Origin of the sequence: Thiocapsa sp. C2-2m, from assembly GCF_041903745.1 — a bacterium.
Classification (GTDB): Bacteria; Pseudomonadota; Gammaproteobacteria; order Chromatiales; family Chromatiaceae; genus Thiocapsa; species Thiocapsa roseilacustris.
Map to the genome: position 1 here is coordinate 1 of NZ_JBBWVD010000019.1, position 57,671 is coordinate 57,671.

Annotated in this window: 49 protein-coding genes and 1 pseudogene (1 of these 50 running past the window's edge); 28 read left to right on the top strand and 22 right to left on the bottom strand. The window is 63.7% G+C overall.

What is annotated here, in order from left to right; genetic code table 11:
- Positions 1-228 precede the first annotated feature (228 nt).
- The 4 genes from AADX97_RS15705 (at position 229) to AADX97_RS15720 (ending at position 1,230) form a co-directional block, all read left to right on the top strand.
- Positions 229-420: a type II toxin-antitoxin system HicB family antitoxin gene (locus AADX97_RS15705; RefSeq protein WP_374231676.1), complete on the top strand. Its 192-nt coding sequence runs from the start codon at positions 229-231 to the stop codon at positions 418-420.
- Positions 417-590: a type II toxin-antitoxin system HicA family toxin gene (locus tag AADX97_RS15710; protein WP_374231677.1), complete on the top strand. Its 174-nt coding sequence runs from the start codon at positions 417-419 to the stop codon at positions 588-590. Before AADX97_RS15705 ends, AADX97_RS15710 begins: the two co-directional genes overlap by 4 nt.
- 158 nt (positions 591-748) lie before the next feature.
- On the top strand, positions 749-946 hold the full coding sequence (locus AADX97_RS15715; protein WP_374239306.1) for a hypothetical protein: 198 nt from the start codon (positions 749-751) through the stop codon (positions 944-946).
- A 59-nt stretch (positions 947-1,005) separates the two neighbouring features.
- Complete coding sequence (locus AADX97_RS15720; RefSeq protein WP_374231679.1) at positions 1,006-1,230, top strand: hypothetical protein; 225 nt, start codon at positions 1,006-1,008, stop codon at positions 1,228-1,230.
- Positions 1,231-1,515: 285 nt separating this feature from the next.
- Here AADX97_RS15720 and AADX97_RS15725 read toward each other — a convergent pair whose 3' ends face one another.
- From AADX97_RS15725 to AADX97_RS15735, 3 genes are read right to left on the bottom strand one after another with little or no spacing between them, the layout of a single operon-like run.
- Positions 1,516-1,662, bottom strand: coding sequence for a hypothetical protein (locus AADX97_RS15725; protein WP_374231681.1), 147 nt, complete (start codon positions 1,660-1,662; stop codon positions 1,516-1,518).
- 39 nt (positions 1,663-1,701) lie between these two features.
- Positions 1,702-3,126: a cardiolipin synthase gene (cls, locus tag AADX97_RS15730; RefSeq protein WP_374231682.1), complete on the bottom strand. Its 1,425-nt coding sequence runs from the start codon at positions 3,124-3,126 to the stop codon at positions 1,702-1,704.
- Positions 3,123-3,449: a hypothetical protein gene (locus AADX97_RS15735; protein WP_374231683.1), complete on the bottom strand. Its 327-nt coding sequence runs from the start codon at positions 3,447-3,449 to the stop codon at positions 3,123-3,125. The genes cls and AADX97_RS15735 overlap by 4 nt, the downstream gene beginning before the upstream one ends.
- A 385-nt stretch (positions 3,450-3,834) precedes the next feature.
- On the opposite strand from AADX97_RS15735, the gene AADX97_RS15740 reads away from it, so the two are divergent.
- Positions 3,835-4,635 (top strand): N-acetyltransferase family protein, encoded by an 801-nt coding sequence (locus AADX97_RS15740; protein WP_374231684.1) that lies wholly within the window; start codon positions 3,835-3,837, stop codon positions 4,633-4,635.
- A 1-nt stretch (position 4,636) separates the two neighbouring features.
- Positions 4,637-5,191, top strand: coding sequence for a gamma carbonic anhydrase family protein (locus AADX97_RS15745; protein WP_374231685.1), 555 nt, complete (start codon positions 4,637-4,639; stop codon positions 5,189-5,191).
- A 144-nt stretch (positions 5,192-5,335) separates the two neighbouring features.
- Here AADX97_RS15745 and AADX97_RS15750 read toward each other — a convergent pair whose 3' ends face one another.
- From AADX97_RS15750 to AADX97_RS15760, 3 genes are all read right to left on the bottom strand, one after another.
- On the bottom strand, positions 5,336-6,298 hold the full coding sequence (locus AADX97_RS15750) for a transglutaminase N-terminal domain-containing protein (RefSeq protein ID WP_374231686.1): 963 nt from the start codon (positions 6,296-6,298) through the stop codon (positions 5,336-5,338).
- Positions 6,295-8,883, bottom strand: coding sequence for a circularly permuted type 2 ATP-grasp protein (locus AADX97_RS15755; protein WP_374231687.1), 2,589 nt, complete (start codon positions 8,881-8,883; stop codon positions 6,295-6,297). The genes AADX97_RS15750 and AADX97_RS15755 overlap by 4 nt, the downstream gene beginning before the upstream one ends.
- A gap of 77 nt (positions 8,884-8,960) precedes the next feature.
- Positions 8,961-11,825 (bottom strand): EAL domain-containing protein, encoded by a 2,865-nt coding sequence (locus AADX97_RS15760; protein WP_374231688.1) that lies wholly within the window; start codon positions 11,823-11,825, stop codon positions 8,961-8,963.
- 171 nt (positions 11,826-11,996) lie between these two features.
- Between AADX97_RS15760 and AADX97_RS15765 the strand changes: the two genes are divergently transcribed.
- Positions 11,997-14,762 (top strand): AMP-binding protein, encoded by a 2,766-nt coding sequence (locus AADX97_RS15765; RefSeq protein WP_374231689.1) that lies wholly within the window; start codon positions 11,997-11,999, stop codon positions 14,760-14,762.
- A gap of 262 nt (positions 14,763-15,024) precedes the next feature.
- Here the strand turns inward: AADX97_RS15765 and AADX97_RS15770 are convergent.
- The 3 genes and pseudogenes from AADX97_RS15770 to amrB all read right to left on the bottom strand — a co-directional run bounded on the left by AADX97_RS15770 (position 15,025) and on the right by amrB (position 16,963).
- A pseudogene (locus tag AADX97_RS15770) lies at positions 15,025-15,382 on the bottom strand (DUF1640 domain-containing protein).
- Positions 15,383-15,585: 203 nt separating this feature from the next.
- Positions 15,586-16,191 carry an AmmeMemoRadiSam system protein A gene (gene amrA, locus AADX97_RS15775; RefSeq protein WP_374231690.1) on the bottom strand — a complete coding sequence of 202 codons (606 nt, stop codon included), beginning with the start codon at positions 16,189-16,191 and terminating at the stop codon, positions 15,586-15,588.
- Positions 16,178-16,963 (bottom strand): AmmeMemoRadiSam system protein B, encoded by a 786-nt coding sequence (gene amrB, locus AADX97_RS15780; RefSeq protein ID WP_374231691.1) that lies wholly within the window; start codon positions 16,961-16,963, stop codon positions 16,178-16,180. The genes amrA and amrB overlap by 14 nt, the downstream gene beginning before the upstream one ends.
- Positions 16,964-17,174: 211 nt before the next feature.
- Here amrB and amrS point away from each other — a divergent pair, with 211 nt between their 5' ends.
- From amrS to AADX97_RS15795, 3 genes are all read left to right on the top strand, one after another.
- Positions 17,175-18,272, top strand: coding sequence for an AmmeMemoRadiSam system radical SAM enzyme (amrS, locus tag AADX97_RS15785; protein WP_374231692.1), 1,098 nt, complete (start codon positions 17,175-17,177; stop codon positions 18,270-18,272).
- A gap of 110 nt (positions 18,273-18,382) precedes the next feature.
- Positions 18,383-19,600 (top strand): hypothetical protein, encoded by a 1,218-nt coding sequence (locus tag AADX97_RS15790; protein ID WP_374231693.1) that lies wholly within the window; start codon positions 18,383-18,385, stop codon positions 19,598-19,600.
- 224 nt (positions 19,601-19,824) lie between these two features.
- Positions 19,825-21,189 (top strand): NAD(P)/FAD-dependent oxidoreductase, encoded by a 1,365-nt coding sequence (locus tag AADX97_RS15795; RefSeq protein WP_374231694.1) that lies wholly within the window; start codon positions 19,825-19,827, stop codon positions 21,187-21,189.
- 206 nt (positions 21,190-21,395) lie between these two features.
- Here the strand turns inward: AADX97_RS15795 and AADX97_RS15800 are convergent, their stop codons facing one another.
- The 11 genes from AADX97_RS15800 to AADX97_RS15850 all read right to left on the bottom strand — a co-directional run bounded on the left by AADX97_RS15800 (position 21,396) and on the right by AADX97_RS15850 (position 32,220).
- Positions 21,396-21,779 carry a hypothetical protein gene (locus AADX97_RS15800; RefSeq protein ID WP_374231695.1) on the bottom strand — a complete coding sequence of 128 codons (384 nt, stop codon included), beginning with the start codon at positions 21,777-21,779 and terminating at the stop codon, positions 21,396-21,398.
- Positions 21,766-22,977: a DNA cytosine methyltransferase gene (locus AADX97_RS15805; RefSeq protein WP_374231697.1), complete on the bottom strand. Its 1,212-nt coding sequence runs from the start codon at positions 22,975-22,977 to the stop codon at positions 21,766-21,768. The genes AADX97_RS15800 and AADX97_RS15805 overlap by 14 nt, the downstream gene beginning before the upstream one ends.
- Positions 22,978-23,230: 253 nt before the next feature.
- Positions 23,231-24,610, bottom strand: coding sequence for a V-type ATP synthase subunit B (locus AADX97_RS15810; protein WP_374231698.1), 1,380 nt, complete (start codon positions 24,608-24,610; stop codon positions 23,231-23,233).
- Between the two features lie 189 nt (positions 24,611-24,799).
- On the bottom strand, positions 24,800-26,596 hold the full coding sequence (locus AADX97_RS15815; RefSeq protein WP_374231699.1) for a V-type ATP synthase subunit A: 1,797 nt from the start codon (positions 26,594-26,596) through the stop codon (positions 24,800-24,802).
- A 30-nt stretch (positions 26,597-26,626) separates the two neighbouring features.
- Positions 26,627-27,268: a V-type ATP synthase subunit E gene (locus tag AADX97_RS15820; protein ID WP_374231700.1), complete on the bottom strand. Its 642-nt coding sequence runs from the start codon at positions 27,266-27,268 to the stop codon at positions 26,627-26,629.
- Between the two features lie 170 nt (positions 27,269-27,438).
- Entirely contained in the window at positions 27,439-27,759 is a 321-nt protein-coding gene (locus AADX97_RS15825; protein ID WP_374231782.1) for a V-type ATP synthase subunit F, read from the bottom strand.
- A 63-nt stretch (positions 27,760-27,822) separates the two neighbouring features.
- Positions 27,823-28,272 carry an ATP synthase subunit C gene (locus AADX97_RS15830; RefSeq protein WP_374231701.1) on the bottom strand — a complete coding sequence of 150 codons (450 nt, stop codon included), beginning with the start codon at positions 28,270-28,272 and terminating at the stop codon, positions 27,823-27,825.
- Positions 28,273-28,349: 77 nt separating this feature from the next.
- Complete coding sequence (locus AADX97_RS15835) at positions 28,350-28,760, bottom strand: clan AA aspartic protease (RefSeq protein ID WP_374231702.1); 411 nt, start codon at positions 28,758-28,760, stop codon at positions 28,350-28,352.
- 41 nt (positions 28,761-28,801) lie between these two features.
- Entirely contained in the window at positions 28,802-30,730 is a 1,929-nt protein-coding gene (locus AADX97_RS15840) for a V-type ATP synthase subunit I (RefSeq protein ID WP_374231703.1), read from the bottom strand.
- Positions 30,731-30,771: 41 nt separating this feature from the next.
- On the bottom strand, positions 30,772-31,842 hold the full coding sequence (locus tag AADX97_RS15845; protein ID WP_374231704.1) for a V-type ATPase subunit: 1,071 nt from the start codon (positions 31,840-31,842) through the stop codon (positions 30,772-30,774).
- A gap of 60 nt (positions 31,843-31,902) precedes the next feature.
- Complete coding sequence (locus AADX97_RS15850; protein WP_093191204.1) at positions 31,903-32,220, bottom strand: ATPase; 318 nt, start codon at positions 32,218-32,220, stop codon at positions 31,903-31,905.
- Positions 32,221-32,561: 341 nt separating this feature from the next.
- Here AADX97_RS15850 and AADX97_RS15855 point away from each other — a divergent pair, with 341 nt between their 5' ends.
- From AADX97_RS15855 to AADX97_RS15895, 9 genes are all read left to right on the top strand, one after another.
- Positions 32,562-32,948: a hypothetical protein gene (locus tag AADX97_RS15855; protein ID WP_374231705.1), complete on the top strand. Its 387-nt coding sequence runs from the start codon at positions 32,562-32,564 to the stop codon at positions 32,946-32,948.
- Positions 32,945-33,724 (top strand): hypothetical protein, encoded by a 780-nt coding sequence (locus AADX97_RS15860; protein WP_374231706.1) that lies wholly within the window; start codon positions 32,945-32,947, stop codon positions 33,722-33,724. The genes AADX97_RS15855 and AADX97_RS15860 overlap by 4 nt, the downstream gene beginning before the upstream one ends.
- A complete protein-coding gene (locus AADX97_RS15865) occupies positions 33,724-35,556 on the top strand; it encodes a V-type ATP synthase subunit I (RefSeq protein WP_374231707.1) in 1,833 nt (610 codons plus the stop codon). Before AADX97_RS15860 ends, AADX97_RS15865 begins: the two co-directional genes overlap by 1 nt.
- A 241-nt stretch (positions 35,557-35,797) precedes the next feature.
- Positions 35,798-36,154, top strand: a complete 357-nt coding sequence (locus AADX97_RS15870; protein WP_374231708.1) for an ATP synthase subunit C — start codon at positions 35,798-35,800, stop codon at positions 36,152-36,154.
- A gap of 13 nt (positions 36,155-36,167) precedes the next feature.
- Positions 36,168-36,464 carry a V-type ATP synthase subunit F gene (locus AADX97_RS15875; protein WP_374231709.1) on the top strand — a complete coding sequence of 99 codons (297 nt, stop codon included), beginning with the start codon at positions 36,168-36,170 and terminating at the stop codon, positions 36,462-36,464.
- Positions 36,461-37,090: a hypothetical protein gene (locus AADX97_RS15880; RefSeq protein ID WP_374231710.1), complete on the top strand. Its 630-nt coding sequence runs from the start codon at positions 36,461-36,463 to the stop codon at positions 37,088-37,090. The genes AADX97_RS15875 and AADX97_RS15880 overlap by 4 nt, the downstream gene beginning before the upstream one ends.
- Positions 37,087-38,841 carry a V-type ATP synthase subunit A gene (locus AADX97_RS15885; protein ID WP_374231711.1) on the top strand — a complete coding sequence of 585 codons (1,755 nt, stop codon included), beginning with the start codon at positions 37,087-37,089 and terminating at the stop codon, positions 38,839-38,841. Before AADX97_RS15880 ends, AADX97_RS15885 begins: the two co-directional genes overlap by 4 nt.
- Positions 38,842-39,162: 321 nt before the next feature.
- Positions 39,163-40,578 carry a V-type ATP synthase subunit B gene (locus AADX97_RS15890; RefSeq protein WP_374231712.1) on the top strand — a complete coding sequence of 472 codons (1,416 nt, stop codon included), beginning with the start codon at positions 39,163-39,165 and terminating at the stop codon, positions 40,576-40,578.
- Positions 40,575-41,183, top strand: a complete 609-nt coding sequence (locus AADX97_RS15895; protein WP_374231713.1) for a V-type ATP synthase subunit D — start codon at positions 40,575-40,577, stop codon at positions 41,181-41,183. Before AADX97_RS15890 ends, AADX97_RS15895 begins: the two co-directional genes overlap by 4 nt.
- A gap of 74 nt (positions 41,184-41,257) precedes the next feature.
- On the opposite strand, the gene AADX97_RS15900 is transcribed toward AADX97_RS15895, so the two are convergent.
- The gene (locus AADX97_RS15900) at positions 41,258-42,799 is read right to left on the bottom strand and encodes an AAA family ATPase (RefSeq protein WP_374231714.1); all 1,542 of its coding nucleotides are present in this window, start codon (positions 42,797-42,799) and stop codon (positions 41,258-41,260) included.
- A 493-nt stretch (positions 42,800-43,292) separates the two neighbouring features.
- Here AADX97_RS15900 and AADX97_RS15905 point away from each other — a divergent pair, with 493 nt between their 5' ends.
- The 8 genes from AADX97_RS15905 to AADX97_RS15940 all read left to right on the top strand — a co-directional run bounded on the left by AADX97_RS15905 (position 43,293) and on the right by AADX97_RS15940 (position 54,871).
- Positions 43,293-44,438, top strand: a complete 1,146-nt coding sequence (locus AADX97_RS15905; protein ID WP_374231715.1) for a hypothetical protein — start codon at positions 43,293-43,295, stop codon at positions 44,436-44,438.
- Positions 44,439-44,549: 111 nt separating this feature from the next.
- Complete coding sequence (locus AADX97_RS15910; RefSeq protein ID WP_374231716.1) at positions 44,550-44,957, top strand: nucleotidyltransferase family protein; 408 nt, start codon at positions 44,550-44,552, stop codon at positions 44,955-44,957.
- Positions 44,947-45,426 (top strand): antitoxin, encoded by a 480-nt coding sequence (locus tag AADX97_RS15915; protein WP_374231717.1) that lies wholly within the window; start codon positions 44,947-44,949, stop codon positions 45,424-45,426. The genes AADX97_RS15910 and AADX97_RS15915 overlap by 11 nt, the downstream gene beginning before the upstream one ends.
- Positions 45,427-45,493: 67 nt before the next feature.
- Positions 45,494-48,913, top strand: a complete 3,420-nt coding sequence (locus tag AADX97_RS15920) for a helicase-related protein (RefSeq protein ID WP_374231718.1) — start codon at positions 45,494-45,496, stop codon at positions 48,911-48,913.
- A 35-nt stretch (positions 48,914-48,948) separates the two neighbouring features.
- On the top strand, positions 48,949-52,278 hold the full coding sequence (locus AADX97_RS15925) for an Eco57I restriction-modification methylase domain-containing protein (RefSeq protein ID WP_374231719.1): 3,330 nt from the start codon (positions 48,949-48,951) through the stop codon (positions 52,276-52,278).
- A 105-nt stretch (positions 52,279-52,383) separates the two neighbouring features.
- Entirely contained in the window at positions 52,384-53,469 is a 1,086-nt protein-coding gene (locus AADX97_RS15930; RefSeq protein WP_374231720.1) for a helix-turn-helix domain-containing protein, read from the top strand.
- Positions 53,470-53,684: 215 nt separating this feature from the next.
- Positions 53,685-54,200, top strand: a complete 516-nt coding sequence (locus AADX97_RS15935) for a DNA-processing protein DprA (RefSeq protein WP_374238950.1) — start codon at positions 53,685-53,687, stop codon at positions 54,198-54,200.
- A 23-nt stretch (positions 54,201-54,223) separates the two neighbouring features.
- Positions 54,224-54,871 (top strand): hypothetical protein, encoded by a 648-nt coding sequence (locus AADX97_RS15940; protein WP_374231722.1) that lies wholly within the window; start codon positions 54,224-54,226, stop codon positions 54,869-54,871.
- A 1-nt stretch (position 54,872) separates the two neighbouring features.
- Here the strand turns inward: AADX97_RS15940 and AADX97_RS15945 are convergent, their stop codons facing one another.
- Positions 54,873-56,186, bottom strand: coding sequence for a nucleoside recognition domain-containing protein (locus tag AADX97_RS15945; RefSeq protein WP_374231723.1), 1,314 nt, complete (start codon positions 56,184-56,186; stop codon positions 54,873-54,875).
- A 673-nt stretch (positions 56,187-56,859) separates the two neighbouring features.
- On the opposite strand from AADX97_RS15945, the gene AADX97_RS15950 reads away from it, so the two are divergent.
- Positions 56,860-57,671, top strand: the start of a protein-coding gene (locus tag AADX97_RS15950) for a phosphoketolase (protein WP_374231724.1). Its footprint extends 1,438 nt past the window's final position; 812 of the gene's 2,250 nt are visible here — the first part of the coding sequence; the start codon lies at positions 56,860-56,862; its stop codon lies off the right edge, out of view.

The following is a 57,671-nucleotide window of genomic DNA, read 5'->3' on the forward strand; positions in this document are numbered from 1 at the left end:
CAGGAGATCCAGGTAGCGGTCCCAGTTCGACGGCGAGCCGTCCTCACGGCGTGGCTTGGCGGTGTTGACTTCGGACATCCGTAGGCTACTCTTGCGCTAGACTGCATGCAGTCTAGTACACGAGACGACGCATGCAACCTAGAACACGTTGGGCTAAGAAACGAAACCATGCACCCGGTGCCCACCTACCTCCAAGCTTGTCCCCAAGGTTTACCTACGAGATTGCATATGACGACTGCCCGATATGTATATTGGAAAGATGAAGACATGTGGCTGGGCTATTTCGAAGAGTTTCCCGATTACATGACACAAGGAGAAGACTTTGAAGATCTGAAGGAAAACCTCAAGGATATTTATGCAACGCTAACTAGCGGCGAATTACCCATCGTCCGCCGCGTAGGTGAACTTGCCGTCGCATGAAGCGCCGAGACTTGATCAAGAAACTTGAGAGCATGGGCTGCGTAATGCTTAGGCATGGCAGTCGCCATGACTGGTATCACAATCCTGAAACCAAAGAGTCTCAACCAGTTCCCAGACATCGCGAGATCAAGGAGCATCTCGCGAGAAATATCATACGCAAACTGAGTTGATGCCCAACAAACCCGCCAGCCCGACGCCAAACTGCGGCCGGCGCTTCGCGCTTGGCCGCAGTTTGCCGCGGGCTGCGGTTGACGTTGGGCCAAGACGGTTTCCCTCTGGGGGGCTCTGTGCGAAGATCTGGGAACGCTCTCAACCTTGGCTCGCCATGATGACCGTCGAACAACTTGAACACGCAGTGCAAAGCCTCTCTCGCGAAGAGCTGCGCTCCTTCTCTGACTGGTTTGAGGATTTCTTGGCTGATCGGTGGGACGCTCAAATCGAGCAAGACGTCGCAGCGGGCAAGCTGGATGGTGCTGCGGCAAGAGCTGATGAAGACTTCGAGGCAGGGCGCTGCGCGCCACTGTGAATCACTTCGCGTCCCCGGAGTTCTGGTTCCACTACCTGAGCTTCCCTTATCGTGAATATATGAAACTCATGCACTGGTTATCCGAGCATGATTGGGAAACGTGGGATGAGGAAATTGAAAAAGACTCTGCTGCCGGAAAACTAGATTTTCTAATAAATGAGGCATTGGAAAAAAAGCAACAGGAATGCTTGGTCAAATTTAATGCACAGAACCACCGCGCGATTTTGGGCTTGCTTTTATGCCTTGCCAGAACAAGTGCAGAAACTCGCGCGAAAGAATTATGAACGACTGAAAGAGAACCCTCGCCATCCATCTTTGCGTTTCAAGAAAGTCGGCAAGTTGTGGTCGGCGCGGGTTGGCGGTAATCACCGTGCGCTTGCGATGGAAGATTCACGCAGCAGTTCCGGGTAGAGTAGAGAGCTGGCATCCAGCATCCGTAGATCCGGCCTCTCTGTTTCCGTCCCTTTCGTTTGGCGGTGCCTCAATAGCCGAGTCATAGCCACAGGATGCCAGCCCTCCCTCATCAAACTGTGCATACGGTTCTTCCGTACACGGCTTTCCGATGCGCGTCACGCCGAGGCATGCGCCGATTTCCAGCCTGCGGTGTGGGGCAGCTTGAACAGTCCGAGGACGTCGTGGAGGTGAGCATAGGAGAACCGCTCATACCCCTGCGTGCGCGTGCGCACTTGATGGCGCCGTCGCAGTTGCGTACGCATCCGTATCCTCAGTGAACCACCGAACGCGTCCGAAGAATTTCACAGGATGGGTCCGAGCATGGCGAGACTGTTGTTCAGGAGGCGCCGGCCCGGCCCCCAGGCCGCGACCGTCCTGGCGTCGACGGGGCGGGATCGGGCGATATAGCTGTCCTGGCGCTCGCGCATGGTTGCCGTGAGCGCCGGATCGTAGACGAGGATGTTGTTCTCGAAATTGAGCTCGAAGCTGCGCCGGTCCATGTTCGCGGATCCGATCAGGGTGACGGCGCGGTCCAGGGTCAATGACTTGGTGTGCAGGAGTCCGCCTTCGAACTCGTAGATCCGCACCCCGGCGGCGAGCAGATCGGCGTAATAGCTTCGGCTGGTCGCGCCCACGACGAAGGAGTCGTTGCGGGCCGGAAAGATGATGCTGGTCTTCACGCCCCGATAGGCTGCTCCGCAGAGCGCGCTCTGCATGGCTTCATCGGGGACATAGTAAGGTGTAGAGATCACCAGCTCCTCGCGTGCACTGTAGATCAAGGATGCGAACAGCTCGGGCATCGCCGAGGCGCGCACCGTCGGTCCGGTCCCGATCACCTGTGCCGCGAATCCCTCGCTCGCCGCCTGCACGGGACGGCGCAGCAGCGCATCGATGCCGTCGTCCATGTGCGCGAGCCAGTCGCTCGCGAACAGGATCTGATTCTGGCGTGCGATCGGCCCCTCGAAGCGCATCATGGCGTCGACCCAGGGCGCATACTTGGCCTTGATTCGGAACTCGGGATCGGCGCAGTTCTGGCTGCCGCAATAGGTGATGCCGTCGTCGATCACCAGGATCTTGCGATGGTTGCGCAGGTCGATACGTCCCCCGAGCGGGCGCAGCAAGGGGTTGACGATCGGCAGTGCGCGCGCTAGGTGAACGCCCGCGTCGGCCATCCGCTTCCAATGGATCGAATGGATCAGCCGGCGCGAGCCCAGGTCGTCCGCCATGGCCCGACAGGTGACGCCGCGCTGGGCCGCACGCTCCAGGGCCGCGACCATCGAGAGACCGTTGTTGTCGGGCAGCCAGATGTAGAAGTTCAGATGGACGTGATCGGTTGCGGCGTCGATGTCCGCGATCATGGCGTCGATCGCGGCGTTGGAGTCCGCCATCAGGGTCGCCCGGTTTCCGCCGACCGGGGCAAAGCCGCTGATGGACTCACCGAGCCGAAACAGGTGCCGATAGCTGTCCGGGATCTCGGGTGGCGCAAGCTGGCGATCGAAAGCGCACGCTAATTCAGGGACCTGCGAAACGATGCGCCGCATCCGTTCGCCCCGATGTCGCCCGAGATTGACCTCTCCGAGAAGGACGTAAGCGACCGCCCCGACTACCGGAACCGCCAGGATGACCACCACCCAGGCGATCCGCGATGCCGGCTGCCGATTCGGCCGCAGCAGCACCCGCACGACCAGTCCGACTTGGATGAGTAGGTGGAGGAACAGGATGATCATGGATTCGGCCTACTCGGGAAGGTCTCGGTCCAGAGCCCGATGCCCATGACGAGGAAGGCAACGGCCAGGACGACACAGGCAATCGCCGCGATCAGGGTTGCGATCTCGGCGCCTTGGCTGCGTCGGTGCTTGAAGCCCCAAAATGCGCCGGCGGCGGTGATCAGAAAACCGAATTCGCCGATGAAGAGCCGGGTGAGCAAGGGCATACCGCGCGCCGCCTGCGTGTCTATTCCGCTGCCGGGCCCGCCGCCCAGCGCAAGTAAGAGCGCGAGAACCAGGCCCAGACCTGCCGCAGCCCAGGTGAAGGGGAATCGTTTGCTCATGCGCGTCCTCGCCACTGCGTATTCCAAGGCGCCTATTGTGCATCATACCGAACGCGCATGGATTTTTCGCCGCATTGCACGCCCCGCGCACCCCGGGCCGGCGTTGTGCGTCCTCGCCGTAGGGGCTGCGGCGCCTCGTCGTTGCTCCTTTTTCCGAGGTGCACCGGACGCACCCTGTATTCCGAAAAACCCATACGCGCTCGGTTTAAATCGCCTCCGACGGTGCCTGCCCCGTCGTCGGTGTCGGTTCGGATTGAACCATCCCTGTCCGCCGCCATCTTATGTTGCAGTGCACAATAAACGGCTCGGATGCCCGGAGCCGGCCTCGAACGTCGGCCGGGGCGAGGAGTTGGGTCGGTGCGTCGAGAATCAGGAGATACTTGCCATGAATATCGGTATCGAGCGTGCCCGCAGCCGAGCCTCGCCCCGCGGCGAGGCCGTGCGTCTGAAAGATGGTACTTTGTGTCGGATTCGACCGATCGAGGGAGACGATCCGGCAATCGTGACGGCCTGTTTCGACGGTCTTTCGGATGCGTCGCGCCGATTGCGGTTCTTCGGGGCGAAGCGCGCCTTGACCGAAGCGGATCTGGCATATCTGACAGGCGCGGACGGGCGCGATCACCTCGCCTTCGCGGCGGTCCGCGGGACTGGATCGGGCGAGAACACCGAGGTGCTCGGTGTGGTCCGGTGCATCCGCTCCAGGTCCGGATCGGAGCCCGTATCCGACACGGCGGAGCTGGCGATGGCCGTCGTGGATCGGGCGCAGGGAAACGGGGTGGGGACCGCCTTGCTGGAGCATTTGATCGTCGAGGCACGGGAGCAGGGGATCCGCCGTTTTCGCTGCGAGGTCCTCGCCGACAACGAAGGGATGCGCGCCCTGGCCAAACGGCTCGGCGGCCGTGCGGTTTGGTTGGACGACGGCACGCTCGAGTATGACTGCGCGCTTCCCGATGCCGTGTCCATTCACGGGGATTCCACGCTGCATCGGGGCCGGGAACCGGACCTGTGGCAGGAGCCGAGGACCCGGTCCGGCCCGCAAACCGTTCCCGGGTGGAACGCGCGTCCGGAGCCGGCGGCATGGACCAGCTCATGGGAACGCGCAGCCAATGCCTTGATCGCCTTCTTCGAGACCGCTGCCTTGGCCTGGTACGATCATGTCTTACCGAGTCGAATCGATAGCCGATAGGATGATGCACATCCGCTCGTTCGAAGACAAGCATCCGAAGATCGATGCGTCCGCTTGGGTCGACGAGACCGCGGTCGTGATCGGCGAGGTCACGCTCGGTCCCGGTGCCTCCGTCTGGCCCGGATGCGTGATTCGAGGCGACATCCATCGCATCGAGATCGGCGCGCGGACCAACATCCAGGACGGGAGCGTTCTGCATGTCTCGCACGACAGCCGCTTCATGCCCGGAGGGGCACCGCTGATCGTCCACGAGGACGTCACCGTCGGTCATCAGGTGGTCCTGCATGGATGCGAGATCCGTCACCACTGTCTGATCGGGATCGGTGCGCGGGTGCTCGATCGTGCGGTGCTCGAGCCATTTACGCTGCTTGGCGCGGGGTCATTGGTAACGCCGGGTCAGGTCCTCGAGGGCGGCTGGCTTTGGCTCGGTGCACCGGCGCGGCGGGTGCGGGCGCTGACGGATCGGGAGCACGAGTATCTGGAGTATGTGGCGGAGAATTATGTGCGGCTGGCTGCCAGGTATCGGGTGGGATCGACTCTTGTGTCGACAAAATAGGCCGGCAACGACACATGGAATGCAGGCTTGAGGATGATGGGTTTCGTTGCGTCGATGAGGCGGAATGTTTGGGTTTGGGAGGATGGGTTTCGCTGCGCTCTACCCATCCTACCGCTCGGCAGGCCGATGGCGTTGGGGCGGGTACTACCCGCTTTGCGATGGGGACGACGGGGCGGGCGGCCGGGGGCCGGGGGCCGGCGGCTCTCCGACATCGGCGGCTTCGCTGCCCGGAGGCGTCACGCGATTCACATCCACCGCCACCCGCAGCTCGTGGGTTCCGCCGCCGTAAAAGATTCCGCGCAGCGGCGTGACATCCTGGAAATCGCGACCGACTGCGGTGGTGATATGTTGCTCGCCGGGGATCTGATCGTTGGTGGGGTCGAAATCGATCCACCCCAGGTTGGGAACGAGCACCGCGAACCAGGCATGCGAGGCGTCGGCGCCTTGGAGCTTGACCTGGCCCGGCGGCGGCAGTGTTTCCAGATAGCCGCTGACATAGCGGGTGGCGAGTCCAAGTCCGCGTAGACCGGCGATGGCGACGTGTGCGAAATCCTGACAGACGCCTTTGCGCTGCTCCATCACCTCGGCAAGCGGTGTGGAGATGGTCGTGGAGGTCGGGTCGTAGACGAAGTCGCGGTAAATGCGCCCCATCAGCTCGATCGTTGCCTCCAAGATCGGGCGTCCCGGCAAAAAGGATTCGGCGGCATAGTTGCGGGCATCGGGATCCATCGGGACGAGCGGCGAGGGGAGGGTAAAGATCCGCAGGTTGGTCATGGGCTCGTCGTAGCGATCGTGCAGACGATCGACGATCCGCTCCCAAGGCTGCGTCGCCGCGGGCTTCGGCAAGGTCGGGGCGAGCACCTCGACCTCGCTCTGGGCACGGACCTCCAGCGCATCGTGGGCCTGCTGGATCGAAAAATAGCTCACCCGGTTGCCGAAGAAATCCTCGTGCTCGCGATGAACCGCCGGCCAGGGATCGACTCGGATCTGGCTGGAAAGACAGCGCTGGCGCGCAGTCTGGGGCGGTTTCAAATGCGCGATGCTGTGGCATAGCGACACCGGTTCGGCATACTCGTAGCGGGTGACGTGATTGATCCGGAATCTCATGAGGCGCCCCGCGCCGCGGCTCGGCGCAGCAAGCTGTGCGGCTGCTCTTCGTGTCTGAAATATTGGGCCGTGATGGCGTCCGAGATGGCGGCACTTTGCCGATCCAGCTCCGCCAGCATGGCGGCCAGCGCGGCGCGGCGCGCGCCTGCCTTGTCCGGCTGGACCAGGTTGTCGATCTCGGCCAGGCGGATGCCGGTGAGACCCTTTAGGACGTGCTTTTCGACCGCCGTGCGCCCGACGGTCATGTCGGCGCGCGGTAGCTCGGAGATCAGACGTTCGAGCTGTACGAGCTGATAGGCCAGGGCGCGCGGGTTGCCCTCGTCCTGAAAAACCAGGTCCAGGAGTGCGCCGATCCGGGTGCCGGCGCGATACCGTCGGCGGTAGGTGATGAGGCTGTCGGTCACGCCGAGAACCGCCTCGATGACCATGTTTTCGTCCTGCTCGCCGGCGATCGGTACCAGCATGGAGCGCAGGAGGCTTGCGGTGGAGGCGGCGCGCTCGAGCCGACGTCCGATCTCGAGGAAGTGCCAGCCTTCGTTGTGGGTCATGTTCTCCTGGGTCAGCGCGGAAAAGGCGACCAACGAGGTGATCAAAGGGTCCAGCTCGTCGAGGGCGAGCGAGAGCTGACCGGGGGGCTCATGGGTGAGGTTGCCGAGATGGGCCTCGATGTCGCTCACGATGCGCCAAGTATCGGCGGAGAGACGGTCGCGGACTGAATAGGCGGCCTGCCCCAGGGCTTGGAGCGTCTGCGGGAGACCGCCCAGGCGTGCGGGGTCGGAGATGAGCGAGAGCATCTCGGGGACTGGGTTGCGCAGACGCTCGGCCGCGCCGGTCCCGATGAAGCCGGGGAACGACTGGGTCTGGTTGGTCAGTGCCTCCAGGAGCGAGCGCAGACAGCAGGAGTCGCCCGTCGAGGCGGCATAATCGCTGCGCTCGGAGAGCTTGAAGATGGTGATCCGCAGCAGCCGTACCAGTCCCTCGGCGCGCTCGGCATAGCGACCGATCCAGAACAGATTGTCGGCGACCCGACTGGAGACCTCGCTCTCCTGCGTGACCGCGGGCGTGTGCATCTCGCTCGTGATCAGCAGGCTTTCCTGGCGCTCCGGTTCCGAGGCCACGACCCAGACGTCCTTGGCCAATCCGCCGAGCTGACTGGAGTTGAGCGCGGCGTCGCTGTTCGGGGTGACCCGCCCGAGTCCGCCGGGCATGACCACGTAGCCCTCCTCCTCGGAGGTCAAAAAGGTCCGCAGCACGCTGGGCCTGGGTTCGAGGTGCCGGCCGATGAGCGCGGGCGCGGTCGATGGTTTCACCCGTTCCTGTGCGATGTAGCTGGCGGGGCGTTCCCGGATGGCCTGGATCAGCGCCGCGCGTGCGGACGCATCCAAGGTGTCGGGGAAGAGGCAGCGTTGACTGCGATCTTTGTTCAGGGGCTTGATGACGAGCTGATCGAAACGTTCCAGGACCTGGACCAGCGACTCCGGATCGCCGCACCACCAGGTCGGAATATCCGGGATGTGCAGCTCCTCGCCGAGCAGCTCTCGGCACAGGCTCGGCAGAATGGCGGGGAGCGCCGGGTGCTCGAGGATGCCGCTTCCCAAGGCGTTGGCGATCACCAGGTTGCCGGCCCGTACCGCTTGGACCAAACCCGGTACGCCGAGAAACGAGTCTTCGCGCAGCTCCAGAGGGTCGCACCAACCGTCGTCGATGCGACGCAGGACGGCATCGATGCGCTCGAGCCTTCCCAGTGTCCGCAGCCAGAGCGCCCCGTCGCGCACGGAAAGGTCCCCGCCTTGGACGAGCGTGAAGCCGAGATAGTTGGCCAGATAGGCGTGCTCGAAGTAGGCCTCGTTCTCCGGACCCGGCGTGAGGACGACGACGCGCGCATGCTCGGCCCGTCGCGGCGCGAGACGCGTCAAGGTGCGCCGGATCGAGCGGAAAAACCCGGCGAGGCGATGCACATGCGAATCGCGGAACATGCTTGGCAGCACGCGCGACAAGACGACGCGGTTCTCAAGCGCATAGCCGAACCCGAGCGGGCTCTGGGTGCGGTCGCCGATGATCCGCCAGTGCCCGTCCGGCGTGCGGGTCAGATCGGCTGCGTACTGGATCAAGGGGCGATGACCTGCGACCTCCACGCCATGACAGGGGAGCAGAAATTCGGCACAGGCGTCGAACAGCTCGGCCGGCAAGAGACCGCTGCGGATTAGCTTGCGCGGACCGTAAAGGTCGAGCAGGATCTGATTGAGCAGGTCGGCGCGCTGAATCAGTCCGCGCTCGAGTTCGGCCCATTCCTCGCTGCGAATGAGCAGCGGCAGCAGATCCAACTCCCAGGGGCGGGACATGCCCCGCGGCTCCGCGTTGAGATTGTAGGTGACCCCGTTGTCGCGGACCATGCGGGTCGCTTCACGCCAACGCGCCTCGATACCGTTTGGCCCGAGCGTGCGCAAGGCATCGAGGACGTATTGCCAGTGCGGGCGTACCTCGCCCTCGGCCGTGCGCATCTCGTCGTAGCGCTCGGGTAAAGGCGTGTAGGCATCGACCAAACCCGACTGTTCGAGTAAGGGTGCCAGGTCGGGGACAGACATGGGCCTGGGCTCTTTCCGGGACATTGGATCTGGATTAGACACGTCATGTCCGGGTGTCGCAAGGTGCGATTAGACCCTCATCCGAGGGGGAGGCGAGGCTCGACGGGTGCGTCGGGCGGGGGGTCGGAAACTTGGAGCAGACAGCGCTCGTAGTGGCGCGCCGTCAGCGGCGGTGAGAAAAGGTCGCCCTGCGCTTCCAGGCAGCCGATGTTGAGCAGGATGAAACGCTGGCGGTCGTCGCGGACCCCGTCGGCGGTGATGTCGATGTCCAACGCTTGGGCCATCGCGATCAGGGACTGGACGACAGCCATGTCGTCCGCCGAATTCGGCATGGCATCCACGAAGCTGCGATGAATCGTGAGCCTGCGGATCGGCAGCCGACGCAGCACCGGCGGCGCAATCCAGCTCGTGCCGACCTCGCTCAAGGTCACGCCCACGCCGAGTCGGTGCAGTCGCTCGAGAACCTCGCGGACCTGCTCCGGGTGCTTGAACAGGAGGGACTCGGCAAAGCTCAACTCTAAGCGAGCGGCGTCGAGTCCGTTGGCGCGGAGCAGCCGCTCGAGCGAAGGTACCAGATCGCAACGCGTCAGCTGGGTCTCGGAGATGCTCACGGCAAGGATCCCGATCGAGGTGCCGGCGAGATTCCAGTCCCGCAGCTGACGGCATGCCTCGGCGAGGATCCACTGACCGACGTCGATCATCAGGCCGGCGGATTCGATCAGGGACAGGAGCCGTTCGTGCGCGACCAAACCCAGCTCCGGCTGATGCCAGCGCAACCGGAGCTCGGCTCCCGGCCAACGCCCTGTCTCCAGTTGGACGCGCGGCTGGAACAGCAGCTCTAACTCACCTTTTTCGAGCCCGGCTCGCAGCGTCTCGGTCAGGCGCTGACGCGCTGTCGATTTGCCGTGCGTCGGTTCGGAATAGATCCGGAAGCCGTCGCGTCCGCCTTGTTTGACGTCGCCGAGCGCCGTTGCGGCATGCGTGATCATCACCTCGGTGTTGTTGCCCGCACGGGCCTCCAAGGCGATCCCCATGCTCATGGTGACGAAGACTTGATGTCCGCGCACCGTCACCGGGGCCCGCAGGGCCGAGCGCAGGCGTCGCGCGAGCTCCTGTGCCTCCGTTGGGGTCTGAATCCCCTCGAAGAGCAGCCCGAACTGGTTTCCGCTCAAGCGTGCCAGGGTGTCGGCAGGACGAATGGTCTCGCGCAGGCGCAGTCCGACAGCACGCAGCAGCTCGTCGCCGATCGGGTGACCGAGGCTTGCGTTGATGTTCGCGAAACGATCAAGGTCGAGCAAGAAGAGCGCAACCGGGGTGCGATTGCGACGCGCCGGGTCCATCGCGTAGGCCAGGCGCGAATCGAACAACAGGCGGTTGGGCAGTTTGGTCAAGGGGTCGTAGTGGGCGAGGTACTCGACGTGCTTCGGACCGTTGGCGGAGACGGGGCGCTCGGCGAAGACGCCGACGAAATTGGTCACCTTGCCGCGGCCATCGAGGATGCGTCGCAGATGCAATCTTTGCAGATAGATCTCGCCGTCTTTGCGCCGGTTCCAGATTTCGCCTTCCCAGACGCCGTGTTTGATCAGCCGACGCCACATGCGGGTGAAGAAGCTTTTAGTGTGCCAATGGGAGTTGAGCAGGCTGGGCTTGCGCCCGAGGACCTCGGCCTCCGCATAGCCCGTGATCCGGCTGAACGCGGCATTCACAGCGACGATGCGCCCGTCGGCGTCCGTCATCAAGACGCCGTCCGAGGTTGCGGCATAGACCACCGCGGATTGCAGCAGACGTCGCTCGGAGTCCCGTACGCTGGTGACGTCGCGGATGTTGACGACGATACCCGTCACCTTGTCCTCGTCGTCGCGATGCGGAAAGAGCCTGACCTCGGACTCGCGTACCCGACCGTCCGGGCCGCTCTCGTAGATGTCGTCCACGACCGGGTGCCCGCCGTCGAGACAGCGACCGAGGTTGCGATACACCAGCTCGCTGAGCGGACCCTGACCCTCGACCTCCTGCAAAGGACGCCCGACGGCATTCTCCTGCGTCCGTTGGATCGCCGTCAGGAAGGCCGCGTTTGCGGCGAGCAGGCAGCAGCCGCGGTCGAGGAAGGCAATGCGATCGGGAGACGCGGAGACGATGTCGTAGTAGCGTGCCAGTGCTTCCTCGGCGACACGGCGTTGCGTAATGTCCAGGACGACGCCGGAGAGCTTGGATGCGCCGTCCGAGCCTGCGGGCTCGAGGCGGCCGACGCTCTCCGCCCAGCGCTGCGTCCCGTCGGCGCGGATGATGCGATGGCGAAGACGGAACGGGACGGCGGCCTCGATGGTCTGCCTTACCGCGGCGCCCACCATGTCCCGGTCGTCGGGGTGGATCTGCAGCAGCGCGGCATTCAGGGTGACGTCCGTGTTCGGCTCGAAGCCCCAGATGTCATACCAGGTGCGCGAGGCATGGATGCGGCCGGTGGCAACGTCGATCTCCCAGTTGGCGACCCCCGCGAAGGCCTGCGCTTCGTCTCCGGGGAGCTCCAACTGCAAGGGGGTGTTCGGAACGGCGCGTGGCTCGATGACGATGCCCAACACGGGAGCAGCGGGCGCCTCGCCCGGAGCGAGGCGCGAGAGGCGCATGATGGTACCGACGGGGCGACCCGTTCGAGTCAGCAGACGCAGGGTTCGGGTGGTCTCGGTCTCGCCTGTGTTCAGAAAGTCGCTGACTCGGGATGCGTCCTCGTCATCGAGCAGATCTCTGAAGGCGAGATCGGTCGGCAAGCCTCGGGGGTAGCCCAAAAGGGCCGAGAAGACGCGGGTCGCTGCCACGACGCGTTGGTCGGCGTCGAGCACGATAGCACCGCAGGGCAATGCATCGAGTAGTCGACTCAGATCGACGGCGCCTTGCCGCGCGGAGTCGACACGCGTGGTGTGCTCCTCGGTCGGTTGAAATCTTTGCATGCGCGGTTGAGGTTACGAAATGCGAGGGCGGTTGTCGTGCGATTATAAACGCGACGGTCGATTGGGTTATCGTAACACGTCGCCTTCTCTGACCGTTCGTCGGCGGCTTATGGTCGCGTGGTTTTCGTGTAATGCTTAAGATCAAGGTTTTTCGAGGATCCGGAATCGTCCATGACGCTACCGACGCATGACGACGAGCGCGCCGACCGACTGCAGTCGATCCTGTTGAACTTTGCGCGCGAGTCTCGCGTACCCGATCTGCCGAACGGGATCGGTCTGGATACACGGCTTGAGGCGGACCTCGGGCTCGATAGCCTGAGTCGCTCCGAGCTGATCGCGCGGGTCGAGCAGGGTCTCGGGGTGAGACTCTCGGAGCAGGCGCTCGCGGCGCCGACCGCCCGAGACCTTTTGGGGTTTCTGCTCGAGGAGTCCGAGGGTGCTTCCGATGCCGGTTTCACCGTCGCTCCCGCACGGACGGACGAGGGGCATCCGGTCTGTGCTGCGACCCTTTTGGATGTCCTGGATCTGCACCTGCGAGATCACGCGGATCGGCTCCACATCCTCTACGAGGGCTCGGAGTCGGGCGCGCAGCCGATCAGCTATCGGTCGCTCGCCGACGGTGCCGCACGGGTTGCCGCGCGTCTGCAGGCCGCCGGATTGCATCCGGGCGCGACCGTGGCCCTGATGCTTCCGACGGGGCCGGACTACTTCTACAGCTTCTTCGGCGTCCTCATGGCCGGCGGCGTCCCGGTGCCCATCTACCCGCCGAGTCGACCGCAGCAGATCGAGGAGCACCTGCGTCGCCATGCCCGGATTCTCGACAACGCCGGTGCAGCCTATCTGATCACGGTCCCGGAGGCACGGGCCATCGGCCGCGTCCTGCGGGTTCAGGTCCGCTCGCTGCGAGGGATCTTGACGCTCGAGGGTCTCGATCGGGAGACCCCGAGCGAGACGTGGGCGCGCCCCGCGCCGGAGGACATCGCCTTTCTCCAGTACACCTCCGGCAGCACCGGCGATCCCAAGGGTGTGGTTCTGAGTCATGCCGACCTTCTCGCGAACATCCGGGCCATGGGCGAGGTCGTGCAGGTCGGACCGGACGACGTCTTCGTGAGCTGGTTGCCGCTCTATCACGATATGGGATTGATCGGTGCATGGCTCGGCAGCCTCTATTACGGTATTCCATTGGTCTCGATGTCGCCGCTTGCCTTCCTCGCACGTCCTGCGCGCTGGCTGGAGGCGATCCATCGCCACGGCGGGACGATCTCGGCGGCCCCCAACTTTGCCTACGAGCTGTGTCTGACCCGCATTACCGACGCCCAGATCGCCGATCTGGACCTGAGCCGCTGGCGTTGGGCGCTCAACGGTGCCGAGCCCGTCGGTCCCGCGACCTTGCGTCGCTTCGCCGAGCGCTTTGCACCCGCCGGTCTGCGCGCCGAGGCGCTTGCTCCCGTCTATGGTCTGGCGGAGGCGGCGGTCGGTTTGGCGTTTCCCCCGGCGGGGCGTGGGCCCCGGATCGACTGTATCGATCGCGAGCGCTTTGCCCGCGCCGGCTATGCCTTGGCGGTGGATTGCGAGGATCCGCAGGCGATGGAGGTGGTGGCCTGCGGTCGTGCGCTCCCCGGCTATCGGGTGCGTGTGGTCGACGAAGCGGGTCGCGAGCGTCCGGAGCGCCACGAAGGTCTGCTCGAGTTCCAGGGGCCGTCGGCGACCCGGGGCTACTATCGCAATCCGGCGGCGACGCTGGCGCTCATCCGCGACGGTTGGCATACCACCGGCGATCGCGCCTACCTGGCGGGCGGCGAGATCCATCTGACCGGCCGTGTAAAGGACCTCATCATCCGCGGCGGGCGCAACCTCTATCCCTACGAGGTCGAGCAGGCCATCGGCGAAGTCCCTGGCGTGCGCAAGGGCTGCGTGGTCGCCTTCGCCACCTTAGACCCGGAGCTGGGCAGCGAGCGGCTGGTGATCCTGGTTGAGAGCAAGGAACGCGACCCGGCACGGCGTGCGGAGTTGGTCCGGCAGCTCCGCGAGCGCGCGATCGATGTGCTCGGACTTCCACCCGACGAGCTGCTCCTGGTACCGCCGCGTGCCGTACTCAAGACCTCGAGCGGGAAGCTGCGACGCGCCGCCACGCGCGATCTTTATCTCGCCGGTCAGCTCTCCGAGCAGGCGCGGCGCCCCCTCTGGCAGTTGATGCGGGCTGCGGGTTCCGGGCTTCGCGCACGGATCTTGAGCGTGCCGGGGCAGCTTTATGCGGGGTACGCGTGGGCGGCGTTCTACTTGATCTCACCCTGGTTCTGGATCGGCATCATGGCGAGCCCGAGCGTACGCCTGCGATGGTCGATGGCGCGGGTCGGCATCCGGCTCCTGCGCCGTCTGACCTTCGTGCGACTCGTCGTCACGGGCCGGGAGCATCTTCCGCCCGCAGGACATCCTTTTGTCCTGGTCGCCAATCATCAGAGCTATCTCGATGGGCTCGCCTTGGCGGAGGCGGTGGGCCGTCCGATCGGCTTTGTCGCCAAAAGCGAGCTGCTTGCGCGCCCGATCGTGGCGGCCTTCATGCGGCGAATGGGTGCGAATTTCGTGGATCGCTTCGACCCGCACGCGGGCAGTGCCGAGTCCGCCCGCTTGACCGAGCTGCTGACCCGTGGCGAGACCTTGGCGTTTTTTCCCGAAGGCACCTTCCGGGAGCAACCAGGGCTCTTGCCCTTTCGGATGGGCGCCTTTGCCGCCGCTGCACAGGCCGGCGTGCCTCTCGTTCCCGTGGCTCTGCGGGGGACACGCGAGCTGATGCCCGGCGATCGCTTTTCGCCGCGTCCCGGACAGGCCGAGGTTCTGATTGGCCCGCCCATCCGGCCAGAAGGCGACGATTGGAAAGCCGCGATCGCACTGCGTGACCGGGCGCGCGCATGGATAGCGGAGCGTGTGACCGGCTGAGTGCTGAACCTGGATCCGGCAGTCGACCGTTTCGAGCTTCATGGAAGGGCTTGGCGGCCTTGACGGTGCCTTCGTCAGATTTCGGCTCTGCCGGTAATTCCTTTTCCGAAGATCACCCCAGTGGCGTAGGTTGTGCCGAGCCGTGTGAGGCACAACCAACCGTCGGCGCAAGTTGTGCTTCCTATCGTCAGCACAACCTACGGTATGGAATCTTGCGGAAATCGCCACAGGTCATTTCCGGGAACGAGCATCCCGACTGACCTCAGATGAGCTTCACCAAGGCGGCGACCGCGGCGACTTGGGCGAACATCAGCGGCATGAGCCATTTGCGTAGATCGACCTTGGAGCGCACGATCTCTCCTCGAACCTGCTCGATCTCTTTCTGAAGGCGGAGCTCGGTTTCCCTGAATTCGCCGCGCCTTTGGACAGTCTCGGCCAGAACCTGCTCGATCTCCTTTTGGAGTCGCAGCTCGGTTTCGCGCAGATGGTCCCGGGTGAGCATATCCGGGGGGTGTGGATAGCGTTCCTCGAGGCGCTCGAATGCCTCGGCAATGACGCGCGCGGGTGCGGTCGTCGGTAGCCGTGGTCAGTGCTTCGTAGAGTGTGACGCTGGATGTCATGGAGCGACTATGGAGGGCAACTCGAACGGGCGCAAGTCCGAACGTCGCCGCGCTGCAATCGATCCGTGTATCATTTTGAGCTCCGCCCCTTGCCTGCGGCAGGCGCAGTCAGTCGCGGACATCCAGGTCGGCGGCGGTCTCGAGCGCGAGCTGCGCGGGGTCGCAATGCCGATAGAGTGCCGAGGGTTCGAGTGGCGCGACGCTCATCCGCCGAAGGTCTCCGCGATCGGGGCGCCGAAGGACTCCGTGGTGTAGCGCGAGACCGCGAGGGTCTCGGACCAATACCGCGAGGGCAGGCCCGCCTTGTGGCGTAGATGCTCGAAAAAGTCCGTAGGGTCCGGCAACTGTTCCCAGACCGACGGCAGGAAGGTCCCGCGCCGCCCGCGCTCTTCGATGATCAGCCCGTCGATGCCGGGCCGGATCTGTTCGAGCAACTCGGACTCGGACCCGAAGTGCATCGGCTCTCGGGGGCTCAGCACCGAGAGATGGATGTCGAGCCGCGGCAGCTCCGCACGGGTCAGTGGCGGGAACCGCGGGTCCTCGAAGGCCGCGGCGTAGGCGTTGCGGGCGACATCGACCACCAGCGGCCGGATCGCTTCCAGCACACCGATGCAGCCGCGCAGCTCCCCCTCGATCTGCAGCGTGACGAAGGTGGCGCGCTCGGCTTGGAGCGCGGCCGGATACTCATGCGGATCCGGCTCCAGCGGGCGGCCGTAGTTCAACCCGTGCTCGATCGACTGGGCCGCGATGCCCAACAGCATCCGCCGCTCTTCGCTCCGATAGATGCCTTGAGCTTCAGTGGAAGACATAGGCACCGTACCCCACCACCTGATCTCGCGATCCGGCGGTGTCTCCCGAGTTACGCAGGTCCAGCGTGCGGGCTTGCATCCCGCGGCGTCGTGCCGTCTCGAGCAGGCCGTTGACCGGGATCCGCCCGCAGGCCTGGTCGTATCCGATGTCTTGGGGGCGTAGCGCCTCGATAGCCGCGGAGGTCGCCGAATCCATCGCCCGGGCGGTTGCGTAGGCGTGATAGTGACTAAGGTCCGAGCTGATGACGATCAGGGTCTCGGGACCGCCCCACAGCAGATCGAGCACCTCGGCGACTTCGTCCGGACTGGCCTCGCCGACCACGAAGGGCACCAGGCTGAACCGCTCCAACACCTCCTGCAGGAAGGGCAGCTGCACCTCGAGACTGTGCTCTTGGGCGTGCGCCGCATCCATCAACTTGACCTGCGGCAGGGCGAGGGCCAAGTCGATCGCGTCACGGTCCAGCTGCACCGGGCCGAGCGGCGTCTCGAAGCGATCCGCGCTGCTCGCGGCAAGGCCGCGCAGGGGCACGCGATGCGCCGGACCGAGCAGAACGACCCGGCGCACGATCGCGCGGGCCGGGGCCAGGGTGGCATAGGCAGTGGCGGCGATGGGGCCGGAGTAGACATAGCCGGCGTGGGGGACGATCAGTGCCTTCGGGGGGGCGCCGTCCGGGCTCGCCTCAGCGAGGTAGTCGTCCACCGTCCGCTTGAGGACGCGTGGGTCGCCCGGATAGAAGAGACCGGCGACCGCCGGGCTGCGAGAGCGTGACATGGCTGTTTTCTCCTGACGGATGAGGGCCGTGAGGACCGGCTCGGGACAGGGCCCTGGCGAGCGCGGCCTCATCACCGAAGTATAGTCGGCGCGGGTGATGCGTCCTGCGGACCGCGTAACCGCTCTCGGGACCATGACGTGATCCGGGTTTGCAATCGGGCCAGCGTCATCCACACTGAAGATATCGGTATAGGCCGAGCAGGAGGTTGCGATGAACGGCGAGCGGATCGATCGCGTCGTCCCGACGCGCTACTGGCATGCCTTGGAGGACGGTCGCGTCCAATGCGACCTCTGTCCGCGCTTCTGCCGCATCAAGGAAGGACAGCGCGGCATGTGCTTCGTGCGGGCCTGCCAAGGTGGGGAGATCGTCCTGACGACCTACGGACGATCGTCCGGGTTCTGCATCGATCCGATCGAGAAGAAGCCGCTGAACCACTTTCTCCCCGGCACCCCGGTGCTCTCGTTCGGGACCGCCGGCTGTAATCTGACCTGCAAGTTCTGCCAGAACTGGGACATGAGCAAGTCACGCGAGATGGACACGCTCGCCGATGCCGCCGAGCCCGAGACCATCGCTCGGGCGGCCGAGACCCTCGGTTGTCGCAGCGTCGCCTACACCTACAACGACCCGGTGATCTTCCATGAATACGCCATCGACGTGGCTCGGGCGTGCCGCGAGCGCGGCATCAAGTCGGTCGCCGTGACGGCCGGCTACATCTGTCCGGAGCCGCGGGTCGAATTCTTTCAGTGGATGGATGCCGCCAACGTCGATCTGAAGGGCTTCACCGAGGAGTTTTATCACCGGCTCTGCAACGGCCATCTGCAGCCCGTCCTGGAGACCCTGGAGTACCTGGTCCGAGAGACCAAGGTCTGGGTCGAGCTGACGACCCTGCTGATCCCGGGGGAGAACGACTCGGAGGCCGAGCTGGAATCCATGACCCAATGGGTGGTCGAGCATCTCGGGCCCGATGTCCCGATGCATTTCACCGCCTTCCATCCCGACTACAAGATGCTCGAGTATCCGCGGACCCCGCTCTCGACCCTGACCCGCGCACGCGACGTCGCGATCAAGAACGGCGTCCGTTATGCCTACACCGGCAACGTGCACGACGAGGACGGCGAGAGCACCTACTGCCACGGCTGCGGACAGAAGCTCATCGGCCGCAACTGGTATCGGCTGTCGGATTGGAATCTGACCGCGGACGGTCGCTGCAACCGCTGCGGGACGGTGTGCGCCGGCGTCTTCGAGCCGATGCCGGGACAGTGGGGCGATCGGCGCCGGCCGGTGCGTCTGCGCGATTTCGCCGCCTGAGCGGTGCCCGGGCGGGGACAGTCGAGCGGACGGATGGAGGACATGTCGAATCGAGAGGAGGGTGCCGGATCGGCGGGCGATCGGATCGCCGCGCCGATCATCGGGTCACGATGATCAGGATCACGGGATTCATCCATCGCGACGCCCTGCACGATCTGATCGGACGCTGGATGCTCGATCGACTCAAGCCGTCGGACCCGACGGCTCTGCTGGAGTTGGTCCATTTCAACTCCGTTTATGTCGCCCGTTACCTCCCGCTGCTCGCGGAGGGTCTGCTGCAGGGCGTGCACGGCGGTCGGATTACGCGTCGGACCTGCTTCACCAAGGGTGACCTCAAGGAACAGCTCGTCGCTTATATGCCGGGCGTATCCGAGCGGGCGAGCCGGTTGGTTGCCGACTACCGGGCCGACCCCGGACGTTTCTACCGCGAGACCCCGTTTCGGGGCACACTCTATTTTGCCGACTCCGCAGGACAACGCCGCTATGTCGGCTCGAGCCGGATCAAGCGCATCCGGCGACTCGCCGAGAAGTCTGCGCGCAAGGTTGTCGATTGGCTGTACGCGGAGATCCTGCGTCGGGCTCGATCGGATCCGCTCTTTCCGGAATCCGGCCCGGCGATCGGCGACCTCGCCGGAGCGGCCCGACCCGATCTCGCCCGTAACCTGGTCCACGACCTGGACAGTCTCGAAGCGCATGGGCGCGCCCTCCTGCATCGTCTGCGTGCGATGCCGGCGCCTGGGTGGCCCCATGATGTCGAGATCAACGACGTCGCCGGGATCAAGCTCGTCATCGAGCCGGAAGCGCAGGAGCGTCCGGTCGAGGTCCTCTCGGGCCTGGGGTGTCGATTGGTGGAGCGGGAGGTCCATCGCGGCGATTACAGCGCAGTGAATCTGCTCGTCGACTATTTCCCGGACAAGGACCCCATTCTGGCGCAGGGGCTCCCCGAGAAGGTCCTGCGGGTCTTCGGGGTCCACGGCATCTCGCCGTGCGACACCCGCCGCCGCTTCGAGACCTTCGTGCGCAGCGGCGAGCCGGGGGTCCGCGTGGAGATCATCTGCTCCGGCGCCGAGGAGACCTTGGAGAGCGAGATCGGCCGCTGCATGCATGAGGATCGGATCATCCGCCAGCGCCTCGGGTGGGCCTACCAAGGCCACCTGTCGCAGAACCTGGAGTTCCTGCTCGAGTACCTCTTCGCGCTCCCCGCCGCACCCGAGGCTCGACTCGGTCGGCTGCCCGTGCGACTCTGGGAGCGGTATCTCCCGGACTACTTCGACGAGGTCAAGCGAGTCCTTTTCCGCGTTCCGTCCGTGGAGCTGAATCCGGAGTAACCCCGCCGATAACCGAGAATTTAAGCCGCGTCCGGAGCGAGATGCTCACGTTCGAGTGAGCTCGACGTTCGGTGCATCCATGCCCCTCAACTTTGGCGCGGTTTAAAAAATACTATATTTTAGTATCTTAAACCGCGCCGACTCCAACGGTCGTCAAGTCTGCCGGGGCCGATCCCATCCAAAAACATCGCACACCGCGCCGGGCGCGGTTTAAGGGGGCGAGCATGCCAGCCAAAGCGTTCGATGTCGTTATCATCGGGGCCGGACCTGCCGGTCTGTTCGCGGCCATGCGGCTCGCGGGCAAGATGAAGGTTCTGGTCATCGACCGCCGCCCGCGGCCGGGCGGGGCCGGCGGCTATACGGACGGCAAGCTCAACCTCTCGCCGCATATCGGGCTGGATCTCGCGGAGCTCGGCTTGTCGGAGGAGGAGGCAACGCGTCGCATCGAGGAGGTGGATCGGATCTTTCTCCACCACGGTGCGGACCCGACACTGCACGGTCTGGACGAGGCGCGCATTCAATGGTGGCTCGACCGCGTCTCCTGGGTCCGACGGCCGGCATCGAAGGATCGCTGGGATATCCAGCTGGTCCCGGTGGTGCAGCGTCACATGGGGACCGACTTCGCGCATCGGGTCACCAAGGCGATGGCGGACACGGTCGAGCAACGCGGCGGCACCTTGATGCTGGGGACCGCGGTGACCGAGATCCGCCGCGAGACCGACGGCGGCTTCCTGATCGAAACCGCCGCGGGCGACTTCCGCTCGCCGTACCTGGTCTGCGCGCCGGGGCGCGAAGGCGCCTATTGGTTCCGCGAGAAGGCGCGTGCACTCGGGGTGCACACCGGCCATGGTGTGATCGACATCGGCTGCCGGGTCGAGATCGCCTCGGCAGTGTATGAGGAGATCACCGACGTCCTTTACGACCCCAAGTTCATCTTCTGTACCCCAACGCATCAGGATCGCACGCGGACCTTCTGCACCAATCCGGGCGGACACGTCCGAGTCGAGGAGCATAGTGATTTCAGGCTGGTCAACGGCGATGCCCTCAAGGCATCCAAGACCGCCAATACCAACTTTGCGATCCTGAACACCGTCGGCATGACCGAGCCCCTGCAGGACACCACCGAGATGGGTCAGCAGGTCGCGCGCTTCGCCAACTTTTGGGGCGGCGGCAATAGTCTTATCGTCCAGCGCTGGGGCGATCTCATGGCCGGTCGACGCTCCAAGGCGCAGAGCTTCTTCTCCGCCGAGCTGGGTTTCGACAAGTTGATGCCGACCCTGCCGCCCGGCCCCGGCGTTACGCCGGGAGACATCTCCTTCGCTTATCCGGGCCGGATCGTGCGCAATCTACAGGAGAGCCTCGAGCTGCTCGCCCGCGTCATCCCGGGCGTCGCCCATCCATCGACCACCATTTATGTCCCCGAGATCAAGTTCTACGATGTCCGCTACCCGACCAGCCGCGAGCTGGAGACGGATGTGCCCGGACTCTTCGTCGCAGGCGACGGCGCCGGCAAGTCGCGCGGCATCGTCGGCGCGGCGGTCAACGGGCTGATGGCTGCGGAGGGAATCCTGATGCGTACTGGAATCTGAACCGTACAGGCGCAAAGAGCGCGAAGGATCACATGAAGCTCACCTAGAGCTGACACCCTGACGGAGGAAGATGTCGACTGCAAGTCGACTATGCCGGGGTTGGCGCTCTCGCGCCTCACCCGCGTGAACAGCAATGATGCTCAGGCCGACGCGAGTCGGTTCGGCGAAACGATTTCGCGGGAGTAGGGGCATCCGGCTGAGCATTCTCAATCCGCTTCGGGGTGAGCCCAGTCGATTCGATCCTGCGATATTGCTTGGCCGACGATGTCATCGACGAGGTCTTTCAATCCTCGTGTGGACTCGACGATCGGGCGTCCCCTGAATGGAGGCGCTTCAGCGACATTGAGGAAACGTACGATCCCGGCCGGATATCCGCCTTCGGTGCCGGTCTTCAGATCCGCCGGACGAATCCGCTTTCCTCTGAGAATCGGAACCCGTCGTAGCTCATCGGCGAGTGCGACGGCACATGCATTCGCCAAGCGTTCGCTCCATCCGCGCTTCTCGTTCTGACTGCCGGTCTCGGGGCGGGGGCCAGCATGCTCCAGTGCGAAAAGGAGACCCGGCTCAGGCTTGAGTTCAGTCCACAGCATGTTGATTCCGTCCGGTATCGAGCCGATGCGACGGGGTGCTTTTCGATTCGGGCAACCCGCTACCGCGCATGAAGACGACATGCTCTCTGAGGTCGGCGAGAAACGCTGGAATGAACTTGAGCCGTGATCTCGATGCACGCTCCAAGAAGCCGGAAGCCGCGCGATGGGACAGCGGCGCCGACTCGGAGGGTGCAAGGAGATCGAGCAAATGCCGATAGTCTTGGCTCAGGGGCCAAGCGCTTGCCTCGAAGACGCGAATCCGCCCGGCGTCGCCGTAGGCCGCGTGCGGCCAGCGATTCAGGCTCCGCACCTCGCGGTCCCGAACGACCACGGAGCCGGGGGAGTGAAGCCGGTCGACCAGCCAGCGCGCGACACCCACGGTGACGGCGTTTCCGACGAGCTTCCAGCGTGGGCCGTTCTTCAGGTTCGTCATGGCCGGGGCCGTCCAACCACGCTCGAATCCTTGCAGCGCCTCGGCGTCTTCGATACCGGGTGTGACGAGTTTTGCCCCCGTGGGCGCGTTCGGGATCCAGACGGCGGGTGGAGAGGGAATCCCGACCGTCGATCCGCCCTTCATGGGGGGCACGGCATCCCGCGCCCATCCGAGCCCGGTCAAGCCCTCGGTCCAATAGAAGCCAAAGGCATCTTCCCGGAACGCCGATGTGTCGGGTTCTTCGGCCTCGTCGGCAAAGAGGACCGTGCGCGGATCATGATGCCGGGATGCCACCAAGATGACCCGGTGGCGCCTTTGCGGTACACCCGTAAACCGCGAATCGACCAGGCGATAGGCCCATCGAAAGCCCAGCTGCTCAAGCTCCGAGACCAGATACGACATGGCGCGGCCGCGATCCAGGACGAGCATGTTTCTGACGTTCTCAAGGACCAACCACTCGACGTCGTGATGGCGAAGCAAGCGGAAGACGTGGGCAACCAGTCCTGATGCCTCGCCCTTGATGCCCGCAGTTCGCCCGGCTTGGGAGAGGTCCGTGCAGGGGAAGCCGGCGGTGACCACGTCTACCCCTTGGGGCAGGCTATCGAGAGTGCGGACATCCTCGATCAGCGGCACACCGGGAAAACGCGCCGCGAGGACACTGCGCGAGGCGTCCCAGAAGTCGCAGAGCAGCGCGGTGTGTGCCCCCCGCGCCTGAAAGGGCAGCTCCAACCCGCCGATGCCGCTGAACAAACCAGCAACCTTCATGCGATGTCCTCTGAGATGGCTTGGTCGATCGTTGCCGACATTGGCCCATTATCGCCGCCACCGTCGTCGGCACAACCGACGCCGGTGGGACTTGAGGATGAATTCATCACTGGGCGGCGGGGTATACAGATGCAGGGTCGTCACCCTTGCGTCCGGAAACAGTGATGCCATGCGGCGCACCGGTCCGAGATGCCGGCGGTGTGTTGGGCACGCTGCGCTTTGCCCAACCTACGGGAATCACATCCGAAATCGCCTAATCGGTCCCTTGATAATACTTGGCTAGATCCGTCTCTTTCACGCGCGTGAGCATGTCGCGCGGGAACATGCTCATCAGCTCCCAGGCGAGGTTGAGTGTGGCCTCGATGGAGCGGTCTTCGGATTCGCCTTGGCCGACGAAGCGTTCGTCGAAGGCGTCGGCGAAGGTCAGATAACGGCGGTCGCGCTCGGAGAGCTCGTCGGCGCCGATGATGGAGGCGAGGTTGCGGGTCTCTTGGGCGCGGGCGTAGAGGGCGTAGATCTGGCCGGCGACGCGGGGATGGTCCTCGCGGGTGTCGTCCTTGCCGATGCCGTCCTTCATCAAACGCGACAGACTCGGCGAGATGTGCACCGGGGGATAGATGCCCTGGTTGTGCAACTCGCGCGAGAGCACGATCTGGCCCTCGGTGATGTAGCCGGTAAGGTCCGGGATCGGGTGCGTGATGTCGTCCGAGGGCATGGAGACCACGGGCATCATGGTGATGGAGCCGTGACGCTGGTGGATGCGTCCGCAGCGCTCGTAGATCTCGGCCAGATCCGAGTAGAGATAGCCGGGGTAGCCTTTGCGCGCCGGGACGTCGCCCTTGGCGGTTGCGACCTCGCGCAGAGCCTCGGCGTAGTTGGTCATGTCGGTCAGGATCACCAGGACGTGCCGATCCAGATCGTAGGCCAGATACTCGGCGGCGGTCAGGGCTGTGCGGGGCAGGGTAAGGCGCTCGACCGGCGGGTCGTCGGCGAGGTTGATGAACATCACCACGTTGCGCAGCACGCCGGAGCTGGCGAACTCGTCGCGGAAGAACTTCGCATCCGCATAGGACACGCCCATCGCTGCGAAGACCACCGAAAAGCTCGACTCCTGATCGACCAGCTTGGCCTGGCGTCCGATCTGTGCGGCGAGCCGGTTGTGCGGCAGACCCGAGCCCGAGAAGATCGGCAGCTTCTGACCGCGCACCAGGCTGTTCAGCCCGTCGATAGTGGAGATGCCGGTCTGGATGAACTCGCGCGGATAGGTGCGTGCGGCCGGGTTGATGGCCGATCCGCCGACCGGGCGGCGGATGTTGGAGAGCACCGGCGGTCGGCCGTCGCGCGGCTCGCCGAGCCCGTTGAACTCCCGCCCGAGGATTTCGGGAGAGAGCGCGATCTCGACCGGCTCGTCGAGGAAGCGCACCCAGGTGTTCTCCAGGTCCAGGTCGTCGGTGCCTTCGAACACCAGGATCAGGACCTCGTTGTCGGCGCTGCGGATGACCTGGCCGTTGCGGGTGTTGTCCGCGTGGTCCTTGATCTGCACGCGGTCGCCGAAGGCGATTCCGGCGGTGTCTTTCACGACCAGCAGGCCGCCGCGGGCCTCGATTGCGGTGCGATATTCTTTGATGCTCATTGAACCGCGTCCGGCATACTATGCGTTGTGTTCATATTGATTCGATGTCGTCTCAGCCCACGCCCGCTGGCGCAGACGCGGTTCAAGTCTCTTAAAATGTTTACTTTCCTGAACCGCGTCCTACCGTCGCCATTGTTTGGGACAAGGTTATGCTCGCCCCGAAACGCCCCATGTCGCTCCGGACGCGGTTCAGCTCTGTTCGCCATGTTTGGCGTATTCGATCCGCACCGACTCCATCGCATGATCGACCTCGGTGCGGAAGGCGAGGACCTGGTCGAGCTGCTCGCTGGAGTACATCGACTTGAGGCGTCGCATCTTGGCCATGAGTGGGAGATGCTGCAGTTCGGAGACCGGTACACCGAGCTTGATCAGGGCGGCACCGCGCTTGTAGATGGTGATGGCGAGATCGAGCAGGGCGTATTGCTTTTCGGGCGAGCAGAAGGTGTCGATCTCGTCGAGCGCGCTTTGCTGGAGCACGCCTTCCTTGATCAAGGATGCGCCTTCCAGCTCCCAGCGCTGCGCGTCCGAGAGTGCCTCGGGGCCGACCAGGTTGACGATGCGCGAGAGCTCGGCGTCGCGCGCCAGGAGTGCGAGTGCGGCGGTACGACGCTTCTCCCAGTCCGGGTCGATCTCCTTGTGCCACCACTGCGCGGCGGTGTGGACGTGCTTGGAGAAGCTGGTGACCCAATCGATGGAGGGATAGTGACGGGCGTCGGCCAGCTCCTTGGAGAGTGCCCAGAAGGTCTCGATGATGTCCTTGGTGTGGCTGGTCACCGGCTCGGAGAAGTCGCCGCCGGGCGGCGAGACCGCGCCGATCAGGGTGACCGAGCCGGAGCCCGCACCGTAGGTCTCCACACGTCCGGCGCGCTCGTAGACCGCGGCGAGGCGTGACGCCAGGTAGGCCGGATACCCTTCTTCGACCGGCATCTGACCAAGCCGCCCGGAGACCTCGCGCAGCGCCTCGGCCCAGCGGCTGGTGGAGTCCGCGAGCATGACCACGTCGTAGCCCATGTCGCGGTAATACTCGGCCATGGTGATGCCGACATAGACCGACGCCTCGCGCGCCACCACCGGCATGTTGGAGGTGTTGGCGACGAGCAGGGTGCGCTCCATCAGCTTGCGCCCGGTGTAGGGGTCGTCCAGCTCGGGGAAGCTTTCGAGTACGTCCACCAGCTCGTTGCCGCGCTCGCCGCAGCCGACATAGATGACGATGTCGGCGTTGGACCAGCGGGCGATCTGCTGCTGAACAACGGTCTTGCCGGCCCCGAATGGCCCAGGTACGGCACCCTTGCCGCCCTTGAGTTGCGGGAAGAAGGTGTCGATGACCCGCTGTCCGGTGATCAGCGGCGACACCCCGTCGTCGCGACGCAGGTAAGGCCGCGGTTTGCGTACCGGCCAACGCTGATACATGCTCAGCCGATGGCTGATGCCGCGCGGATCGCGCACCCGCGCGATGGTCGACTCGATGTCGTACTCGCCCGCCGGCGCCACCTCGAGCAGCTCGCCCTCGACACCCGGCGGCACCATGATCCGGTGCAGTACGGTCGTGGTCTCTTGGACCGTGCCCAGGACGATGCCGGGGCCGACCTTGCCGCCCGGGCTCAGCTCGCGATTGGGCTCGAACTCCCACTCGCGCGCCCGATCGAGCGCGGGCACCGTGATGCCGCGACGGATGTAGTCACCCGACTCCAGTGCGATCTTCTCGAGTGGGCGCTGCACGCCGTCGAAGATACCGCCCATCAGACCGGGGCCGAGCTCGACCGAGAGCGGCCAGCCCAAGCCCTGCGCCGGTTCCCCGGGGCGCACCCCGTCGGTGGACTCGTAGGTCTGCACGACCGCAAGCTGTCCCCGCAGCGAGATCACCTCGCCGAAGAGGCCAAGGTTGCCAATCTTGACCTGCTCGCCGCTGCGCACGCCCGGCAGCTCGACGGTGACAATGGGGCCGTTGATGTCTCGGATGACACCCGTTCGCTTGGTTTCACTCATGGGTTTCACTCATGGGTTTCGCTCATGGTCTCATCCGCTGAAGAGGTTGCCGGTGTCGAACCCGCTCGGCAACAGCCGTTCGAGGATGACCTGTTGGACGGCGGGGCGCAGACGCTCGAGCCGGCCCTCGTAGGTATTGTCGACGCGAATGCGGCGGTCGCGGCTGGCGACGAGCACCCCGCCGAGCGTCTCGATCGGCTCCTTGGAGAGGGTCACGGTTTTGTGGCTCGGGAGGGTCTCCAGGATCGCGTCCCAGCGCTCGGCCAGGCGCTGCAGATCGCGCGCATTGGACGAGACGACCAGGGACTTCTCCTCGATGAGGTTGGCAGCGCGCACGATCAGGCTCTCCAGCCAGGGCTCGTAGCGCCCGAGGTCTTCGCTGAACGCCTTCATCCGTCCCGCGAGGGCGCGCTCGACATCCTGCACCAGGTTCCAGCGCATCCGGTCCAGGTGCGTCTGCATCTTCAGCTCGCTGGCCTGCACCTGTTGGCGGAAGGTCCGATCCGCGAGCGTCTTGGCGATGCTCTCTTCGCGACTCTCGCGCATGCGCAGCCGCTCCGCGGCCTCGCGCAGGATGCTGTCGCGGCTGCGGTTGGCGCGCTCGCGATACTCGCCGGCCAGCCGTTCCGCGCGGGCCAAAATGGCCTGCTCAAGCTCTTGTACCTGATTCACGATCGACCCTCGTTAAATCGCGTCCGGAGCGAAAACCATTGTCTTGTCACTTGCCGCTGCCTTGTGAACACCAGGGGCGACGGTTGAGACACGATTTAAGTGAATGAATACTGTTTGTTGACAACCAAGGCATGTACGGGCTCACCCGGCGATCTGCGAGACTCGGTGGCTCATGGCTCCACCTTGGCGTTGACGACGGCATTGCCGAACAGGGCTGCCAGCCGGCGCGCTACCTCGCTCCCGAGCTGAGGATGCTCGCCGAGCGGGGGCACGGCGATCACGACGATCCGTCCCCCCTCGCGACGCACGCGCTTGAGGTTCGGGATATCCTGCGCCATGACGGCATCGTCGACGACCACGAAGGCCTTCTCGCGTCCGCGCAGCAGCTCCCGAATGGTCCGATCGACAAGCTCCGGGTCGGGATTGGGATGCGTCTCGAAGCCGATGAGTCGAAAGCCGTCTGCAAGCCGATCTTCGCCGAGGAAGAGCATGCGTGTCGGTCGACCGTAGTCCTGTTCCGTCTCCACCACCAATGCTCCTGACCGGCGCGCCGATTAGAGTTTGTTGATCAGCAGGATCGAGATAACGAGGCCGTAGATGGCAATACCCTCGGCAAGTCCGAGATAGATGAGGGTTCGGCCGAGGTTCTCCGGCTTCTCGGTGATGGCTGCAAGCGATGCGGCTCCGATCGGACCGACCGCGATGCCGGCGCCGATGGTGGAAATGGCGGTCGGGATACCGGCACCGATGATCGCCAGACCCATGCCGAGAGACATCTCGTTCACGGACTCCATGGCGACGACATCCACGTCGGCGAAGGCGTCGTTGATGCCGAGCACCAGCAGACCGAGCTGAGCGCCGACGAAGACGACCAGTTGGGCGCCCATCGCCGGCTTGTACCAGGACCGGCCCCCGGTCGCGAGCTGCGGGCGAAACTCGAGCGCGAATCCGAGCAGGATGAGTCCGAGGATGGCGAAGGTCATCAGGGCGACGAGCCAGTACATTGCATGCTCCAGTGTTGTGTTACGGTTGTGACGATAGGGTTCTTCGGCGACTCGCGGTGTGCGTGAAGTCGGTGCGATTAAGGGCTTGGTTCACCGGACGGATCGGCAGACTTGACGACTGCCGTCGGTATGTTCGGGCTCGCCGGGTTGACAGTGACCTGCTGAAGACGCGGATTGAGGACCAGGTCCATGTCTTCCATGGGCACCGCGCCCATCAGCGCGGCGTCACCCATAACGAGTGCTCCCGTGAAGCAGTTGCGGTTCTCGAAGCGAATCTGCAGCGGACCGACATAAGGTACGAGGGCCGATCGTCCATCGGCCGTCGTGACCTCGCGCTTTTCAAGCTCGGCGAGATTCAATTGGAGCGCGACGTGCTCGGGGATACAGAGCGTGATCGCGCCTGAATCGAACATCGCGCGTGCCTTCATGGGTCGCAGGTTGGCTTCCCTGGGATTGATCAGTTCGATGTCCGCGTAGATGAGTCCCATGCCTTACTCCCGATGAACGAAACTCCCGATGAACGAACGGCTCAGACCGATCCACGCCGGAACTTCAGGGGCGCGAACTCATGACCGTTCCCCGAGAAATACCGCGAGAATCCCTCGTAGTACTGCAGACGCATCACCTGAATCATGACGATACCGCCCTCCAGAACGATGACGAAGATATTGCCGAGGATCAGGGTGACGACATGACCGAAGGCGCCCATCATGCCCGCGAGCGTCATGATGGCGATCGAGAGCGCGACATGGTTCAGGCTGAACGCGGCGACACGCAAAAACGACAAGGTGTTGGAGACATAGCCGATGACGGTTTCCAGAGTCTCGATGAAGACGACCAGTATCTTTTCCCCGACCGCCCCCTCTTGATGGAGCCAACTGTGCGCGGCGAGGGCGAGGAGTGCACCGATCGCCAAGACCATCGGGAGGGTGCCGAAGGCGTCGGCGGCGTCGACCCGAACTCCGGGGACACCCTCGCCGGCCGTCGCGACGTTCACGGCGCCGCTGATCAGCGCCAGGTAGAAGATCAGATTGATGACGCCGTGATGTCCGAAGATGGCCCCGGACCAGTTGCGGATCACCAGTCGGTTGTAGATCGCCAACAGGCAGGCTAGCGTCAAGAAGAGCACGCCCCAGCCGAGCGCGATGCGCAGCATTAGGAGCGGATCGCTCAACGGACTCATCCAGAGTGCGGGGATCAGGTGCTCCTCGCCGAAGATGCTGCCGAAGAGCACGCCGAAGACCATCGAGGACAGCCCGGCCATCAATCCGAACGGCCAGAAGCGCCCGAGCTTCTTGCGCAGCAGCCAGGCGGCGAGGGCGATCACGGCGCCTTGGCCGATGTCGCCGAACATACTCCCGAACATCAACACAAAGGTGACGGCAAAGAGCGGTGTGGGATCGACCTCGCCGTACTCGGGCACGCCGTATTGCTTCACCAGCATGGCGAAGGGCGAGAGGATCCAGCTCTTGGGCGGCACCGTCGGGACCAGGGCGCGTTCCTCCGCCGTGGGGTTGCGCACGCTCATTTCGAAGGGATGGTTGAGCGATTCGCGCAGGCGTGCGTCGAGCTGCTCGACCGAGCGTGCCGGGACCCAACCTGCCAGATAAGCGAGGTAGCCGGCGCTGCGGAGCGATGGATCGAGCGAGACCAGCGGCTCGGCCAGCATCAGGGTTCGCCGTGCTTCCAGCAGCGGTCCCGCGAACGGGTCGGACCAGCGCGCGAGGGTCTCGAGCAGGGTCTTGCGTTGAGCGTCGATCGATGCGCGCTGGGCGTCGAGGTCGCGCTGCAGCTCGGCTGGATTGCGGTCGAGCTCCTGCGGAATCGGCAGGTTCTGAAAGCCGGCGGCGTCGAGCACTGCGGAGAGCTGACTCTCCTTCGTTCCGGCCGGGCCGACGATCACGACATGGGCGTTCTCGTCCTGCTGCATGTAGAGATGCAGGATGTATCCGGCGAGCCCGATTGCGCCTTCCAGTTGGCGCAGGTTCTCTCGCGGGACCAGGCCGACGTAGAAGTCCAGAAAGCGTGTCTTGCTGCGCAGCATCCCCAGATCGATGTTGAGATGCGCGAAGTTGGCCAGGGCGGCTTGCTGCTCCTTGACCAAGCGCTCCTCGTCGTCGAGCCGACGCAGATCTTCCTCGTAGCTGGAGGTCTCGCTCCAGACCTCGCCGAGCCAGGCGTTCAAGGTCTGCAGCTCCCCGAAATCGACCACGCGGACCTGCTCGATCTCGGGGGTCGCCGGCACCGGGATCAACTTGCCGATCTTCTCGAGCCGGGCGGTGGCTTGGGCGAAGACCTCGCGATACTCGCGTCCCGGCAGACCGGCGAGCCGGGCCTCGGTCGGCGGGCGTGTATCCGGGTGAAAGCTCTCCATGTCCGCCAAGGCGAGCGATGCCTGCGGAAGATCCTCGGTGAGGACCAGGAGCCGAACATGCTTCATCGGTGTCGAGCGCAACATGCGTCAGCCCCTCTGCATCGGATGGTGAGACGGGGTGCGCATCAGGCTGCCCGACTCCCGGCCCAGGGACATCCCGGCTCTGACAGCTCGACTGCGATCTCGATGGCGGCGGACGGGAGATTCAGGATCTGGCCTTGGGCCAGCGCGAACAGCAGCAGAAGATCGCGCTCGCGCAGCATCAGATAGGCCAATGCACGCGCGACGCCCGATTGGGTATGGTGCAGAACCCAATGCGCCTCGCCTGCCGCGTAGGCGCCAATGCGCTTCTGAGCGTCCACGATGTTTTTGCTGCCGACGAGCAATCGGTCCAACGGCGCCGGCAAGGTGGCGACGACACCCTCGAAGGTCTCCACATTCACCAGATGGAGGAGCCGATCGCGCGTGAGCAGACGCATCGAGGGGACAAGGTAGTAGAAGGTCTCCGAAGCCGAAAGCTGGTAGGAGAACCGAAAGCGCAGGAGCCACATCAAATTGATGCGATCCAGCTCGGCGCCCATGAGGCGTTTCAGCGGATTGAGGTTCGCGTCGCTGAACGCCATGACCTGTCTCAACAGCCCGGCGTAATAGCGTTGATCGATTGCCGCCTCCAACGCGAACGGCTCGCGCTGCTGCTCGTAGACCTCGCGCGCTTGGCGAGCCAGGGTGCGGTGGGCCCCGGCCTCCAGCTGGCGCAGCAGCTCCAGGACGTTCTCGGCGCGAAACAGCTCGGTGCTGACCTCTTCGGACAGGCGCATGTGCTCGGGCAGCACGTAGAGGTTGTCCCGGATCTCCTTCTGATCCAGGTCGTAGAGCTTGCCGCGGATCAGGGTCTTGAGATTGAAGAGGGCGTACTTGCGTCCCCAGTCGAGCACCAGGGCGCGCTCGGCGGTGTTCATGGGCCGCACCAGAATGAGCAGCTCGGCGAGCAGCACCTGAATCAGGCTTTGCTCCACTGCCCGACTACGCGCGCGCGTAGACTGCTGATCGTCGAGGATCGCGTTCAAGCCGAAACGCTCCGCCAGGGACGCCAAGGGCAGGTGAGATAGTGCCGCGATCCCGTTCGGCTCGAACAACTGCATCGCCATGACGGAGACGCGCGTGTTGAGGTAGGCGTGGTCGGCAATGATGGTCATGAAGAAACCGCAAGTAAGCTGCTGATCGGACGTCGCGCCGGTGAGGAGTCGATTCGGGGTTCAGCGATCCGGGTCGATCAGGACCTGAAAGGCGGCATCCAAGGCTTCGCCTTCGCGGCGCTCGGCCTGATCGCGCAGTTGAACGTGTCGCTCGTCGTAGCGACGACGCAGCTCGGCGACGTTTTGCTCGGCGCGCTCCTCGGCCTTTGCGATGAAGCCCCGATGCAGATCCGGGATCCGCGCGGTGAAGCGATCGTTCTCGGATTTTGCATCCGCCATCGCCTTTTGAATGGTGCGCTCTTGCTCGGCCTCGGCCTGCTGAGCAATCTTCTCGGCGCGCATCTCGGCTTCGAGAAGGCGTTGGAGGGTGTCGTCCATCGTGGTCTACCTGCTAGAACAACAGAGGTGCGGCGCGTTACCTTACCCGAAGACCGGGCAAAATGCGCGCGACACTGCGGGGCGTTATACCGAGATCGATGCCGTCATGCACACGCAGGCGGGGCAATCGGTCACGAAACTGACACGGATCAAATCCAACGAGCGCCGCCCCCCCGCATTCTGCGACGCCTGAACTAGAATATCACCGTATTCTAACGAAACCGCTTCCCAAGTGGAATGCAGGGATACGAGGGACGGAGAGGCGCGGTCGAGGCCCAAGGCTTTTTGGTCCGACCCCTCCCCAGGGTATGCGGTCGAGGTGCAATGGAGCGAGACGCGGCGTGATCAAGCAGCCCTCCGATGCTGATCTGGAACGGATCGATGCCGCGTTCAACAGGGCACTGGCCGCAGAGGCATCCGCTCGCGAGTCGGTCGCGGCCTGTCGCATCCAAGCCGATCGGGTTCTAGCCGATGCCGAGAACCATGCACGCCGCCTCGTCGAGCGCACCGATCGCCGTCTTCTCGCTGTTCAGCGGATCGCCGACATGAGTCTGCGACACGCCCTCTCCGATCTTCTCGATCGGGCCGCCGAGCCGGTTGGAGACGACCTCGACACAGCCGCCGATGCTCGGTTGGATGCCGCCATCGGCGTTCTTGCCGACGAGATGATCGGTGTCGTCGCCGATGCCGACGTTTCGGTCGAGCGCGGCGAAGGAGGTCCGTCATGAACGCCGGCCCCCGTCTCGCTTATGCCCAAGCGCGCCTTCAAGCACGTCTGTCGCGGCTGCCTACGGCGGCGGATTGGCAGCGCTTGTCCAGCGCGCGTACCCTGGCGACCTATCTGGAAGAGGCACGCGTGACCGGGCTGATTGACTGGGTCAGGTCCTTCTCCGGGTTGAGTCAGGCCCATGAGCTGGATCGCGGTTGTCGCGCCCTCGCGCTTGAGACGGCCGTGACCGTCGCCGACTGGTCGCCCGCGGGCTGGCGGGCGGCAATCGAGTGGGTGGCTTGGCTGCCCTGGCTGCCGCAGCTCGAGCATCTGGCGCGCGGCGAGACCTTGCCGGATTGGTCGACCCTGGACGTCCGGTTGCGTGGCCTGATCGGCGAGAACGGCGCGCTGGATCCGCAGGCATGGGAGACGAGTGGGCTGAACACGCTTGCGGCCGAGACCGACACGGGCGGTGCGGACCGCGATCTTGGAGCGCGCTGGCAAACGGCGTGGCGCGAGCGCTGGCCGACCTGTCGAGGCCGCTGTCGGCGCGATCTGGACGGATTCTCCCGACTGATCCAGGCCCATCTGGAGCGCTTCCGCGGCGCGCCGTCCGCCTCCGCGTGGGAATTGCGCGAAGTCCTGCGCGATCGTCTGCACGCCTATCTCCACCAACATCCGGTTCAGCCCGTCGCACTTTTCGCATACCTCGCGATCGTCTTCCTGGATATCGAACGGTTGCGCGGGGCCCTGCTCAGCCGGGCAGTCTTCGATACGGAGCGTTTGGATTCTTGATGTTGCGTCCTGCCTCCACACGCTGGTTCGAGGTGCTGTGCCCACGGCGCGAAAGCGTGCGCACGGTGACCGAGCTCGCGCGCACCGGGGCGGTCGAGATCGAGATCCGCGATCGGGTCTGTGGGGATTTCCCGGTTGAGCATCTCTCCGAAGGACTCGTGGCCTACGAGGCGCTGAAGGTGCGCTACGGCCGCTACTGGGAGCGCGGACGGCTAAGGCGCAAGATGTTGGTTGAGTCGCCCGAAGCGGTCTTGGAGCGCGCCTTGGCGCGAGTCGGTGCGTGGCGGCGTGAGGCTGATCCACTGATCGACATCCTCCAGTCCTGCGAGGAGGAGCTGACCCGGCTCAAGTGGTTGGCGCAGGTGATCGGGAAGATCATCGACAGCCCGCTCGACTTCGGCGCGGTGGCGCGCAGCGGACCGGTTCTCGGGACCTTCTGCGCAGTCTTGCCGAAGGACGCTCGGCCGCAGTTGCCGGATGATGTCATCCCGCGTCAGATCCCGTGGGACGACGAATACTGCGCCATGATTCTGGGGCCGCGCGATCGGCTCGACGCGGTCAAACATCTGGTGCAGGCGGCCAAGGGGCGGGTCATCGAGCGGCCGCCTTGGCTGACGGGCGATGCGCGCGATTCGCTTGCACGGATCGGTGCGCGGCGCGCGTTTCTTTCCACGCGCGTGGTCTATCTCAAGGCCGAGCTGGACACCCTCTTCGACGAATACGACCTCGGCGATACGCTCGGCGAGGTCGCCGGGCTGGCTTGGTTTGCTGCACATGTCGGGTGTTTGGAGCGCGCCGGCGCGCATCTGGTCTGGGTCACGGGATGGACCGACGATCTGAACGGCGAGCGACTCCGTGCGGCCCTCGACGCGGGACGCACCCGCGCCTTGCTGCGCCTGACCAAGCCGCCGCCCGGCAAGCGCCCGCCGCAGATCCTGGACAATCCACCCTGGATGCGTCCGTTCGAGCTGTTCGCGCGTGCCTTGGGTGTGCCGGGCTCGGACGAGGCGGACCCGACGCCGGTGCTGATCTTCGTGGTGCCCCTGTTGTTCGGCTACATGTTCGGCGACGTGGGGCAGGGCGCGGTGCTGGTCGGCGTCGGGCTGTGGCTGCAGCGACGCTGGCCGGAGGCGCGCTTGATGGTGCTCGGCGGCGCCTCGGCGATGGTCTTCGGGATCCTGTTCGGGAGCCTCTTCGGTCGCGAGGACATCATCCCCGCCCTCTGGATGCATCCGCTGCACGATCCCTTGACCTTGCTCGGTGTCCCTCTGCTCTTCGCCGTCGCCTTGTTGAGTCTCGGGCATCTCCTATCGGGTCTGAGCGCACTCTGGCGTGGGGAGCTCGGGCGCTGGCTAATGCAGGATCTGGGCTTTCTGGTGCTCTATCTGGGGTTGATCGCTACGGTGCTGCGCCCCGGCCTCGGCTGGATCGCGCTGCTCGGGTTGGCGTGGTACCTGATCGGCGCCTTCCTGGTCCATCGCGCCCTGCTCGGCGGGCTCGCCGCCATCGGTCACCTCCTGGAGTCAGGGGTCCAGATCATGGTCAATACGCTCTCGTTTGCCCGCGTCGGTGCCTTTGCTTTGGCGCATTCGGCACTCTCGGTCGCCGTGGTCACCATGGCGGATTCGGTGCCGCTCTGGGCCGGGATCATCATTATGATCCTGGGCAATGTCCTGATCATTCTTTTGGAAGGGCTGGTGGTCTCGATTCAGACCACACGGCTCGTGCTGTTCGAGTTCTTCAACCGCTTCCTGCAGGGCACCGGGAGGGTCTTCCGGCCACTTCCGGTACCGCCGCCCATTGTGCGGGAGGCGTTGCAGGGTGCGGTGTGAGCGGACCCGGGTCCGTCGGCGGTTCCACGCGTGCTAAACCGCGTCCAGAGCGAGAGGCTCATGGTCGAGTGAGCTCAACGTTTGGTGCAGCCACGGCCCTTTCGCGGGGACGCGGTTTAAATTGATCTATTTTTTAATTATTTAAACCGCGCCGGCTCCGACGGCCGTCAAGTCTGTCGGGGCCGATCCCATCCAAAAACATCGCATACCGCGCCGGGCGCGGTTTAGAAGGAGTGGAGTCATGAATCGACAAATCCTGTTCGCCGGTGTGATGGTGCTGGGCGTCGCCCTGCTCGCTGGCGTCTCCAGCCTGCTGTTCTGGCAATCGGGTGCGTTCGCCGCGGAGGTCGTCGCGCTCGAGGTGATACCGATCCACCCGGATGTGCTGCGCTGGGGGTATCTTGCGGCCGCTCTCGCGACCATGGTGGGCTCGGTTGCGGCGGCTTATGCGGTCGCGACCATCGGCGCCGCAGCCGTCGGTGCCTTGGCCGAGAAGCCCGAGTTGTTCGGGCGGATGGTCATCCTGGTCGGGCTCGCGGAAGGCATTGCCATCTACGGCCTCATCATCTCGGTGTTGATTCTCAACCGGCTCGGTTGAGGGTCGTATCGCCATGGTGGCCTGTGCCTTTCTCGGCGACGAGGTCAGCGGGCTCGGCTTCCGGCTCGCGGGGGTCGAGGTCCATTGCCCCGAGCCGCCGCAGATGCGTGCGCTCTTTCTGCGGCTGCGCGAGGAGACCCGCGTCATCGTCATGACGGCCGAGATCGCGGCCGCGTTGCCCCCCGATCTGTTGCGAGAGGCGGAGTTGGCGACCTGGCCGCTGGTCCTGGTGATCCCGGACGTGCGCAACCGGGTTGCGGCGCCGGATCTCGTCGCCGACGTGCGACGCCATTTGGGGATGGCCGAATGAAGCTCGAGGAGCGCGAACGTGGTTTGCTGCACCTGATCGAGGAGTATCGGGACGCGGAGTGCCGTACCCTCCTGGAGACGGCGCGCGCCGAGGCGAAGACCCTGCTCGCCGATGCCTATCGGCGCGCACGCGCGCAGCTTCACGAGCGGGTGGTTTCGGAACGGGCGAATGCGCGGTCTCGGCTCCACGCCGCGCGTGCCGAGCACGACACCCGTCTGCGCGCGAGCGGAGATCGGGCCAACGCGCGACTCCTGGAGCTGGCTTGGCCGCGTCTGTATGAGGTGCTGGGCAGGCGCTGGGCGGATGAAGAGACCCGCACCATCTGGGCGAGCCATGCCATCGCCCAAGCGCGGCGACGGCTCCCGCCCGGGCTTTGGACGGTGCGCCATCCGCCCGCGTGGTCCGCCGCCGAATGGGGACCGTTCGAGGCCGAGCTGACCCGGGCGCTGGGTCAGGCGCCGCATTTTCGGGCCGACGGCGCCGTGTCGGCCGGCCTCGTCATCGAAGCGCAGGGTGCGGTCCTGGATGCGAGCCTCGAGGGTCTGCTGCGTGACCGCCGACGCTTGGAGGCGCGCCTGTTGGCGGTATTGGCACGGCATCCGATGGATGCGGGGGTCGAGATATGAACACGGCGGAAACCACTTGGATCAGCGGCCCCGTCCTGCGGGCACGCCCCGACGGCGCCTTCCGTCTGCGCGAGTCGGTTACGGTCGGGGATCAGGCACTCCTCGGCGAGGTGATCCGCATCGCCCGCGACGAGATCACCGTCCAGCTCTACGAGGACACCAGCGGCCTGCGCCCCGGGATTGAGGTCACGGGATCCGGTCGGCTCCTGTCGATCCGTCTGGGGCCGGCGATTCTGGCGGGGATCTTCGACGGACTCCTACGCCCCATCGCGGATATCGCCGATCCCTACGTCAAGCCGGGGATGCAGGTGCATGCCGCCAGGCAGTTCCACTTCACCCCGAGCGTGTGCGTCGGCGACACCCTGATGCCCGGCACGGCGATCGGAGAGGTCGCGAACGGGACCGGCATCGCTCAGCGCTGCCTGGTGCCTGCGGATTCGGCGGGCGGGCGCGTCACCGCGATCGCCGACCCCGGCGAGTATCCGGACGACCAGCCGATCTGCTGGATCGACGCCGCCGACGGTCGTCGCCTTGCGATCGCCATGACCCACGAGTGGCCGGTGCGGGTGCCGCGACCCGTGCAGGCGCGGCTGCCCTCGGACGAGCCCATGTTGACCGGGCAGCGCGTCATCGACTGTCTGTTCCCGGTCGCGCGCGGAGGCACCGGGGCCATTCCGGGCGGTTTCGGCACCGGCAAGACCGTCTTGCTCGAGACTGTCGGCAAGTGGTGCAACGCCGATGTCATCGTCTATGTCGGTTGCGGCGAGCGCGGCAACGAGATGGCCGGCTTGCTCGCCGAGTTCAGCGAGCTGGAAGACCCGCGCAGCGGACGTCCCTTGCTCGAGCGCACCGTCGTCATCGCCAACACCTCGAACATGCCCGTTTCGGCACGCGAGGCCAGCATCTACACCGGGATTACGGTGGCGGAGTATTTTCGCGACCAGGGCATGAACGTCACCCTGATGGCGGACTCCACCAGCCGCTGGGCCGAGGCCCTGCGCGAGGTCTCCGGCCGGCTCGGCGAGCTGCCCGGCGAGGCCGGCTATCCCGCCTATCTGAGCAGTCGCTTGGCCGACTTCTACGAGCGCGCCGCGCGGGTGCGCACGCTGGGCGGGGAGATCGGATCGGTCACGCTGCTTGGCGCCGTCAGCCCGCCCTCTGGCGACTTCTCCGAGCCCGTAACCACGCACACCCGGCGCTATGTCGGCTCGCTCTGGGGCCTCGACGCCAAACGGGCGCAGGCGCGCTTCTACCCGGCCATTCACCCCCTGCAGTCCTACAGCCTGGTCGCCGGAAACCTCGCGCGCTGGTGGCACAACACCGGATGTACGCGCTGGCAGGAGCTGCGTCGGCGCTTCCTGACGCTCTTGGAGGACGAGGCCCGCTTGGAGCGCATGGCCCGCATTATCGGACGCGACGCCATGCCTGCACGCCAGCGGCTCGTGCTCATCTGCGCCCAACTGGTCAACGAGTGCTTCCTGCGCCAGTCCGCCTACTCGATGAACGACCGCTACGCCAGCCCGTCGCGCCAATCGGTCATGATGCGCCTCATCGGCAGCTTCATCGAAGGCTCCGAGCGTCTGCTCGACGCCGGCGTCGTCCCCGAGGCGATTCGCGATCAACCCGTCTTCCGTCGCCTCATGCGCATGGGCGAGGAGATCGAAGACGGCGACTGGGAGGCATTCTCCGCGCTCGATCAGGAGCTGACCGCCACGATTCGGCGGTTGATCAACGAGGCGCGGGAAGGGTGATAGTTTCGGGGTTCGGGGTTCAGCCCGTAGGTTGTGCTGACGATAGGATGCACAACTTGCGCCGACGGTTGGTTGTGCCTCGCAAGGCTCGGCACAACCTACGATCCGCTTGACATGGAGCGCTCCGATGGGCGGCTTGGCATAACGGTTTCGGAACTCGCCTTAAAGCAATCAGCAAAAAGCTGATAGCTGATAGCTGATAGCTGATAGCTGATAGCTGATAGCTGATAGCTGATAGCTGATAGCTGATAGCTGATAGCTGATAGCTGACGGCAGGAGGCAGGAAGCTCCCGCGCCCAGCGCACGCAAGCAGGTACGCCAATGACATACGCCAGACTCGTCGGAGAAGAAATCGCCAATCGTGCGGAGGGTCCGCTGCTGTTCTTGAGCCGCAGCCTCGACGTGGGTCTGAACGAGGCGGTGGAGGTGGAGGGCGCGGACGGCTCGGTGCGTCTCGGGCGTATCGCCGCCTTGGATGATGACTCTATCACGGTGGAGATGCTCGACGACACCGCCGGGCTCGCCCTGCAGGGCACGCGCGTGCGCTTCTTCGGCGAGCCGCTGCGCTTCCATGTCGGTCCGGGGCTGCTCGGGCGGGTCTTCAACGGTATCGGCAAACCGCTCGACGGGGGACCGCCGCTTGCGGCCGAGCACGCCTTCCGGGTCGATGGCCTGCCGATCAAGCCCACCGCACGCGAGGCGCCGAGCGAATTCCTCGAGACTGGATTCACCTCGATCGATCTCATGAACAGCCTGGTGCGCGGCCAGAAACTGCCGCTCTTCTCGGGCGGCGGCCTCCCCCATGACCGCATCGCCGTGGACATCGCCTGCAACGCGCGCCTGCCGGGCGATGCCGAAGAGGCGGAAGGGTTCGCCATCGTCTTCGCCGGTATCGGCATCCCGCACGACAGCGCCGAGTTTTTTCGCGAGGAGATGGAGAAGAGCGGGGCGCTCGCCCGCACGGTGCTCTTTCTCAACCTGGCCAGCGATTCGAGTGCGCAGCGTCTGCTCGCCCCTCGCTTCGCCCTGACCGCCGCCGAATATCTTGCCTTCGTCGAAGGCATGCACGTCCTGGTGATCCTGACCGATCTCACCAACTACTGCGAGGCCCTGCGCGAGGTCTCGGCGAGCCGCGGCGAGGTCCCCAGTCGCAAGGGCTATCCGGGTTACATGTACTCGGACCTGGCAACCCTCTACGAGCGCGCCGGTCGCATCCGCGGGAAACCGGGCTCGGTCACGCAGGTCCCCATCCTGACCATGCCGAACGACGACATCACCCACCCCATCCCGGATCTCACCGGCTACATCACCGAGGGCCAGATCGTGCTTGATCGGGATCTGCATCGGCGCGACATCTATCCGCCGATCCGCCTGCTGCCGAGTCTCTCGCGCCTGATGAAGGACGGCATCGGCAAAGGGCGCACCCATGCGGATCATCCGGCACTCGCCGCGCAGCTTTACGCCAGTTACAGCCAAGCCCAGCAGACCCGGGTGCTGGCCGGCGTGGTCGGGGAGGACGGTCTCTCCGAAGACGACCGCAAGCTCCTCCTCTTCGGCGACGACTTCGAGCAGAAGGTGATTCATCAAGGCGTCGATGCCCGAACCCTGGAGGAGAGCATGGCCGCTGGCTGGTCCGCCCTGCGCGGCTTACCGGCAGGCGAGCTGCACCGACTCGACGACCGCCAGATCCGCGAGCATCTGCTCGGTCAAGCCCCGCGGCGAGTACCCGTCTCATGACCGAGCGCGCCGTCGTCCCGACCCACAGCGCCTTCCTCGAGCTTAAGGAAGAGCGCTCGGGCATGCGTGAAGGTTATCGATTCCTCGACGAGAAACGGCTCATCCTCGCCGCCGAGATCCTCGCCGAGCTCGGCCGCTACGAGCATGAGATGACCGCCTTTCGCGCCGCCTACCGCGAGGCCGCCGCTGCACTCCAGGGCGCCGTCGCCCGGCACGGCCTGGAAGGACTCGCCGTCCACCCGCCGGCGCCGCCGCTCGACACGGATTGCCGGCTCACGCCGCGGCGCGTGCTCGGCGTGACCCTGCAGGATCTAGTCGAAGGCGACAGGCAGCAGCAATCGCCTCCGCCGAGCGTCTCCGACAGCCCGGAGGCCGACCGCTGTCGCCAAGCCTTCCAGTGCCTGATCCCGCGCATCGCCCGTCTCGCCGCCATGGTCGGCAATCTCCAACGCCTGCGCGCCGACTACGCCCGCACGGCCCGACGCGCCCGCGCACTCGAAGACGTCCTCCTCCCCGAGATCGACGAAACCCTGCGCGCAGTGGAGTCCGCACTTGAAGAGCTCGAGCGCGAAGAGGTCGTTCGTGCGCGACAGGTTCGTGTCTGAACCGATTGTTGCGAGACGCTCTCGACCGTCGCAGCCAGCACCACGGCCAAGGGCGGCACCATCTTTACTCTTGCTCAGCTCAGGGTCTCGACCGCGAAGCCGATGACCTGTCGGCGCTCGCGACTGAATTCCACGCCGATCAGATGGATGGGTCGGCCGTCCGCGCGGTACTTGTCCGCATAGCCGCGGTCCTTGATCTGCTGCAAGGCCCGACCCTCGGGCTCCAATTCGACCACCTTGAACTCGAACAGATAGACCTGCCCGTTGAAGCGCAGGGCCAGATCCAGCCGGCCGGCGTGACTGCTTTCCTCCGGTGTCAGATCCAAACCGAGTGCGGCGAAATAGGCATAAAAGACGCTTGCGTAATAGCCCTCGTAGCGGGCGATCGGGTTGTTGCGATACCAGTCGTTGGGGATGCTTGCGAAGAAGGCGGTAAAGAGCCGCTCCAGTCCGGCAAAGTCGTTGGTCAGCAGCAGGCGATGTAGCGATTTGCGGTGTTGGACCTCGGTCTGGTCGGGCGGGGTCCAAGCGGTCAGCAGGGCGCTGTTGAGGCTCTGGTAGACCTCGCGATTGGGATAGCGCAGTTGATAGAAATAGGTGCCGCTGATCTCTTCCTCGCGCTCAATGGTGAGATAACCGCTCTGGAAGAGCAGCGCCTCGGTTGCGATGTGGTCGACCTCGAAGGCAGAGAGCAGTGTGGCGTCGGTCTCCAGGTGGCCGAGCCTAGGGAGCCAGGTCTCGCGTTCGGTGAGTAGGTCGACGAGAAAAGTCGGGGTGCCGGTCTCGAACCACCAGGGGCGGAACTGGCGCTTGTGAAACAGCAGCAGCACATCGAAGGGGTTGTAGACGGCCTCGCCGGTCCAATTGTAGCCGTTGTACCAGAGTCGGATCCGCTCGCGATCCAATCCCTCGAGCTCCGGGGCGAAGACACAGTCCAAGTCCGCCTCGGTATAGCCGCAGATGGCCGAATACTCGCGCGAGAGGGTGATGTCGTTCAGATTATTGAGCCCCGAGAAGAGGCTGACCTTGCTGAACTTGCTGACCCCGGTCAGAAAGGCGAAGCGGATATGGGCGTCGGAATCCTTGATCACCGAGTAGAGGTTACGCAGCTCGTCGCGCAGTTGGCGGGCGAGCTCCGGGCGACCGAGATTGTCGAGGATCGGCTTGTCGTACTCGTCGACCAGGACCACCACGCGCTGCTCCAGTGCGGCCTCGCGGATCAGGTGGGCGAAACGCCCGGATAGGGTCCGTCCGTCCGATCGGACTCCGAGCCGCCGGGCGTTCTCGTCGAGCAGGTCGTGGATCTTGCCCTCGAGCTCATCGGGTGACCGGATCACCCCGCCGCCGAAGCTTAATCGGATGACCGGATAGCGCGTCGTCCAATCCCAGTGGTCATGAATGTGAAGGCCGCGAAACAAGGGCTCGTTGCCCGCGAACAACTCGCCCAGCGTGTCGAGAAAGAGTGATTTGCCGAAGCGACGCGGACGCGAGAGGAAGTAATATTTGCCCTCGCCGATCAGACGCCGAGCAAAATCGGTCTTGTCGACATAGTAGTGGTCACCGTCGCGGATCTCGCGAAAGGTCTGGATACCGATGGGCAGGATCTTCCGGGTCATGGCATGGGTCTGAACGGCGAGGGGGTATCAGGGGATTGTAGACCCAGATGCGCACGCGACGAACCGACACGCCGCTGGTCGTGGCCAAATGCCGTTACCCATATTTCCGAGATTCTCTCACGGAGACACGGAGACACGGAGGCACGGAGAAGACGCACTCGACACCAGAGCATTATCGACCCGAGACCAAGGCCGGAAGTCGGTCGGGCGGTCCGTAGCGCGACGAAGAGATGGCACGTCGCTATTGATTAACAAATTGTTATTAAAAATTTTTTGTTTGTGTCTCCGTGTCTCCGTGTCTCCGTGTCTCCGTGAGAGAAATTGTCTTTTTTAGATGTGGGTAAAGGAATGGGCCAATTGCTCTGCCCGTGCAGCTTGCCGGGAGGTCACGAAATGAGGGCCAGTACGCGACTCTCATCGATCGAATGAACGATATTTTCACGCGGAGCGCCAGCCGTGCGGGCGCCCTTTCGATTATCCAAGGACGACACCCATGTTCTTCTTCAAACTCCCCGTCAAACTAACCCTCTTGATCCTGGCCGCCATCGCGGCAGGCGTACTTTGGCAACAAGCGCAATTGAGCGTCTTGGCCTTGAGCCGTATCGATCCCGTCCCCGAGACGCGGGCGATGGTGGCCGAGGAGCGCTACGCCGATGCGGCCGACTATCTCGACTTCTTCATGGCGTACGACTATGTCAATCAGGACCCGACAGCCCAAGCGCTGCACGCCGAGATCGAGTCCGTACGCGGTAGCCTGAGCTATCAAGCCGACAAGTTGTCCGAAGGTCTTCTGCAGGGAACCAGCGACGAGACCATCGGCCAAGCGGCGAGTGTCGTGACCGACCTCTTCGTCATCGGCGATATCCGCGATCTTGCCAACCAGGCGACCAACTTCGTTCAGGGCGAGGACGTCGACGAGGTGATCACGGCGCTCGCGTCCATCGGCTTGGTCGCTACGGCCGCACAGCTCGCGAGCGGTGTCGCAACCGTCGGCACCGCCGGGGCTGCGGCCCCGACCGTGGCGGCGAGCACGACGGCGAAGGGCGGCATCATGATCCTCAAGACCGCACGCAAGCTCGGCAAACTCCCGCCCTGGCTCGGCAAGGCCATCATCAAAGGCGCCAAGACGGTCAAGCAGACCAAGAAGCTCGACGCGGTCACCGATCTCTTCGACGATGTCTATCGGGTCGCGAAGACCCGCGGGGGGCTGAACCTGTTGAGCAAGACCACGGATGCTGCATCGCTGCGCCGTATGGCCACGCTGGCCGTCACCTTCGGCGATCAGAGCGCGACCCTCTACCGCATCGGCGGCAGTAGCTTCGTACGAACCGCTCAGCGTGCGGGTGATCTGGGTGTCGACAGCATCAAGACTGCGGCGACCTTCGGCAAAGGCGGCCTGCAGGTGCTCGATAAAGTCGGTGCATTGAAATTCGCGAAGTTCACCGCCCGCGGCAGCAAGATCGCCTACAAAGGCGACGTCGTCCAATTGCTTGCCCGCCTGTTCCTCAAAGTGCCCGTTTGGATGTTGTATCTCCTGGTCGCGCTCGGGGCCTTCGTGTGGATGCCTTGGCGGTGGCTCGGGCGGCTCCGAAGGACGGCGAGGCAAAACAGCGTCTCGATCGTTCGGCCCGTCCGGTGATCACGTGATGATCTGCGTGCGATGCAGCAGCTGCTAAGCTGTCCCTGTCCGGTCTAGACCCGACATGGCTCCACCACGCACATCGCTTACACCGACACGTTCCGAACGCCCATGGCACACCCACACCCGCAATCATCGTCTCGCGCCTCGCGAGGCAAGACAGCGAACGAATGCCCCTTCGACTACAGTCGACTCAAGGCACGTTGGACCGAGCAGAGGCAGGAATCCGCGAATCTGTCCGAATGCCTGCTGGATCAGGTGGCGCGGGAGGGTGCGGCCGTCTTCGGTCGTTATCACGCGACGCGCGCCATCGCGTTCGGCTCGTTGGTCGAGGGTCGGGCGCACCCGCTCTCCGATATCGACTTGGTGGTCTTGGGAACGGATCCCAGGGACTACTGGGCGCTGCGCCGCGATCTGGAAGAGACGATCGGGCGGCCGATCGACCTCCACACCGAGTCCGACGACGCCCGTTTTGTTGCCAAGGCCATCGATCGGGGCAAGGTGATCTATGCGGCATAACATCGCACTGCTGCACGCCGACATCGAAGACGACTTGGCCAAGCTCGAAGCCTTGGCGCAGGTCTTCGCCAGCGTCCGCGAAAAGCTTGATCTGGAGCCGGCCGAGGTCTCCGTGTACGACCGAGGCGCAATCGGTTACCTGCTGCACAATTTTTACAGCGGCTGCGAGAACATGTTTCGGCGCATCGCGGCCTTCTTCGAGAACGACATCGGCACGGACACCTGGCATTCCGACCTGCTCCGCCGCATGAAGCTGAACGTCGAGGGCTACCGGCCGGCGGTGATCGATGATGAGCTGTACCGCCTCTTGCAGGATTTTCGCGGCTTTCGTCATGTCTTCCGAAACGCCTACTCGTTCGAGCTGGACTGGGAGCGCGAGCGACTGGTGGCCCTGCGCTTCGAGACCACGCTGAGACTGGTCCGAGAGCAGGTCGCAGCGTTTCTGGATGGGTTGGATGAGTTGCGATAGAGAACGCTCGGTGTGACAGACTGCCGAGCCTCGGTTAAGGCGAACCATAGGAACACAGGATCGCGCCATGCCCAGAATTTTCGACAACATCGACCTCGACCTCCTGCCGGCCCTGCGGGAGACGCTGGCGGTCGGCGCACGGGCCGATTTCTGCGTCGGATATTTCAACCTCAGGGGTTGGCGGCACCTGGCGGACAGCATCGACCACTGGATTGGCGGTGACGGGCACTGCTGTAGACTCTTGGTCGGCATGCAGGTCGCGCCTTCCGAGGAGCTGCGTCGGTCGATGCGTATGCAGCATCAGGATGACGCGCTGGACAACCAAACCGCCTTGCGAGAGAAGCGCCGTTTGGCCGAGGACTTCCGGCGTCAGCTCGCACTCGGCGTGCCGACCAACCGGGACGAGGCGGCGTTGCGTCAGCTTGCTCTTCAGCTTCACCACCGTCGGATCGTCGTTAAGGTCTACCTGCCTCATCCGCTTCACGCCAAGCTCTATCTTGTCCACCGGCAGGATGTGAACAACCCCATGACCGGCTTCGTCGGCAGCAGCAACCTCACCATGGCCGGGCTAGCCGCGCAGGGGGAGTTGAACGTCGATGTGCTGGAGCATGATGCCTGCGCCAAGCTCGCCGATTGGTTCGAAGACCGTTGGCGCGAGCGCTGGTGCATCGATATTTCCAAGGAGTTGGCAACGATCATCGACGAGAGCTGGGCGGCGGATCGGCTGGTGACGCCTTATCACGTCTATCTGAAGATGGCGTATCACCTGGCGCAGGAAGCGCGTACCGGGTTGGTCGAGTTCCGCATCCCCGCCATCTTCGGCGACGCGCTCTTCGACTTCCAGGTGGCGGCGGTCAAGATCGCCGCGCACCACCTCAACAAGCGCGGAGGGGTCCTGATCGGCGATGTCGTCGGCCTGGGTAAGTCATTAATGGCCACGGCTCTGGCCAAGATTTTCGAAGATGACCATGCGACCGAGACATTGATCATCTGTCCAAAGAATCTGGTCTCCATGTGGGAGGACTACGCTCACCGTTACCGGCTCCATGCCAAGGTCATGTCGCTCTCCCGGGTGATCACCGAGCTGCCGGAAAAGACGCGTCGCTACCGGGTCGTGCTGATCGACGAGTCCCACAACCTACGCAACAAGGAAGGCAAGCGTTGGCGGGCCATCCGTGACTACATCGACAAGAACGACAGCCATTGCATCCTGCTTTCAGCGACCCCTTACAACAAGACCTACCTGGATCTCTCCGCCCAGCTCGGGTTGTTCCTAAGAGAGGATGCCGAGATCGGCATCCGCCCGGAGCGCAAAATCACGGCCTTGGGTGGCGAGCACGAGTTCATCCGCCGCCACCAATGCCCCGTTCGCTCACTCGCCGCATTCAACAAGAGCGATGACCCGGACGACTGGCGCGACCTGATGCGCCTGTACATGGTGCGCCGCACCCGTGGTTTTATCATGCAGAACTATGCCCGGGAGGACGGGCTTGGGCGTTACCTGAGTTTCCCGGACGGCACCAAATCCTACTTCCCGAGACGCGAACCGAGGAACGTCAAGTTCCCGATACGGGACTCGGACCCCCATGACGCCTACGCGCGTTTCTACTCGACCCCGGTCGTCGACACCGTCAACTCGCTTGTCCTGCCCCGGTACGGTCTCGGCAACTATTTGTTGCCCACACCCGAACATCCCCCGACCGCCCAGCAGGGCCAAGTGATCGAGGGTTTATCCCGTGCCGGTACGCGCCTAAAGGGGTTTTGCCGTACCAACCTCTTCAAGCGCTTGGAGAGCGCCGGCCCCGCATTCCTGCTGTCCATCGAACGGCACATCCTCCGCAACTTTATTGTCCTCCACGCAATCGAGCAGGGTCTGGACATCCCGCTCGGGACGCAGGGCGCAGAGCTGCTCGATACCCGGTACCACGACGAAGACCCCGACGACACCCGCGCTGTTCCGGATGAGAACGGGAACGACGAGGCGGACACGGACGATTCCGAGGTACAAGCCATTCTGCGCACGGGGCTACGCACCGAGACCGACTTCCGCGACCGCGCAAAAACGATTTACGGCGTCTACGGCGGTCCCTTCAAGAAGCGCTTCAAGTGGCTACCTTGCCATCTCTTCATCCCGGCCCTCGCCGATGACCTGCTCGCCGACGCGCGCGCCCTGATTGCCGTTCTGGAAACCTGTGGGGATTGGGACCCGAGCCGCGACGCCAAGCTCGCGAAGCTGACCAAGCTCATCAGCGAAGACCACGGCAAGGAAAAGCTCCTGATCTTCACGCAATTTGCCGATACGGCACGCTACCTCGTCGACCAGCTCAGGGCACAAGGGATTAAGGCCATCGACCAGGCCACCGGACAGAGTGCGGACCCCACGGAATTAGCCTGGTGCTTCTCACCGGTCTCCAACCAAAAGCGCGGTGAGGTTGCCGCGAGCGACCAGCTCCGCGTGCTGATCGCGACCGACGTGCTCTCCGAAGGCCAGAACCTCCAGGATTGCGCCATCGTCGTGAATTACGATCTGCCTTGGGCCATTATCCGGCTCATCCAACGTGCCGGACGCGTGGACCGCATCGGGCAGCTTTCGGACCGCATCCTCTGCTACTCGTTTGTTCCCGCGGACGGCGTGGAGCGTCTCATCCGGCTGCGCCAGCGGGTACGTCAGCGTTTGATCCAGAACGCCGAGGTGGTCGGCTCGGACGAAAGCTTTTTCGACGACGACAAGAACGATCAGGTCATCCGTGATCTCTACACGGAGAAAAACGGCATCCTCGACGATGACGGGGACACGGAGGTGGACCTTGCCTCCTACGCCTATCAGATCTGGAAGAACGCCACCGACGCTGACCCCGGCCTGGTGCCGACCATCGAGGGTCTGCCCGACGTCGTCTACGCCACCAAGGCCCATCCGCCGACGCCCGGTGCACCGCCCGGCGTCCTCGTCTACACGCGGACCGCCCAGGGAAACGACGCCCTAGCCTGGATCGACGAGGCCGGCAATGCGGTGACCCAGTCCCAGCTGACCATCTTGAAGGCCGCCGCCTGTGCGGCGGACACGTTGGCGCTGCCCCGCACGGAGGAGCACCACTCGCTCACCGAGAAGGGACTTTCGCACATCATGGAGGAGGAAAAGTCTCACGGAGGGGCCCTCGGTCGCCCTTCCGGGGCTCGCTTCAAGACTTACGAACGACTCAAGCGCTACCGCACCAAACTGGGTAACACACGCGATCTCTTCATCACCGACGAGCACGTTCGCCAGGTCGATCGGGCCTTGGAGGAGATCTATCGCTACCCCTTGTTTCAGTCCGCGATCGATGCCCTGAATCGCCAACTCAAAGCCGGGGTCGACGACCACCAGCTCGCCGAGTTGGTGCTCAGGCTCCGCGAGGACGGCCGTCTGTGCCTGATCGCAGAGGAGCAAGAGGACCGCGAGCCGCGACTGATTTGCACACTGGGCCTGGCGTCGGCGGCGACACAATAAGGACACACTCGAATGATCACGGAGTTCAAACGCGCATGACACTGGATTCCGTACGATTTCAGAGACTGCTGAATGCCTTCGACCTCGCTCGGCTCTTCAACGAGTTGGGTTGGGACCACGCGGCGTTCGGTCCTCAAGAGATCCAGGCGGACGGCGGCCTCTTCACACTGACACCAATCGCCCAGAAGCGTGGCGTGACGGTGTTTCGATGTTCGCCGGACGATGCGGGACGGATTCCGCTGCGCCCTGTGCTGCTGAAGATCGAAAAGGAAGCGGCCAAGCTCGCCCATGAGCATCTGCTGGTGTTTACCGATGCAGCCGAATTCATGCAGACCTGGCTGTGGGTGTTGCGCGTCCCGGGTCAACCAACGGTCACGCGCACCCACACCTGGCACCGGGGTTCCAGCGGCGAATCCCTACGCCAGAAATTGGGCCACATCGTTTGGTCACTGGACGACGAGGAGGCGATCACACTCACCGACGTCATCACGGGACTCCGACGCGCCTTCGACCGGGATAAGGTCTCCAAACGTTTCTACGAACGGTTCAAAACCGAACATCAAGCCTTCTCGGGCTTTATCGAGGGGCTCGCCGACGCCACCGACCGGGCCTGGTATGCCTCCCTGATGCTCAACCGCCTGATGTTCGTCTACTTCATTCAGCGCAAGGGATTCCTCGACGGTAACCCCGACTATCTGAAGGACCGACTGCGCCGCCTCCAGAGCGAGTCCGGCAGTGGTCATTTTCACTCCTTTTATCGGCTGTTTCTGCGCCGCCTATTCCATGAAGGTCTCGGCCAACCAAGGAGCGACCGCGCCGGGGATCTCGCCGCACTGGTCGGAGACGTGCCCTATCTCAACGGCGGTCTGTTCGCACTACATGAGTTGGAAGATGCGAACCCGTCGATCGACATCCCGGACCAGGCATTCGAGCGACTCTTCGAGTTCTTCGACGCCTATGACTGGCACCTTGACGACCGTCCGTTGCGCACCGGCACGGAGATCAATCCCGATGTGCTCGGCTACATCTTCGAGAAGTACATCAATCAGAAACAGATGGGGGCCTACTACACCAAGGAAGACATCACCGAATACATCAGCAAGAACACGGTCATTCCTTATCTGCTGCAGCAAACGCGGGCGCAGTGTCGGGAAGCGTTCGCCGGACCCGCATCGGTCTGGAGTCTTCTTTCGGCTGATCCGGACGGCTACATCTATCCGGCGATGAAGACCGGCGTCGTGGACGCCAACGGCGCGATCGTTCCTGAGTCTGAGCTGCCCGAATTCGTTCGGATCGGCATGCACGACCCGAAGGCACGCATGTTCGACCGTCGCTATAACCTCGGCGAAGCCCTGTTTCATACGCCAACCGGGGAACGTGGCACCCTGCCGACCGAGACTTGGCGGGAGTACGTCGAGCGTCGTAACCGATGCCTGGAGGTGCATGCGAAACTCGCCAGCGGCGAGGTGTGCGAGATCGACGATCTGATCACGCTGAATCTGAATATCCGTCAGTTCATGCAGGATGTGATCGATACCTGTGACAGCCCGCTTCTTCTCAAGGCTATCTGGCATACGATTGTCGGCCGGATCCCGGAGAAGTCGACCGAGCGGTTTCGACGCGGCATCGCGGTCCTCGACCCGACCTGTGGGTCGGGCGCCTTCCTGTTCGCGGCACTCAATGTCTTGGAGCCGCTCTACGAGGCATGCCTCGACCGCATGGAAGGATTCATCGAGGATGCCCGCAAGCTGGGCAAGCCAGTCGACAAGGAATTTGCCCGCGTGCTGGAAGAGGTCGGGCGCCATCCGTCCCGGCGCTACTACATCTACAAGTCCATCATCCTCAACAACCTGTTCGGCGTGGACATCATGGCCGAGGCGGTGGAGATCTGTAAGCTTCGGCTCTTTCTCAAGCTGGTCTCGCAGGTCGATAGCGGGCAAGAGCTTGAACCCCTGCCGGACATGGACTTCAACATCCGCTGCGGAAATACCCTGGTGGGCTATGCCACCGAGGCCCAGTTCGACGAGGCATCCAAGTTCTTCAACAGCGCCCATCGTGCCGAGATCAAGGCCAGGATGGCCGATCTATCCGAGTCTTTTGATCGCTTTCGCGAACTGCAAACCGTGCACGGCGCAACTGTGACCACGGAGGACAAGCGTCGTCTACGCGACGCTCTCGGAATCCTAAGCCTCGAGCTCGACCGTTATCTGGCACGTGATTACGGTATCGACCCCGACAATGAAAGCACCTTCGCCGCATGGCGTACAAGTCATCAGCCTTTCCATTGGTTCGCGGAGTTTTATGGGATCACGCTGGAGGGCGGATTCGATATTGTGATTGGGAATCCTCCCTATATTCAACTCAGTGAAATCAGAGGTTATCAGATTCGCGGTTATTCCTGTACTGATTGCGGGAACATCTATCCTGTTCTACTTGAGCGATGTTTATCCATTGCCGGTCAGCACGGGAAACAGGGTTATATTGTTCCGGTTTCATCCATCTCAACAGACGGTTATCGCTCACTGCAGGAACAATATCGCAATCAGCGCGTGCACATCAGCTGTTATGATGACCGACCATCAAGGCTTTTTGACGGTCTTGAGCATATCCGGCTGGTTATTTTTCTTTTGTCAAGAAGCTCCGAACCTGAGTGGCTATCAACTCGCTATCAAAAATGGAGTACTCCAGAAAGAGGGACATTGTTCGAACGCCTGGCGTACATTCCGGTAACGGAGGGGATCGTCCGCAATTCCATTCCTAAGCTGACTTCAAGACTTGAACTTTCAATACTTTCGAAGCTTGCTTGCTTTGTGATGACAATCGGAGGACGGTCTGTACGATCCGGACCGCACTCAATCAGTTTTTCTCGAAAAGTTGGTTACTTTCTGCAAGTTTTGGATTTTCAGCCGCGGGTCTTGGATGGAGCTGGTAATCTTCGGCCACCCAGCGAATTCAAGCTTCTCAGTTTCGCTAGCGCTGAGGAAAGAACTTCCGCCCTTGCGCTTCTCAACTCGAACCTCTTCTACTGGTTTATAACTATCTTCTCAGACTGCCGCCATCTCAACAAAAGAGAAATCGACGCTATGCCCTTTCCGGATGTGCTGCAACGACAAGGAGCACCGAGTCGCCGACTACAAGAGCATTCCGATGCGCTCATGACCAATCTCCGGTTGACCGCTGACACTAGGATAATGCGGTTTCGCCATGATCGACTTGAAATTGAATGCATTATTCCAAAGCGCAGTAAGCATCTCATTGACGCTATAGACTTGGATATTGCCGACGGTTTTCGATTTAGTTCGGAAGAAACCGATTTCATCATTAACTATGATATAAAATTCCGCATGGGCGGTGTCGAGGAATGACGCCCATGGCTCGTTGCTTCCATATCCTTCTGATTGGCCGAATCAACTGTCCCTTCCAGAGTTGGGATTCCTGCGAAAGCGCTTTTCTGCTCGGGAGCCCAAGCGATGGATGAGCACGCCGGTCCTCGGGCGGAAACCCTGATCGCCAAGCTGCTGATTCAGTCGGAAACAGCCCGCTTCGAGTCCAAGCGGGTCTCGGGAAAGATGGTCGGCAAGGCCCTCGAAACGGTCTGTGCCTTTGCCAATACCTCCGGAGGCACCCTCGCCCTTGGGCTAGAGGATACCGCCAAGGCAAAGGGTGCCGACCGGCTCTATGGACTGGCGGAGAATCCGGAGGCGGTCGACGAGTTGCGTCGCAAGACACTCACCCACTTGCTCCCGGCTTTGGACGGTCTGCGTTGGGTCAGGGTCGCGTGTCGGTTACGCGACGGGACGGAGGGCCATGTGATGCTCCTCCGTGTGCCGCAAAGCCCCAAGGTGCATTCCATTCTGGACAACGGCACCTGGACCCGGTTGGATGCCAGCAACCGGGAAATGACCGCCTCCGAGATCACCGAGCTGGCCTACCGTCGAGGCGTCATCACGGCCGAATCGGAGCCCGTTCCCGTGCCGTTCGAGTTGCTGGAGACCGAGACCTGGCAGCGTTTTGCGACCAACCGGGGCTTTCTCACCGGCGACCTGGCGGACCGGATGTTTCGAATCGGGCTCGCAAAGCGGATCGCGGGGGAACTGCAACCGGTACGCGCCGCGGTGTTGTTGTTCGCCGAGGAGCCCGGCGGTCTTCTGGCGGCCCAGCAGACACGGGCCGACGTGCGCGTGTTCCACTACAGAGGCAATCGCGTCGAACCCGGCTCGGTACCCAACCTGCTGAAGCCGCCTAAGACGATTTCCGGACCCCTGCCCGCGCAGATCGCCCGGGCCAGCGCCTATGTACTGGACTCACTAGCGGCTGGGTTGACCCTCGCCGCATCCGGTTTCAAGACGGTCCATCGTTATCCGGAGCGGGTGATCAAAGAGGCCATCACCAACGCCGTGATCCACCGCGACTATCGTCTGGGAGCAGGTGAGCGACTGGATCGACCGCAACGGCCCGTTGGCCAACAGCGACCTGTGCCAAATCGCGGGAGTCGACACACTCAAGGCATCCAAGATGCTCAAGCGCTGGGTCGAGCAGGGTGTGCTGTTGCGTGACGACTCCGGCGGCAAGCGTCACACCGCGTACCGTAAACCCGTCCCGGACAGCGACGCCGACGCAGAGACTCCATTATCTTCACCGCTGGATAATGGCGACGAAGAATGAAAAAAAATTATTATTATCAATGTTATGTTGACATTTCCATTATCCGTTCGGCCCCGGAAACCGCTGGATTGCAAGACCCTTGACCCCGACACCGATCCCTTTTCCCGTGCGAGCAAGCCAACTGCTCACCGGCATGAAACCCGACCACCTGCGCGCTGTCGGCAACACTGCCTTGCTCGAAGAACCCTTGCTTGGCCTGCTCGTCTCCCGAGACTGCCCAGGCCGCGTTCTTCTGGACACCCTGGAACTGATTCCCCAGTGGGTGCGGGATCAGCGGATCATCCTGAGCGGCTTCCACTCGCCGTTGGAGCAGCAAGTCCTGCGCTCGGTGCTGCGGCGCAATGGCCGCGTCGTGAAGATACTGGCGCGCGGGATGCGCGAGTACCGTCCACCGCAGACGGAGCGCGAGCCGCTGGCGAACGGCAACATGCTTGTCCTAACGACATATCCGGACCGCGTCCGGCGCACAACCCGCGCGACCGCATTGGAACGCAATCGGCTGGTTCTCGCCCTGGCGGCCGAGTTACTCACCCCTTACGTCTCGCCGGGGAGCGGGCTGGCGGACATTCTGACTGAGCGCGCACGCGTAACGACACTCGCAAAGGAGCATGACAAACCGTGACAGACCGCCGGATACGTGGAATCTTGGAGCAACTGGAACAGGTTCGCGAGGATCTGCTCGCCCTGTCCGACGATATTTGGAGCAGCATCGACCACAACGACAGCCACGCCTTAGATGAAGGTGTTGCCTTCAAAAAGGCATACAACGCCAAGATGGCGGCGTTCGACCAACTGGCGGGCGAGCTCTCGACGCTGGTGCAACAGTTCACTGCTATCGACCTCGCCGAGCCTGCCTCGTCCAGGGGCGAGCCGGCGCACACGCGTGACGGTATCGTCCGTGATCTCGATCGGCGAGAGCCCCACAGCCTTGAAGAGGACTTCACTTACAAGCGCCCCTATGGCTATCGGCTTGGCGATGAGGCGCAATCCGGCGTAACCACTTGGCGGCGCCTATACGAGCTGATTTGCCTTCACCTGGCGCGACATGACCCCGAGCGGTTCTCTCGCCTTCCCGATGAGCCGGCCTTCACCACGCGCCGGGGCAATCCTTACTTTACGCGTGATCCTGTTGCGCTCCGAGCGGCCATGGCCCTTCCCTCCGGGATCCAAGCCGAGGTCAACCTCTCGGCAAATCACCTGAGGGATCAGATCAAGGCGCTATTGAACTACTTTGGTATCGATCAAGCGGCGCTCAGCATCTACCTGCGGCAGGACCGCGATGCCGACGCTTGAGTTAGAGGGCCGCGAAAAGAAACGAACAGGCGGCCACCGCCGCGATGATCGCAACCACATCGGCGGTCAGTGCCGCGGCCAGGGTGTGGCGAATCCGCCGGATCCGCACGGCGCCGAAATAGACCGCGAGCACGTAGAAGGTGGTTTCGGTCGAGCCCTGTAGGGTCGAGACCAGATAGCCGACATAGCTGTCCGGGCCGATGGCGGGGTCGTTGATGATGGAGGCCATGACGCCGTAAGCGCCGGAGCCCGACAACGGGCGCAGCAGGGCCATCGGCAGGGCCTCGGCAGGCAGGCCGACGCGCGAGGTAAAGCCGCCGAGCAGGTTGACCAGCACGTCCAGCGCACCGCTCGCGCGGAACATGGCGACCGCGACCAGGATGGCGACCAGATAGGGAATGATCCGCAGCGCGACCTGAAAGCCCTCTTGTGCCCCTTCCACGAAGACCTCGTAGACACGCACGCCGCGCAGCACACCGAACAGCAGAAATCCCAGCATCAGCGAGGGCACGATCCAGGGCGAGACGCGTTCGCCCCAGAGGATCGCGGCCGGGATGAGCGCGACCACGCCGCCCAAGGCCAGGATCGAGACCCACACGGGATAGGCGCCCGGATCGGCAGGTAGGTCGGCGGATGGATCGACACCGACCGCCTCGCGTTCGGCCGGAATCGCTTCCGGGATCGGAGCGGTTGGCTCGGGCGGTCCGACAGGCGCGAAGCGCTGATAGAGCCGGGCCGCCAGGATGGCGGCGGCGGTCGAGCAGAGTGTCGCGAAGAGTGTTGTCGGCAGGATCCCGGCCGGATCGCTCGACCCCGCTGCGGCACGCAGCGCGATCACGCCGGTCGGCAGCAGGGTGACGCTCGAGGTGTTGATGGCAAGGAAGAGCGCCATCGAGTTGGTCGCCGTGCCGGGTCGCGTATTGAGCTTATCGAGCTCCTGCATCGCGCGAATACCGAAGGGCGTCGCGGCATTGCCCAGCCCGAGGGCGTTGGCCGACATGTTCAGGATCATGGCACCCATCGCCGGATGGTCGGGCGGCACCTCCGGAAAGAGGCGCGTCATCAGCGGGCGGATCAGGCGCGCGATGACGACGAGCATGCCGCCGGCCTCCGCGACCTTCATCAGTCCGAGAAAGAGCGTCATCACCCCGACCAGGCCGATGGCCAACTCCACCGCACCGGTTGCCGCCGCCAGCATCTCGCTCGACAGCACGGCCATGGGCGTCTGTGCATCCTCGACGACGGGTAGGGTCAGCTCGCGCCAAGCCGTCGCGAGGAAGCCGATCAGGACGATGCCGAAGAAGATCCCGTTCATGTCAACCGCGTCATGCGGGATATGTGTTGGTTCGGGGTTGGGTTTGGTGTCGCAGCATCCTGCGGCCTCTGTCGGTGACGCGGTTTAGAGATTTCGAATTCTTTAGGCGATTTCCGGGAATCAACATCCCACTGCGCAGACGACTCCGCCGGAAGTGCCGCCAACGGTCGTCGCGAAGCGGCGACACCTCCCGGGATAGACGACTTGCAGTCGTCCTCTTCGGCCGACCCGGCAGCCCTAGAGCGTCGGGTAGAGCCGCGACCCCGCCGGCACTCAGGACGCTTAAAAAAGGACGACTGCAAGTCGTCTATCCCGGGGAGTGCTGCTTCTACGAAACGCGTTTTGGATGGTACCTCGCAGGCGGCGACGGGGCTTGCGGGAATTGTCGGAATCAGCGGTCTGTTTGGAATCGAAAGAAGGAGCCGGGCCGTCGAAATCCCAATATTTTGCATTGTGAAATCAAATATCGGCAGACGTTTTCCGAGCAAATTTATATCAAGTATATGATTTTAAAATAATATTTCTCGCTCGCGAGAAATATTCCGTATTGTGAAATAGATTACCTATTGCGGAATCCCCTCCGCGTTTCTAGTTTGCACCCAACGCCGCGGCGCATGCGTTCCCGCCCGCCGCGACAACCGACCAGAAACGACGAAAAACGAGGAGAGACATCATGACTGCATCCGCCATCACCCCTGCCCGGACGACGACATCCGATTTCTGCAACGGCGTGCTGCACTTCGCCAACCTGCCGCCCGACTTCGAGCGCCTCGGCACACGCCCGGCGATCGTCGAGGGCGCCCATCGGATCGAGGAGATCGACGAGGCGGCGGTCTATCAGACCCGGCTGATGGCCGATGCACTGCGCTACACGACCCTGCAGCTCTGTGCATCGAAGGAGTCCGGACATCCGGGCGGCTTTGCCAGCTCGGCCGATGCCTATGCGGCGCTGGTGATGCTCGGGCACACCAACATCCTGACCGAGGTCGGTCACCACGCGCCGGGCTTCTACAGCGCCATGTTCCTGGATGGATCTCTTGAAGCCATGGGCATCAGCGACATGCATCAGCTCCAAAAGCGGTTCCGCGAGCGCGACGGGCTGCTCGGTCACCTCTCGGGTGCCATCCCCGGTCTGCTCGCCCCGGCCGGTCCGCTCGGCCAAGGCCAGCACTTCGCGATGGCCGCGGCCTATCTGCATCGCGAGACGCTCTTCCCCGTGACGATCGGCGACGGCGGCTTGGGCGAGCCCTATATCCTTTCGGCTTTCAAGCACTTCCACACCGCCTATCCGGAGGTGACGAACTTCCTGCCGGTGCTGATCTGGAACGGCTTCAGTCAGGAGCACCATTCGATGGTCTCCTTGATGGACAACGCGCGGATGCTGGCCTACTGGCGTGCGCACGACTTCGGCCGGGTGATCCTGATCGATGCGAAGGACTATGACGATGCCGGGCAGGAGGGCGACTATGTCGACAGCACGCTGTT

Coding starts and splice junctions, on each gene's coding strand:
- AADX97_RS15705 (WP_374231676.1), top strand. CDS start 229: ATGACGACTGCCCGATATGTATATTGGAAAGATGAAGACATGTGGCTG.
- AADX97_RS15710 (WP_374231677.1), top strand. CDS start 417: ATGAAGCGCCGAGACTTGATCAAGAAACTTGAGAGCATGGGCTGCGTA.
- AADX97_RS15715 (WP_374239306.1), top strand. CDS start 749: ATGACCGTCGAACAACTTGAACACGCAGTGCAAAGCCTCTCTCGCGAA.
- AADX97_RS15720 (WP_374231679.1), top strand. CDS start 1,006: ATGAAACTCATGCACTGGTTATCCGAGCATGATTGGGAAACGTGGGAT.
- AADX97_RS15725 (WP_374231681.1), bottom strand. CDS start 1,662: ATGCGTACGCAACTGCGACGGCGCCATCAAGTGCGCACGCGCACGCAG.
- cls (WP_374231682.1), bottom strand. CDS start 3,126: ATGATCATCCTGTTCCTCCACCTACTCATCCAAGTCGGACTGGTCGTG.
- AADX97_RS15735 (WP_374231683.1), bottom strand. CDS start 3,449: ATGAGCAAACGATTCCCCTTCACCTGGGCTGCGGCAGGTCTGGGCCTG.
- AADX97_RS15740 (WP_374231684.1), top strand. CDS start 3,835: ATGAATATCGGTATCGAGCGTGCCCGCAGCCGAGCCTCGCCCCGCGGC.
- AADX97_RS15745 (WP_374231685.1), top strand. CDS start 4,637: ATGATGCACATCCGCTCGTTCGAAGACAAGCATCCGAAGATCGATGCG.
- AADX97_RS15750 (WP_374231686.1), bottom strand. CDS start 6,298: ATGAGATTCCGGATCAATCACGTCACCCGCTACGAGTATGCCGAACCG.
- AADX97_RS15755 (WP_374231687.1), bottom strand. CDS start 8,883: ATGTCTGTCCCCGACCTGGCACCCTTACTCGAACAGTCGGGTTTGGTC.
- AADX97_RS15760 (WP_374231688.1), bottom strand. CDS start 11,825: ATGCAAAGATTTCAACCGACCGAGGAGCACACCACGCGTGTCGACTCC.
- AADX97_RS15765 (WP_374231689.1), top strand. CDS start 11,997: ATGACGCTACCGACGCATGACGACGAGCGCGCCGACCGACTGCAGTCG.
- amrA (WP_374231690.1), bottom strand. CDS start 16,191: ATGTCTTCCACTGAAGCTCAAGGCATCTATCGGAGCGAAGAGCGGCGG.
- amrB (WP_374231691.1), bottom strand. CDS start 16,963: ATGTCACGCTCTCGCAGCCCGGCGGTCGCCGGTCTCTTCTATCCGGGC.
- amrS (WP_374231692.1), top strand. CDS start 17,175: ATGAACGGCGAGCGGATCGATCGCGTCGTCCCGACGCGCTACTGGCAT.
- AADX97_RS15790 (WP_374231693.1), top strand. CDS start 18,383: ATGATCAGGATCACGGGATTCATCCATCGCGACGCCCTGCACGATCTG.
- AADX97_RS15795 (WP_374231694.1), top strand. CDS start 19,825: ATGCCAGCCAAAGCGTTCGATGTCGTTATCATCGGGGCCGGACCTGCC.
- AADX97_RS15800 (WP_374231695.1), bottom strand. CDS start 21,779: ATGCTGTGGACTGAACTCAAGCCTGAGCCGGGTCTCCTTTTCGCACTG.
- AADX97_RS15805 (WP_374231697.1), bottom strand. CDS start 22,977: ATGAAGGTTGCTGGTTTGTTCAGCGGCATCGGCGGGTTGGAGCTGCCC.
- AADX97_RS15810 (WP_374231698.1), bottom strand. CDS start 24,610: ATGAGCATCAAAGAATATCGCACCGCAATCGAGGCCCGCGGCGGCCTG.
- AADX97_RS15815 (WP_374231699.1), bottom strand. CDS start 26,596: ATGAGTGAAACCAAGCGAACGGGTGTCATCCGAGACATCAACGGCCCC.
- AADX97_RS15825 (WP_374231782.1), bottom strand. CDS start 27,759: ATGCTCTTCCTCGGCGAAGATCGGCTTGCAGACGGCTTTCGACTCATC.
- AADX97_RS15830 (WP_374231701.1), bottom strand. CDS start 28,272: ATGTACTGGCTCGTCGCCCTGATGACCTTCGCCATCCTCGGACTCATC.
- AADX97_RS15835 (WP_374231702.1), bottom strand. CDS start 28,760: ATGGGACTCATCTACGCGGACATCGAACTGATCAATCCCAGGGAAGCC.
- AADX97_RS15840 (WP_374231703.1), bottom strand. CDS start 30,730: ATGTTGCGCTCGACACCGATGAAGCATGTTCGGCTCCTGGTCCTCACC.
- AADX97_RS15845 (WP_374231704.1), bottom strand. CDS start 31,842: ATGACCATCATTGCCGACCACGCCTACCTCAACACGCGCGTCTCCGTC.
- AADX97_RS15850 (WP_093191204.1), bottom strand. CDS start 32,220: ATGGACGACACCCTCCAACGCCTTCTCGAAGCCGAGATGCGCGCCGAG.
- AADX97_RS15860 (WP_374231706.1), top strand. CDS start 32,945: ATGAACGCCGGCCCCCGTCTCGCTTATGCCCAAGCGCGCCTTCAAGCA.
- AADX97_RS15865 (WP_374231707.1), top strand. CDS start 33,724: ATGTTGCGTCCTGCCTCCACACGCTGGTTCGAGGTGCTGTGCCCACGG.
- AADX97_RS15870 (WP_374231708.1), top strand. CDS start 35,798: ATGAATCGACAAATCCTGTTCGCCGGTGTGATGGTGCTGGGCGTCGCC.
- AADX97_RS15875 (WP_374231709.1), top strand. CDS start 36,168: ATGGTGGCCTGTGCCTTTCTCGGCGACGAGGTCAGCGGGCTCGGCTTC.
- AADX97_RS15880 (WP_374231710.1), top strand. CDS start 36,461: ATGAAGCTCGAGGAGCGCGAACGTGGTTTGCTGCACCTGATCGAGGAG.
- AADX97_RS15885 (WP_374231711.1), top strand. CDS start 37,087: ATGAACACGGCGGAAACCACTTGGATCAGCGGCCCCGTCCTGCGGGCA.
- AADX97_RS15890 (WP_374231712.1), top strand. CDS start 39,163: ATGACATACGCCAGACTCGTCGGAGAAGAAATCGCCAATCGTGCGGAG.
- AADX97_RS15895 (WP_374231713.1), top strand. CDS start 40,575: ATGACCGAGCGCGCCGTCGTCCCGACCCACAGCGCCTTCCTCGAGCTT.
- AADX97_RS15900 (WP_374231714.1), bottom strand. CDS start 42,799: ATGACCCGGAAGATCCTGCCCATCGGTATCCAGACCTTTCGCGAGATC.
- AADX97_RS15905 (WP_374231715.1), top strand. CDS start 43,293: ATGTTCTTCTTCAAACTCCCCGTCAAACTAACCCTCTTGATCCTGGCC.
- AADX97_RS15910 (WP_374231716.1), top strand. CDS start 44,550: ATGGCACACCCACACCCGCAATCATCGTCTCGCGCCTCGCGAGGCAAG.
- AADX97_RS15915 (WP_374231717.1), top strand. CDS start 44,947: ATGCGGCATAACATCGCACTGCTGCACGCCGACATCGAAGACGACTTG.
- AADX97_RS15920 (WP_374231718.1), top strand. CDS start 45,494: ATGCCCAGAATTTTCGACAACATCGACCTCGACCTCCTGCCGGCCCTG.
- AADX97_RS15925 (WP_374231719.1), top strand. CDS start 48,949: ATGACACTGGATTCCGTACGATTTCAGAGACTGCTGAATGCCTTCGAC.
- AADX97_RS15930 (WP_374231720.1), top strand. CDS start 52,384: ATGGATGAGCACGCCGGTCCTCGGGCGGAAACCCTGATCGCCAAGCTG.
- AADX97_RS15945 (WP_374231723.1), bottom strand. CDS start 56,186: ATGAACGGGATCTTCTTCGGCATCGTCCTGATCGGCTTCCTCGCGACG.